Annotated in this window: 58 protein-coding genes (2 of these 58 only partly in view); 47 read left to right on the top strand and 11 right to left on the bottom strand. The window is 51.5% G+C overall.

The window, feature by feature from the left end:
• Positions 1-989 carry the 5' portion of an ammonia-forming cytochrome c nitrite reductase subunit c552 gene (locus KJB30_RS06015; RefSeq protein ID WP_214297037.1) on the bottom strand. 646 nt of this gene lie to the left of the window's left edge, so 989 of the gene's 1,635 nt are visible here — the first part of the coding sequence; it begins with the start codon at positions 987-989; its stop codon lies off the left edge, out of view.
• A gap of 243 nt (positions 990-1,232) precedes the next feature.
• Here KJB30_RS06015 and KJB30_RS06020 point away from each other — a divergent pair, with 243 nt between their 5' ends.
• Genes KJB30_RS06020 through KJB30_RS06030 form a run of 3 tightly spaced genes read left to right on the top strand, consistent with a single transcriptional unit; the run spans position 1,233 to position 2,774 of the window.
• The gene (locus tag KJB30_RS06020; protein ID WP_214297038.1) at positions 1,233-1,694 is read left to right on the top strand and encodes a peroxiredoxin; all 462 of its coding nucleotides are present in this window, start codon (positions 1,233-1,235) and stop codon (positions 1,692-1,694) included.
• Positions 1,695-1,705: 11 nt separating this feature from the next.
• Positions 1,706-2,293, top strand: coding sequence for a YceI family protein (locus tag KJB30_RS06025; RefSeq protein ID WP_214297039.1), 588 nt, complete (start codon positions 1,706-1,708; stop codon positions 2,291-2,293).
• 28 nt (positions 2,294-2,321) lie between these two features.
• A complete protein-coding gene (locus KJB30_RS06030; RefSeq protein ID WP_214297040.1) occupies positions 2,322-2,774 on the top strand; it encodes a ferritin family protein in 453 nt (150 codons plus the stop codon).
• A gap of 96 nt (positions 2,775-2,870) precedes the next feature.
• Here KJB30_RS06030 and KJB30_RS06035 read toward each other — a convergent pair whose 3' ends face one another.
• From KJB30_RS06035 to KJB30_RS06050, 4 genes are all read right to left on the bottom strand, one after another.
• Positions 2,871-4,172: an NCS2 family permease gene (locus KJB30_RS06035; RefSeq protein ID WP_214297041.1), complete on the bottom strand. Its 1,302-nt coding sequence runs from the start codon at positions 4,170-4,172 to the stop codon at positions 2,871-2,873.
• Between the two features lies 1 nt (position 4,173).
• Positions 4,174-4,725, bottom strand: coding sequence for a hypoxanthine-guanine phosphoribosyltransferase (locus tag KJB30_RS06040; RefSeq protein WP_214297042.1), 552 nt, complete (start codon positions 4,723-4,725; stop codon positions 4,174-4,176).
• 23 nt (positions 4,726-4,748) lie between these two features.
• Positions 4,749-5,606 (bottom strand): peptide chain release factor N(5)-glutamine methyltransferase, encoded by an 858-nt coding sequence (prmC, locus tag KJB30_RS06045; protein ID WP_214297043.1) that lies wholly within the window; start codon positions 5,604-5,606, stop codon positions 4,749-4,751.
• 124 nt (positions 5,607-5,730) lie between these two features.
• Complete coding sequence (locus KJB30_RS06050) at positions 5,731-6,282, bottom strand: peroxiredoxin (protein ID WP_214297109.1); 552 nt, start codon at positions 6,280-6,282, stop codon at positions 5,731-5,733.
• Positions 6,283-6,555: 273 nt separating this feature from the next.
• Here KJB30_RS06050 and KJB30_RS06055 point away from each other — a divergent pair, with 273 nt between their 5' ends.
• The 43 genes from KJB30_RS06055 to KJB30_RS06265 all read left to right on the top strand — a co-directional run bounded on the left by KJB30_RS06055 (position 6,556) and on the right by KJB30_RS06265 (position 49,341).
• Positions 6,556-7,071 (top strand): peptidylprolyl isomerase, encoded by a 516-nt coding sequence (locus tag KJB30_RS06055; RefSeq protein WP_214297044.1) that lies wholly within the window; start codon positions 6,556-6,558, stop codon positions 7,069-7,071.
• 161 nt (positions 7,072-7,232) lie between these two features.
• Positions 7,233-7,706, top strand: coding sequence for a ferritin-like domain-containing protein (locus KJB30_RS06060; protein WP_214297045.1), 474 nt, complete (start codon positions 7,233-7,235; stop codon positions 7,704-7,706).
• Positions 7,707-7,823: 117 nt separating this feature from the next.
• Positions 7,824-8,381, top strand: coding sequence for a peptide-methionine (R)-S-oxide reductase MsrB (msrB, locus tag KJB30_RS06065; protein ID WP_246545522.1), 558 nt, complete (start codon positions 7,824-7,826; stop codon positions 8,379-8,381).
• A 7-nt stretch (positions 8,382-8,388) separates the two neighbouring features.
• Positions 8,389-9,897, top strand: coding sequence for a mercuric reductase (locus tag KJB30_RS06070; RefSeq protein ID WP_214297046.1), 1,509 nt, complete (start codon positions 8,389-8,391; stop codon positions 9,895-9,897).
• Positions 9,898-9,907: 10 nt separating this feature from the next.
• Positions 9,908-10,327 carry a thioesterase family protein gene (locus KJB30_RS06075; RefSeq protein WP_214297047.1) on the top strand — a complete coding sequence of 140 codons (420 nt, stop codon included), beginning with the start codon at positions 9,908-9,910 and terminating at the stop codon, positions 10,325-10,327.
• Positions 10,324-11,001 (top strand): TVP38/TMEM64 family protein, encoded by a 678-nt coding sequence (locus KJB30_RS06080; RefSeq protein ID WP_214297048.1) that lies wholly within the window; start codon positions 10,324-10,326, stop codon positions 10,999-11,001. Before KJB30_RS06075 ends, KJB30_RS06080 begins: the two co-directional genes overlap by 4 nt.
• Entirely contained in the window at positions 11,002-11,334 is a 333-nt protein-coding gene (locus tag KJB30_RS06085; protein WP_214297049.1) for an arsenosugar biosynthesis-associated peroxidase-like protein, read from the top strand.
• A gap of 17 nt (positions 11,335-11,351) precedes the next feature.
• Positions 11,352-12,290: an arsenosugar biosynthesis radical SAM (seleno)protein ArsS gene (gene arsS / locus KJB30_RS06090; protein WP_214297050.1), complete on the top strand. Its 939-nt coding sequence runs from the start codon at positions 11,352-11,354 to the stop codon at positions 12,288-12,290.
• Between the two features lie 271 nt (positions 12,291-12,561).
• Positions 12,562-14,874 carry an Rne/Rng family ribonuclease gene (locus KJB30_RS06095; RefSeq protein WP_246545523.1) on the top strand — a complete coding sequence of 771 codons (2,313 nt, stop codon included), beginning with the start codon at positions 12,562-12,564 and terminating at the stop codon, positions 14,872-14,874.
• Between the two features lie 57 nt (positions 14,875-14,931).
• Positions 14,932-16,104, top strand: a complete 1,173-nt coding sequence (locus KJB30_RS06100; protein ID WP_214297051.1) for an NHL repeat-containing protein — start codon at positions 14,932-14,934, stop codon at positions 16,102-16,104.
• A 122-nt stretch (positions 16,105-16,226) separates the two neighbouring features.
• Positions 16,227-17,702, top strand: coding sequence for a lysine--tRNA ligase (gene lysS, locus KJB30_RS06105; RefSeq protein WP_214297052.1), 1,476 nt, complete (start codon positions 16,227-16,229; stop codon positions 17,700-17,702).
• 84 nt (positions 17,703-17,786) lie between these two features.
• Positions 17,787-19,049, top strand: coding sequence for a lipoprotein-releasing ABC transporter permease subunit (locus KJB30_RS06110; protein ID WP_214297053.1), 1,263 nt, complete (start codon positions 17,787-17,789; stop codon positions 19,047-19,049).
• Positions 19,042-19,740: an ABC transporter ATP-binding protein gene (locus KJB30_RS06115; protein ID WP_214297054.1), complete on the top strand. Its 699-nt coding sequence runs from the start codon at positions 19,042-19,044 to the stop codon at positions 19,738-19,740. Before KJB30_RS06110 ends, KJB30_RS06115 begins: the two co-directional genes overlap by 8 nt.
• 30 nt (positions 19,741-19,770) lie before the next feature.
• Positions 19,771-22,065: an outer membrane protein assembly factor BamA gene (gene bamA / locus KJB30_RS06120; RefSeq protein ID WP_214297055.1), complete on the top strand. Its 2,295-nt coding sequence runs from the start codon at positions 19,771-19,773 to the stop codon at positions 22,063-22,065.
• Between the two features lie 26 nt (positions 22,066-22,091).
• On the top strand, positions 22,092-22,607 hold the full coding sequence (locus KJB30_RS06125) for an OmpH/Skp family outer membrane protein (RefSeq protein WP_214297056.1): 516 nt from the start codon (positions 22,092-22,094) through the stop codon (positions 22,605-22,607).
• A gap of 8 nt (positions 22,608-22,615) precedes the next feature.
• The gene (lpxD, locus tag KJB30_RS06130; protein WP_214297057.1) at positions 22,616-23,656 is read left to right on the top strand and encodes a UDP-3-O-(3-hydroxymyristoyl)glucosamine N-acyltransferase; all 1,041 of its coding nucleotides are present in this window, start codon (positions 22,616-22,618) and stop codon (positions 23,654-23,656) included.
• Between the two features lie 18 nt (positions 23,657-23,674).
• The gene (fabZ, locus tag KJB30_RS06135; RefSeq protein ID WP_214297058.1) at positions 23,675-24,118 is read left to right on the top strand and encodes a 3-hydroxyacyl-ACP dehydratase FabZ; all 444 of its coding nucleotides are present in this window, start codon (positions 23,675-23,677) and stop codon (positions 24,116-24,118) included.
• Between the two features lie 105 nt (positions 24,119-24,223).
• On the top strand, positions 24,224-25,003 hold the full coding sequence (lpxA, locus tag KJB30_RS06140; RefSeq protein WP_214297059.1) for an acyl-ACP--UDP-N-acetylglucosamine O-acyltransferase: 780 nt from the start codon (positions 24,224-24,226) through the stop codon (positions 25,001-25,003).
• Positions 25,000-25,938 carry a Gfo/Idh/MocA family protein gene (locus KJB30_RS06145; protein ID WP_214297060.1) on the top strand — a complete coding sequence of 313 codons (939 nt, stop codon included), beginning with the start codon at positions 25,000-25,002 and terminating at the stop codon, positions 25,936-25,938. Before lpxA ends, KJB30_RS06145 begins: the two co-directional genes overlap by 4 nt.
• 93 nt (positions 25,939-26,031) lie before the next feature.
• Complete coding sequence (locus KJB30_RS06150) at positions 26,032-27,123, top strand: DegT/DnrJ/EryC1/StrS family aminotransferase (RefSeq protein WP_214297061.1); 1,092 nt, start codon at positions 26,032-26,034, stop codon at positions 27,121-27,123.
• A gap of 144 nt (positions 27,124-27,267) precedes the next feature.
• Positions 27,268-28,392 (top strand): lipid-A-disaccharide synthase, encoded by a 1,125-nt coding sequence (lpxB, locus tag KJB30_RS06155; RefSeq protein WP_214297114.1) that lies wholly within the window; start codon positions 27,268-27,270, stop codon positions 28,390-28,392.
• A complete protein-coding gene (locus KJB30_RS06160) occupies positions 28,389-30,140 on the top strand; it encodes an ABC transporter ATP-binding protein (RefSeq protein WP_214297062.1) in 1,752 nt (583 codons plus the stop codon). Before lpxB ends, KJB30_RS06160 begins: the two co-directional genes overlap by 4 nt.
• Positions 30,137-31,060 carry a lysophospholipid acyltransferase family protein gene (locus KJB30_RS06165; protein ID WP_214297063.1) on the top strand — a complete coding sequence of 308 codons (924 nt, stop codon included), beginning with the start codon at positions 30,137-30,139 and terminating at the stop codon, positions 31,058-31,060. The genes KJB30_RS06160 and KJB30_RS06165 overlap by 4 nt, the downstream gene beginning before the upstream one ends.
• Entirely contained in the window at positions 31,050-31,733 is a 684-nt protein-coding gene (locus KJB30_RS06170; RefSeq protein ID WP_214297064.1) for a phosphatase PAP2 family protein, read from the top strand. Before KJB30_RS06165 ends, KJB30_RS06170 begins: the two co-directional genes overlap by 11 nt.
• 174 nt (positions 31,734-31,907) lie before the next feature.
• The gene (locus KJB30_RS06175) at positions 31,908-33,239 is read left to right on the top strand and encodes a 3-deoxy-D-manno-octulosonic acid transferase (protein WP_214297065.1); all 1,332 of its coding nucleotides are present in this window, start codon (positions 31,908-31,910) and stop codon (positions 33,237-33,239) included.
• 107 nt (positions 33,240-33,346) lie between these two features.
• Entirely contained in the window at positions 33,347-34,432 is a 1,086-nt protein-coding gene (lpxK, locus tag KJB30_RS06180) for a tetraacyldisaccharide 4'-kinase (protein WP_214297066.1), read from the top strand.
• 46 nt (positions 34,433-34,478) lie between these two features.
• On the top strand, positions 34,479-34,658 hold the full coding sequence (locus KJB30_RS06185; RefSeq protein ID WP_214297067.1) for a Trm112 family protein: 180 nt from the start codon (positions 34,479-34,481) through the stop codon (positions 34,656-34,658).
• The gene (gene waaF, locus KJB30_RS06190) at positions 34,658-35,701 is read left to right on the top strand and encodes a lipopolysaccharide heptosyltransferase II (RefSeq protein WP_367618933.1); all 1,044 of its coding nucleotides are present in this window, start codon (positions 34,658-34,660) and stop codon (positions 35,699-35,701) included. The genes KJB30_RS06185 and waaF overlap by 1 nt, the downstream gene beginning before the upstream one ends.
• Positions 35,702-35,755: 54 nt before the next feature.
• On the top strand, positions 35,756-36,766 hold the full coding sequence (locus KJB30_RS06195; protein WP_214297068.1) for an NAD-dependent epimerase: 1,011 nt from the start codon (positions 35,756-35,758) through the stop codon (positions 36,764-36,766).
• A 162-nt stretch (positions 36,767-36,928) separates the two neighbouring features.
• Complete coding sequence (locus KJB30_RS06200) at positions 36,929-37,675, top strand: glycosyltransferase family 2 protein (protein ID WP_214297069.1); 747 nt, start codon at positions 36,929-36,931, stop codon at positions 37,673-37,675.
• On the top strand, positions 37,672-38,814 hold the full coding sequence (rfaQ, locus tag KJB30_RS06205) for a putative lipopolysaccharide heptosyltransferase III (protein WP_214297070.1): 1,143 nt from the start codon (positions 37,672-37,674) through the stop codon (positions 38,812-38,814). The genes KJB30_RS06200 and rfaQ overlap by 4 nt, the downstream gene beginning before the upstream one ends.
• Before the next feature lie 19 nt (positions 38,815-38,833).
• Positions 38,834-39,841 carry a glycosyltransferase family 4 protein gene (locus KJB30_RS06210; RefSeq protein WP_214297071.1) on the top strand — a complete coding sequence of 336 codons (1,008 nt, stop codon included), beginning with the start codon at positions 38,834-38,836 and terminating at the stop codon, positions 39,839-39,841.
• Entirely contained in the window at positions 39,841-40,512 is a 672-nt protein-coding gene (locus KJB30_RS06215; protein ID WP_214297072.1) for a class I SAM-dependent methyltransferase, read from the top strand. Before KJB30_RS06210 ends, KJB30_RS06215 begins: the two co-directional genes overlap by 1 nt.
• 33 nt (positions 40,513-40,545) lie before the next feature.
• Positions 40,546-41,667, top strand: coding sequence for a glycosyltransferase WbsX family protein (locus KJB30_RS06220; protein WP_214297073.1), 1,122 nt, complete (start codon positions 40,546-40,548; stop codon positions 41,665-41,667).
• Positions 41,664-42,809 carry a glycosyltransferase gene (locus tag KJB30_RS18405; RefSeq protein WP_214297074.1) on the top strand — a complete coding sequence of 382 codons (1,146 nt, stop codon included), beginning with the start codon at positions 41,664-41,666 and terminating at the stop codon, positions 42,807-42,809. The genes KJB30_RS06220 and KJB30_RS18405 overlap by 4 nt, the downstream gene beginning before the upstream one ends.
• A complete protein-coding gene (locus KJB30_RS06230) occupies positions 42,806-43,957 on the top strand; it encodes a glycosyltransferase family 4 protein (RefSeq protein WP_214297075.1) in 1,152 nt (383 codons plus the stop codon). The genes KJB30_RS18405 and KJB30_RS06230 overlap by 4 nt, the downstream gene beginning before the upstream one ends.
• Positions 43,958-43,974: 17 nt before the next feature.
• A complete protein-coding gene (waaC, locus tag KJB30_RS06235; RefSeq protein WP_214297076.1) occupies positions 43,975-45,015 on the top strand; it encodes a lipopolysaccharide heptosyltransferase I in 1,041 nt (346 codons plus the stop codon).
• 22 nt (positions 45,016-45,037) lie between these two features.
• Positions 45,038-45,640, top strand: a complete 603-nt coding sequence (locus tag KJB30_RS06240) for a DUF4254 domain-containing protein (RefSeq protein ID WP_214297077.1) — start codon at positions 45,038-45,040, stop codon at positions 45,638-45,640.
• Positions 45,640-46,638, top strand: coding sequence for a lipopolysaccharide heptosyltransferase I (gene waaC / locus KJB30_RS06245; RefSeq protein WP_214297078.1), 999 nt, complete (start codon positions 45,640-45,642; stop codon positions 46,636-46,638). Before KJB30_RS06240 ends, waaC (KJB30_RS06245) begins: the two co-directional genes overlap by 1 nt.
• Positions 46,639-46,685: 47 nt before the next feature.
• Positions 46,686-47,549 carry a diacylglycerol/lipid kinase family protein gene (locus KJB30_RS06250; RefSeq protein WP_214297079.1) on the top strand — a complete coding sequence of 288 codons (864 nt, stop codon included), beginning with the start codon at positions 46,686-46,688 and terminating at the stop codon, positions 47,547-47,549.
• Between the two features lie 38 nt (positions 47,550-47,587).
• A complete protein-coding gene (locus tag KJB30_RS06255) occupies positions 47,588-48,361 on the top strand; it encodes a tRNA threonylcarbamoyladenosine dehydratase (protein WP_214297080.1) in 774 nt (257 codons plus the stop codon).
• Positions 48,362-48,454: 93 nt separating this feature from the next.
• A complete protein-coding gene (locus KJB30_RS06260; protein ID WP_214297081.1) occupies positions 48,455-48,952 on the top strand; it encodes a ferritin family protein in 498 nt (165 codons plus the stop codon).
• A gap of 80 nt (positions 48,953-49,032) precedes the next feature.
• Positions 49,033-49,341, top strand: a complete 309-nt coding sequence (locus tag KJB30_RS06265; RefSeq protein ID WP_214297082.1) for a cytochrome C — start codon at positions 49,033-49,035, stop codon at positions 49,339-49,341.
• Positions 49,342-49,426: 85 nt separating this feature from the next.
• Here the strand turns inward: KJB30_RS06265 and KJB30_RS06270 are convergent, their stop codons facing one another.
• Entirely contained in the window at positions 49,427-51,490 is a 2,064-nt protein-coding gene (locus KJB30_RS06270; RefSeq protein ID WP_214297083.1) for a sodium-translocating pyrophosphatase, read from the bottom strand.
• A gap of 242 nt (positions 51,491-51,732) precedes the next feature.
• Between KJB30_RS06270 and ybgF the strand changes: the two genes are divergently transcribed.
• A complete protein-coding gene (gene ybgF / locus KJB30_RS06275) occupies positions 51,733-52,563 on the top strand; it encodes a tol-pal system protein YbgF (RefSeq protein ID WP_214297084.1) in 831 nt (276 codons plus the stop codon).
• Between the two features lie 75 nt (positions 52,564-52,638).
• On the opposite strand, the gene hisB is transcribed toward ybgF, so the two are convergent.
• The 5 genes from hisB to murA form a co-directional block, all read right to left on the bottom strand.
• On the bottom strand, positions 52,639-53,226 hold the full coding sequence (hisB, locus tag KJB30_RS06280; protein WP_214297085.1) for an imidazoleglycerol-phosphate dehydratase HisB: 588 nt from the start codon (positions 53,224-53,226) through the stop codon (positions 52,639-52,641).
• Positions 53,227-53,269: 43 nt separating this feature from the next.
• Positions 53,270-54,322: a histidinol-phosphate transaminase gene (hisC, locus tag KJB30_RS06285; RefSeq protein ID WP_214297086.1), complete on the bottom strand. Its 1,053-nt coding sequence runs from the start codon at positions 54,320-54,322 to the stop codon at positions 53,270-53,272.
• Positions 54,323-54,411: 89 nt separating this feature from the next.
• Positions 54,412-55,707 carry a histidinol dehydrogenase gene (gene hisD / locus KJB30_RS06290; protein WP_214297087.1) on the bottom strand — a complete coding sequence of 432 codons (1,296 nt, stop codon included), beginning with the start codon at positions 55,705-55,707 and terminating at the stop codon, positions 54,412-54,414.
• A gap of 11 nt (positions 55,708-55,718) precedes the next feature.
• Positions 55,719-56,366 (bottom strand): ATP phosphoribosyltransferase, encoded by a 648-nt coding sequence (hisG, locus tag KJB30_RS06295; protein WP_214297088.1) that lies wholly within the window; start codon positions 56,364-56,366, stop codon positions 55,719-55,721.
• A 74-nt stretch (positions 56,367-56,440) separates the two neighbouring features.
• Positions 56,441-57,671, bottom strand: partial view of a UDP-N-acetylglucosamine 1-carboxyvinyltransferase gene (murA, locus tag KJB30_RS06300; RefSeq protein ID WP_214297089.1) — the 3' portion only. The gene runs 23 nt beyond the window's last position; 1,231 of the gene's 1,254 nt are visible here — the last part of the coding sequence; the start codon falls outside the window, past its right edge; it ends in the stop codon at positions 56,441-56,443.

A 57,671-nucleotide genomic window follows, 5' to 3' on the forward strand; every position in this document is an offset into this window, starting at 1 on the left:
CCGCTGCCGAACTCATAACCCTTGCCGCAGGCATACTCCACATGGCACTGAGCGCACATCATGCGGGAATCCGTCTTCTGCATGACACCGATCTTGCGGAAGCCGTCACGGAAGCTGATCACTTTGAGATCAGTCTTTCCATCTTTTCCGGCAAACAGGCTAGCTCCCTTGTCGATCTGGTTGATCAACTCATCGCGAACAATACGCGGCTGAGTACCGTGGGGATCGTGGCAGTGAATACAGCCCACCGCATTGTTGGTATCTTTGGCAACATCGACAATATTTGACTCGCGGCTCCACTTAGCCTTGGGGTCCTTATCACCGAGGAATTTCCATTTAAGAATGTGGTCAGAAGTCTTGCACTGGATGCAGGTGGGGTTCCCGGCCATGGCAGTCTGGGACATCGGCTTCCACTCCTTGTTGCCCTCAGCCTTGTCTGTCAGCACATCCCAGGTCTTGCCGGATTTAGTAATACCCTGCCAGCCATCCTTGAACTGGAAACGACCTCCCTGAAAACGATCCACAACGAATTGATCAATGACCATGAAGGCATGGCCACGGGTTTCGTTATGTTCATATGTAAAGCCGTAGGGTGCGAGGAGCTTGTCCTGCATTGGGGAGCGTCCGGTGGGAGTTCCCTTCTCCTTGCGGGCAGACACTTCATAGTCAGTTTTAAAGAAACTCTCGAACTGTTCCTTATGGCACTTGGCGCACAGAGCCTGATCGATGATTGTCACCGGCTTGTTCTTCTCAGGGTCACTCATGTGAGCATCCATCTTGTCATGGCAGACTTTGCAGGACAACGCCGCGTGCTTTGAGTTTTCCTTGAGCGCCTTAACCTCTTCATGACACTCGTAACACTTTGCCCGACCATCGTTCGCTGTTTTGGCTGCCGGCTTGGCTTTGGCCGCCGTAGTCAGAGCAGGAATCGTGAGTACCGCTGCCGCACCTGCTACTACTGCTACCAGTGCCATTCTTTTCTTCAGCATGCTTTTCTCCTTTCGTTACATGATGACAACTCATCGCATGGAATGTCCAACCAACAACACAGTGTGCACATCGGGTTACTTAATGAACTACAATCGAGCAAAAGCAATTGACCAAAATCAAATTTCTTTTATATGTGCCCCTTGAACACATCAAATGAGATTTTTAATTGACCTTTTCCTACAAAATGCTATTGTGGACTTAAATTGTCCTGTTTGATTTTCTTTAAAAGGAGGGAGTGATCAATGTCTCTGGAAGGCAAAAAAGCCCCTGATTTTCTGTTGGAGGGGAGCGACGGTAAACAACACAGCTTGAAGGAATATCTGGGAAAGCGAGTGGTAATTTATTTCTATCCGCGTGACAACACGCCCGGCTGCACAAAGGAAGCCTGCGGTTTCAGGGACAGCTATCAGGAGCTTACCGGGGACAACACCGTCCTGCTCGGAGTGAGCAAAGACAGCACAGCCTCTCACAACAAATTCATCACTGCCTTCAATCTTCCCTTTGTACTCCTGACCGATCCTGATACCACCATGATGCAGGCCTATGGTGCTTATGGCGAAAAAACGGCCTGCGGCAGAACCACCATGGGCATCATCCGCTCTACGGTCATTATCGGACCGGACGGCATTGTGCAGAAGCAATGGCCAAAGGTGGCAAAAGCGGAGCAGCACCCCGCAGAGGTACTGAAATATCTGAAAAAATAAAGGAGGATGTCATGAAACGTTTTCTAGCTCTTCTGACCATGCTGGTTTTAATACTGCCACTAACTGCCACAGCCTCCACCTGGACTCTGGACCCTGATCATTCAACGGTCCAGTTCAAGGTTAAGCACTTGATGATCAACAACGTCAAGGGTGTTTTCGAGAAAGTGAGCGGCACACTTAACCTGGATGATAAGGACATCACCAAATCCAAAGTCGATGTCAAAATCGATACAGCTTCAGTCAACACGCATATCAAGAAGCGGGACGACCACCTGCGCAGTGCGGACTTCTTCGATGCAGCCAAATTTCCTGCCATGGCTTTCACTTCGACTAAGGTGGAAAAGGTCGGGACAGACAAACTGAAAATAGCCGGCAACCTGACCATCAAGGGCGTAACCCGACCGGTCATACTTGATGTCGAAGGTTTCAGTACGGAGGTCAAGGACCCCTGGGGCAACATCCGCCGCGGAGCAGAGGCAACGACTCAGGTCAACCGCAAAGACTTCGGCGTAAACTGGAGTAAGACGATGGACAATGGCGGCATGGTGGTAGCTGAAGATGTTGCTATTACACTGGAAGTGGAATTTATCAAAAAGTAGCAGGGCCAACACACCTGGGAGGAAATTGATGAAATTTATCACTCTTGAAGAAGTGATTGCCTTTGCAGTTGAACGTGAAGACACCGCATACCAGCTCTATAAAAGGGCCGAAGAGCTGAGCACTTCCATTGCTGCCAAAAAGATGTTCGCCGAACTTGCAGACGAAGAGGCGACCCACAAAGAAGTGTTCAGCAAAATCAGCCAGGAAAAGGCAGAGCATGCCAAAGTCTGCACCCTGCCTGAATCCAGCATCGCCAAATACCTGACCAATGTCCCCTTTCGCCCTGACATGACTTACAGTGAAATCCTGACGTATGCCCTGAAGACAGAGGAAAACGCTTTTCAGCTGTACAAGGCAGCGGCCGGCATGACGGATGACGAGAAGCTTCAGAAAGTGCTGATGAATTTCGCCAATGTAGAACTGGGACACCGCCGACGCCTGGAGGCCATCTACGAAGACAGGGTACTGACGGAAGGTTAAATGACGTGGTTTCAGGAAAGTGCAGCAAGGCAATAAAAAGAGAGGGCGGAAGCATCAGTTTCCGCCCTCTCTTTTTTAAATGTGACGCCTTGTCTGCTACATCTTGGGCATGAACACGAACAACGATATGGAGAGCAGCGCCAGCACCCACATGCCCGCTTTTACCTCACTGGAGCGCCCGGTACATACTTTGAGCAGCACGTAGGTAATCATGCCTGCTGTCATCCCTACTCCGATATTGTAGGTAAATATCATCAGTACTATGGTCAGGAATGCGGGAATAAGTTCGGTAAAATCATCAAAGTTCAGTTGTGATATCGGGCGGATCATGAAGGACCCGATCACAATCAGAGCAATGCCGTAAGCATGGGGTGGCACGATGGTGAAAAGGGGCGCAAAGAAAAGCGACAGCGCGAAAAGCCCAGCCACCACCAGTGCCGAAAAACCGGTTCGTCCACCCTCTTCAATGCCGGCTGCAGATTCGATATAGGCGCCGGTGGTTGTGGTACCCAGAAGCGGAGCAGCCATGGTGGCCAGGGCGTCGGCAAGCATGGGCCGTTCAATCTCCGGCAAATTACCATTCTCATCCAACAGATCCGCTCTCATGGAAAGACCGATCAAGGTACCGATGGTGTCCAGAAATGCCATGATGAAGATCACCATCACTATTGGAAAGAAGTGAGGGGTCAAAGCTCCTGCAATATCCAGCTTGAGAAAAATAGGGGCAAGTGGGGGCGGCAGGCTGACGAAGCGTTCCGGCAGCGGGGTTATTCCCAGCAGAATAGATCCGATCGTGGTGGCAATGATGCCTATCACCAGTGCGCCACGCACTTTCCACGCCATCAGGACTACCACCAGCATAAACCCGGCCACTGCCAGAAGAACGGATGGCTGGGAAAGATTGCCAAGTCTCACCGGTGCTCCCGCTACACCCAGCACGACAAGGCCGGTTTCGTTAAGTCCGATGAAGGTAAGGAACAGGCCAATTCCCACTGCAAAACTTGCTTTGAGGGACATGGGGATGGACTCGGCCATCCAGCTGCGCACCTTGAAGACGGTCAGCAGTGTAAAGAGAACACCGGCAATGAACACCGCACCCAGGGCAACCTGCCAGGGGTATCCCATCACCTTGACCACGACAAAAGCGATGAAGGCATTTTCGCTCATATAGGGAGCAATGGCAAAGGGGCGCCGTGCCCAGACAGCCATAATCACCGTACCGATCACCGATGCCAGAATCGTAGCGGTAACCGAAGCTCCCCTGGGGATACCTGCATTTTCAAGTATGGCCGGATTAACAATGATGATGTAGGCCATGGTCAGGAATGTGGTTATCCCTGCCAGGGTCTCCTGCTTGTATGATGTCTTGTAATGTTCAAATTCGAAAAAATGTTTCACTCTACAGCCCCTTCACCGCGTAGATCCCCGGCGCGTTTCTCCAGTATCCCTTGTAATCCAGCCCATAGCCGAACAGGAAGCGGTCACCAATCTCAATGCCTGAAAAATCAGCTTTCATGCCCGGAGTTACCTTGCGCAGGTGCAGCTTCTCAACCAAAACAGCCATCAACACCTTGCTCGCCCCCTGCTTGTAACAATAATCAGCAATGGCGGCCAAAGTTACACCCTCATCCAGAATATCATCCAGCAGCAATACGGTCCGGCCGGCTATTTCAAGTTGCGGCCGCACAGTCCAGTTCAGGTTGGCACCGTTGATTTCATGACCGTAACGGGTTGCGTGTACATAGTCCACCTGCATTGGAAACACCAGTCTGGTCAGTAATTGACCGGCGAAAATCAATCCGCCGTTCATGATACACATTGCTATCGGGTTGGCGTCCCCCAAACTGGCAGTAATTTCCGAGGCCAGACGCTTAATGGCAGCATCAATCTCCTCTTCGCTTGCTAAAAGATCGGCATCGGATAACACCTTGTTCACTTCATCAACGGTCATGACATCTTCCTTTCAAAATAAAATCAATCGCCAATCTTCTGTGCCCCAACAACCCGCTCGATGCCTCCAGGATCAGAAACAACGAGCGTTTCTCCATAACTGTTAGTGTCTTGAAACAGCTGTTTTACATCCGGCGCCTGACCGGCACCCACCTCCACCAGCAGCCATCCGCCTGAAGCAAGACAGTCAGCTGCGGCAGGCACCAGAAGGCGGTAAATGTCCAGACCATCCTCGCCCCCATCCAGGGCGCCACGAGGGTCGCCGTTTCTCACCTCCGGCTCAAGACTGGCAATATCTGCGCTGGGAATATAGGGAGGATTGGAGAGAATCAGGTCAAAAGAGCGGCCAGTTACCGGCGCAAGCAAGGAACCATGCAGGAACTCGATGGCAACTCCGTTGAGATCGGCATTGCGTCGCGCCACTGCCAGGGCGGCCTCCGAAATGTCAATGGCTGAAACCTTTGCTGCAGGCAATTGTCTGGCAACGGCAACAGCAATGCAACCGCTGCCGGTACCGATATCCAGTACGGTTTTCGCATCGGGCACAGCAGCCAGTGCCGTTGTCACCAGAGTCTCGGTATCATGACGCGGAATAAGTACATCAGGAGAAACCTCAAATTCCAGGCCATGGAATTCCTGGGTTCCCAGAATATGCTGGAGCGGCTCACGTCGACCTCGCCGGGTGACCATTGCACGGTAGGCTGAAAGCTCCTCCTCGTTCAACGGCCGTTCAAAGTTGAGGTAAAGCCCCACCCGATCCAGTCCGGTTGCAGCGCATAGCAACCATTCGGCTTCCAGACGGGCATTATCAACCCCTTTGGATGAAAGGTACTCCCTGGTCCAGTTCAATATTTTAAGCGTTGTCCAGATCTCTGCTTTCATAATCGAAGCATGCTATATCAGAACAACAGCCGGTTCCAGCAAAAAAGAATGACCCTGCAAAGACTTAAAGTCGATAAATTAACGAACCATAAAGGTTTGGTGGAGTCGACAGGCGACTGAAGCTTCACTCTTTCATGCGGATAGTGCTGCCTCCCGGTTTCCAGTTAAGTGGGCAAAGTTCATCGGTTTGCAGCGCTTCAAGTACTCTCAGCGTTTCTTCCACACTACGACCCACTTTGTCATTATGAATCACCTGGTACTGAACAACACCCGCTGGATCAATGATGAATAATCCTCGACGGGCAGCACCACTGGCCTCATCCAATACGCCATAAGCGCGGGCCGTCTGTTTGCTGAAGTCAGATAGAAGCGGATATCCAACTTTCCCCAGCGTCCCCCCCTTGAGCCATGCCAGATGTGAGAACTTGCTGTCAACGGATACAGCCACTACTTCTGCTGAGAGTTTGGAAAACTCACCTAGTCCGGCATTAAAACCTTTAATTTCCGTGGGGCAGACAAAGGTAAAATCTCCTGGATAGAAAAACAACACCAGCCACTTGCCGCGGTAATCAGTCAGACTGATTTTCTTGAATTCCAGGCCAATGACTCCATCCAGAGCAAACTGAGGCGCTGGTGATCCAATTTCTGCCCGGGCAGGACGAGGCGGACTCTGCATAACCTGGTTTTCCCCTCGGGCATCTGGATCCTGTCCAGCGGCAAAAACACCCCCCGTTCCACAGCAGGCAGCCAACACAACAATTGCACACCAGTTAAAGATTCTCATGGCCCCCTCCCAAATAACTCTTATTATTTACCTGGATAAAACCTTACTCCAGCACCATGTGTTTGGCAACAGCTGGAAAATGATTTGAAACAATAGGATATTATGATAAAAGCATTCTGAAAATCATCTAACAAGGATCAAACAAACGATACAAGGAGGATTCAGATGTCCGAGCAGAACCCGCAGGTATTGATGGAAACATCCATGGGAAACATCACCATTGAACTTTTTAAAGAAAAAGCACCTATCACAGTCAAAAATTTTCTTACTTATGTCAAAGAAGGTTTTTACGACGGGTTGATCTTTCACCGTGTAATCAAGGATTTCATGATCCAGGGTGGCGGCATGAACGAGCAACTTGAGCAGAAAAAACCGAAGTTCGCCATCAAGAACGAGGCAACCAACGGCCTTTCCAACAAACGTGGCACTCTTGCTATGGCCCGTACTGCAATAGTCGATTCCGCCACATCGCAGTTTTTCATCAACACGGTGGACAATGCTTTCCTGGATCATCAGGGTAAACAGGCTGACCGCTTCGGCTACTGTGTATTCGGTCAGGTAACAGACGGCATGGAAGTGGTCGATCAGATACGCGCCGTAAAAACCGGCACAAAGAACGGTCATGGAGATGTTCCGGTTGAGCCTGTTTTCATCAAATCTGCACGTGTAATTGAGCAGTAAAACTTACCGGTGGACGAAGTAACCAATGCCCCGCCTTCCGTGCAGAATGCGGGGCATTTTTCGTCCTGCAGCCACGACAGTTGAAACAGAACCTGCTTTAAGCTAAACTTTATCTATAATTTAATATATTTTTCATCATCTATAACAGGAGGAACAATAACATGAATGAAAATGAGGTTTGTTACACATTCGATGCAGCCGTTGAAATGGCCATACAGATGGAAGAAGAAGGGTTCCGTAATTACCTGGCCGCTATCCGCAAGGTGACCAACAAAGGAGCGCGTGAGATTCTAAGCGAAAACGCACTTGACGAGCTGAACCACAAACATCAGCTTGAAAAGGCCCTGCTGGAAGGAAACATGGCTGGAGATGCATCGCTGGAACAGACTATTCCCACCATGCACCTCGACTACATTCTCAAAAAAGAAGAACTCGGCCCGAATTCAGGTGTACGTGAAGCAATAATCTACGCCATTCATCTGGAAAAAGGTGCCGTTGATTTTTATGGAAAAGTTGCAAATGGCTGTTCCGGTGCTCCGATGGGGAAGCTTTTTGCACAGCTCCTCAAGGAAGAAAGCCGTCACCTCCAGGCACTGGAAGATCTCTACGAAAAGCATTTCATGACCGAAAACTAGCAGATAGTGCGGGTTGTTGAGATCTCGCGACCCGCACGTTCCCTTCCTGTATAACAGCCCTTCCTTACCTGTACCGGATCATTCCTTTGATATGTAAAAACATAAGAAGGAGAAATTATGAACACTTTCATACGCCTTCTCATCCTGATGATAGTTGCCACTGCTGTTGCCTGTTCAGGCGGAAATCCGTCCTCTCCTTCCGCAGAGACCGGCGCAGCCTCAACAGCACCGGAGAAGAAGATCAAACTCTACTCCGCCACCCGGAAAGGATATGTGATGAGCAATAAGGTCTTTAAAAGCGAAGCGGAATGGCGAAAGCAGCTTACTGCGGAGCAGTTCCATGTCGCCAGGGAAAAAGGAACGGAAAGGGCCTACAGCGGGGCAACCTGGAACAACCATGAGAAAGGGATCTACCAATGTATCTGCTGCGGCAACGATCTCTACAGCTCTGAACACAAGTATGAATCGGGCACCGGCTGGCCAAGCTTCTGGCAACCGATCGCGCCAGAAAACATCGCGACCCGTCCCGACAACAGCCTTTTCTCCCATCGCACCGAAGTTGTCTGCAGTCGTTGCGATGCCCACCTGGGGCATGTCTTTGAGGATGGCCCCCGGCCTACCGGCCTGCGCTACTGTATGAACTCTGCTGCGATGAAATTCGTCAAGACTTCCTGACCAGGTGATGAATATTCTGCCAGACACAGAGGAGAACAGGCTGCTGGCTGAGAATGTGCATCCTGCGGACTGGGTCAATCCCGTACCGACAGAACGTTACAATCTTGCAGTAATCGGTGCGGGTACGGCCGGACTCGTCTGCGCAGCCGGCGCCGCCGGCCTGGGTGGCAAAATCGCCCTGATCGAACGGCACCTGATGGGAGGAGACTGCCTCAATGCCGGCTGCGTCCCCTCAAAGGGGATTATCAGGGCAGCCCGAGCAGCGCATGATGCTCGCAACAGTGCCGGCCTGGGTGTCAATAGTGATTTAAATTTTGATTTCTCCGTTGCCATGGAACGCATGCGGCGCATCCGGGCCGGCCTCAGTCACCATGATTCTGCACGGCGATTCCGAGACGAGCTGGGGGTGGATGTTTTTATCGGTGAAGCCAGGTTTTGCGGACCTGACTGCATTCAAGTCGGCGACACCAGACTTTTCTTCGCAAAAGCGGCTGTCTGCAGCGGTGCCCGGGCCGCGGCTCCCTCGATTCCGGGACTTGCCGAAGCGGGCTATCACACCAATGAGACGATCTTCTCGCTGACAGAACTGCCTCCACGGCTGGCAGTCATTGGCGCCGGACCCATTGGTTGTGAATTGGCACAGGCCTTTGCACGTTTTGGCAGCCAGGTAACGTTGCTGCAGTCAGGAGCACAGATTCTGGAGCGCGAGGACCGGGACGCAGCTGAAATACTGCATGACACCCTTCGTAAGGAAGGGATCGATCTGCGGCTCGGCGTGAGCATCAAAGAAGCACAACGCCGCGGCAGTGACCGGATTATTTATATGCAAAAGGGCACTGCTCTTCAGGAAATCGCTGTTGATGAGATACTGGTCGGCGTGGGGCGAGCTCCCAACACTGAAGGCCTGGGGCTTGAAGCGGCAGGCATCACCTATGACTCAGCCGGTATTATTGTCAATGACACCCTGCAGACCTCGAATCCCCACGTGTATGCAGCAGGCGACATCTGCTCCAAGTTCAAGTTTACCCATACCGCCGATGCCCAGGCGCGCATCCTGATCGCCAATGCGCTTTTCATGGGCAGACAGAAAACATCTGCCCTGACCATTCCCTGGTGTACCTACACGGATCCGGAAATCGCCCATGTAGGGCTTTATGCACAGAACGCACAGAAACAGGGATATGAAGTAACCACCTTAACCGTATCATTGAGCGAGGTTGACCGTGCAGTCATCGACGGAGAGTCGGAGGGATTTGCCCGGGTGCATCTGCGAAGCGGATCAGACAGAATTCTGGGTGTCACCATTGTGGCGAAACATGCCGGAGAAATGATCAGTGAATTTTCCCTGGCCATCACCAATGGCCTTGGCCTGAAGGCTATTGCGAAAACAATCCACCCCTACCCGACCCAGGCGGAAGCTCTCAAAAAACTGGGTGATGCCTACAACAGAACCCGGCTGACACCTTTCCTGAAGCGGCTGCTTACCGGGTGGCTGAAGTGGCAACGACGAAAATAAAGGAATAGCCATGAAGACAACACTCGTACCCGGATTGGAACACACCTTCAGCTTCAAGGTTTCACCTGAAAAAACCGTACCTCACGTCTACCCTGAATCTGACCTCTTCCGGGACATGCCGCACGTGTTTGCCACCGCTTTTATGGTAGGCTTCATGGAGTGGGCCTGTATGGAAGCATTGCGCCCATACCTGGATGACGACGAATGCACCCTGGGGACCATGATCAACGTCACTCATCAGGCGGCCACTCCGCCAGGCATGCAGGTGACGGCCCACGTACGATGCCTGGAGGTGGAGGGGAAGCGGACCGTGTGGGAGATTGAAGCGCGCGACGAAGTGGAGGTCATCGGCAAGGGCACCCATGAACGTTTCACAGTCAATAAAGACAAGTTCGCGGCGCGCGTTGCCACCAAAGGGCGCACGCCTTGAACCGAAAAAAGCTTCTGATCATACTCATTGCTGGGGTAGCAATAGGATTTTTTTTCTGGCTGGACCTGTCGCGTTTTCTCACGCTCCAGGAACTCAAGGCGTGGCACCAGACCCTGCTTGAGTACCGCAGGACTCACCCTCTTGCCATGGTGGCAGGTTTCATGGCGATCTATATCATCCAGACCGCCCTGTCACTGCCGGGTGCGACCATACTTTCCCTGGCTGCCGGTGCCATATTCGGAGCGATCGCCGGGACAGTCTATGCCATAGGCGCTGCCGGCATCGGTGCCACTCTGGCATTTCTGGCAACCCGCTATCTGCTGGCAGATATGGTGCAGAACAAGTTTGGGCATAAGCTGGAAAGGATCAACAGCGAACTTGAGGCACGGGGGCTGAACTATCTGCTGTTCCTGCGACTGGTGCCGCTGTTCCCCTTTTTTCTGATCAATCTGGCCGCCGGCTTGACACGCCTGCCGCTGTCAACTTTTGTGCTCGGCACAGTGCTGGGCATCATTCCCGGCGGTTTTGTTTTTGTCAACGCCGGTGCCAGTCTGGCAACGGTCACTACGACTTCAGACATCGCCTCACCACGGGTACTGGGCTCGCTGGCTCTGCTGGGATTTTTCGCCCTGTTGCCTGCGCTCTATACCAAAATAAAAGGGAGAACCACCTGAATGGAAACCTATTACAACAAGGCAGACCTGGCCAGCTTCGGTGATATCGGCAAGGATGCCCCTGAACTGGCTGGCAAGTTCTTCGATTACTATGGTGCAGTGTTCGCAGAGGGGGCCCTGACTGAACGGGAAAAGGCACTGATCGCCCTGGCTGTTGCTCACGCGGTCCAGTGCCCCTACTGCATCGACTCCTACACCACCGCCTGCCTCGAAAAGGGCTCCAATCTGGAGGAAATGACCGAAGCCTTGCATGTGGTCACCGCCATTCGCGGTGGAGCATCGCTTGTACATGGCATACAAATGCGCAAAATTGCTGAGAAACTGTCCCTCTAGATACTGCGGCTGTGCATATGAACACGTGTGATTTCAAAAAAGAACTGGAACGCCACAATCTGCAGCTCACGCGCGCGGAGACAACCGCCCTGCAGGTTAATATCGGGTTGGCCTGTGACCTCGCCTGCCGCCACTGCCACCTGGAGGCAGGACCGGCACGTACAGAAATGATGGATGAGGAGACTGTTTCAGCAGTCATTCAGTGCGCCCGTCGCCTCCCTTTCAACACAATCGACATTACCGGGGGTGCGCCTGAACTGCTGCCGTTTCTGCCGCATATGATAGAGAGCCTGGCTCCCCTCGCCCCACACCTGATCGTGCGCACAAATCTGGTGAGCCTGGCACGCCCGGAGTCGAAACTGCTGCCGGAGTTGTACCGTCACCACAAAGTCATCATCTCCGCATCCCTCCCGGCCACCAATGCATCGCAGACTGAATCCCAGCGCGGCAGTGGAGTGTGGGCCACCAGCCTGAGCATGCTGAAAGAGCTGAACCGGATCGGCTACGGCGTGGAGGGAAGCGGTCTGCAACTTGATCTTATCTCCAACCCCGCTGGAGCCTTTTTGCCGGCAGGGCAGGCCCAGACCGAGCGCCGCTACCGTCAGGATCTGCAACGGCGCCATGGCATCGTGTTCACCAATCTTTATACTTTTGCCAACGTCCCGCTGGGACGTTTCCGCGCCTGGCTGGAGCAGTCCGGCAATTTGGATAGTTATCTCAAGAAACTGAGCGGCAGCTTCAATTCCTGCACCGTGGCCGGTCTGATGTGCCGCTCACAGATCTCTGTGGACTGGAATGGTTTCCTGTATGACTGTGATTTCAATCTGGCCGCCGGACTGCATCACGGCGAGCGAAGAATACATATTTCAGAGCTGAAGCAACTGCCTGCCTGCGGCACTGCCGTTCCGGTTGGAGATCACTGCTACGCCTGCACCGCCGGCTCGGGCTTCACCTGAGGCGGCAGCATCACTGCCCAGGATGGGTAGCACAAGTATGTTTCCTGCAGAACTGCAACTCTGATCGGCAGAAGAAGAATAGATCCGACTTCTTCGCCTGTTCGACATTTTCCTTTTCCTTGCTTTCAGCAGGAAAATATATATAATTTAACATTTTCTAAAGAGACTTATTCGGCCCACCGGCCGTTTCATACAAAAACATGCGCGCCCTCAGAAATACTGCGGGGATAGCGGCACCAGAATTGTCTTAAGCGAAAGGTTCTACACCCCCATGACCACAACCACCGTTAGCAAAAAAATGCTGATCAACGTCATGCACCCCGAAGAGGCCCGAGTGGCCATCGTGCATGACGGCCGCCTGATGGAACTCAACATTGAAATCACCGGCAAGGAACAGACCAAGGGAAACATCTATAAAGGAGTAGTGCTGCGGGTTGAACCGGGGCTGCAAGCCGCCTTTGTGGATATCGGACGAGCCAAGCCGGGTTTCCTGCAGATAGGGGAATTACACCCGGATTTCTGGCAGTGGCGGGAAGACATCCCGGAAGACCAGCGTAAGCGACGTCCCCGCATCCAGGAAGTATTGCGACGCGGACAGGAACTGCTGGTGCAGGTTGAAAAAGACGAGCGTGACAACAAGGGTTCTGCACTGACGACCTATCTCTCCCTTCCGGGGCGCTACATGGTGATCATGCCGGGCAGCGACTCGAGCGGCATTTCCCGCAAAGTGGAGCAGGAAGGGGTGCGCAAGCAGCTTAAGGAAATCATGTCCGGCATGAACATTCCCGAAGGGATCGGCTATATCATCCGCACCGAGGCCGTAGGACGCACACCGGAAGAACTGCAGCGGGATCTGGACAACCTCATAAACATGTACAACGGCATCAAGCAGACCGCTGCAGAGATCAAGGGTTCCGGCGAAGTCTACCGCGACAGCGGCTTGATCATCCGCTTTATCCGCGACTATTTCTCAGATGATATCGATGAAGTGCTGGTGGACAGCAAAGAGGCCTATACTGAAGCTAAGTCTTTCTTTCGCGAGAACATGCCGAAGCGGGAAAAGCTGGTCAAGCTGCACAAGGAAAAACGGCCGATTTTCTCCCGGTTCCAGCTTGAGGAACAGATCGACCAGATCTACGAGAAGCGCGTGCCGCTTCCTTCAGGAGGCTCCCTGATTATCGAACCGACCGAAGCCCTGGTCAGTATCGATGTAAACTCCGGCAAGACCAGCGGTGAAAAAGGTGTTGAAGACACCGCTTTCAGGACCAATATGGAGGCAGCCGAAGAGGTAGCCCGCCAGCTCCGCCTGCGCGACCTGGGCGGTCTGATCGTGATTGACTTCATCGACATGCGCGACCGCAAACACAATCATGATGTTGAGAAGACCCTCAAGCAGGCCCTTAAAATGGACAAGGCCCGTGTTAACCTCGGACGCATATCCGAATTCGGCATTCTCGAGATGTCTCGCCAGCGCATTGCAAAAACACTGAACGATGCGATCCATCTGGCGTGCCCTCATTGTGAAGGACGCGGCAAGGTAAAATCAGTGGAAGCCATGGCTCTTTCATTTTTACGCAAAGTGCATGGCGCTGCAGCAAAAGGTACCGTTGCCGAAGTGCAAGGTGGTCTGCCGCTGGAAGTGGCCTATTACCTGCTCAACCGCAAGAAGCGGGAACTGATCCAGATCGAGAAGGACTACGAAATTGAAGTTACTGTAAAAGGCAAGACCTCATTCCTGCTCAACCAGCTTGAGCTCGAAGTCATCAAGCGCGAGAAACACCACCATGATGAAATTCCTTTACCTGAGCCTGTTCCTGCAAAAAGTACTGTGGCGATCCTAAAGGATGAAGCCGTGCTGGTGAGTAACGAAGAACTGCAGACCGCCCAAGATGCCACACCCGCAGAAGGCGGCAAAAAGCGCAAGCGCCGCCGCAAAAAGAAAAAACCGGCCGGCGAGACTGGTGCGGCGACCGAACAACAGGTGGAAGCGACTGTTACCGAGCCGACCACCGAAGAGGGTATCGCTCCCGAAACAGAAACACAGGAACCTGCACCGGCTGCACATGAACCCGCAACCGATGAACATCCTGAAGCTGAAGGTGCAGCCAAGCCCAAAAAGCGTAAGCGGCGGCGAAGCAGGAAACCCAAGGCACATGAAGAAGCGGCCGCAACATTGCAGGAAACATCTGCCGGAGAACAACTGGAAACTCATGTGGTTGAGCCAGCACCAGGAATCGTACCTGAACCGCATGCTGAAGCAATCCTGCCTGCAACTACCGAAAAACCGAAGCGAGCGAGAGCCCCCAGAGCAAGAAAAAAACCTATAGCAGACGCACCTGAGCAAGACTTTCTGGCTGAACCGGCCGCACTGGAATCACCTGCCACTGAAACGGTTGCAACAACACCGGAGCCTCAAGCGCCGGAAGCTCCTGCACCCCAAAAATCCCGGCGCAGGGCGCCAAAAAAGAAGACGGAGGAACCTGCTCCGGCAATAGAGCCTCCCCCAGCGGAGCCTGAAGCAGAGATAAAAAAGAAACCGGCACCCCGTCCAAGGCGCAAGAAAAAGGAAACGGAAACAACCTGAAGCACGCATCAATTTTGTCTTAATGCAGGCACACCCATAACCAGCAGGAGTCAGTCGATGAACCGCTTTTTCCAGATTTTTACCATGATGCTTTTAACGGGATGCTTTGCCGGCTGTGGAGGCTCCTCCTCAACAAACGCCACCACCAATTATGCACTTCCCATACCCCTGACGAATATTTCACTGCCCAGTCAAATGGGTGGCGCTTTCCAGAAACCGACACCGCTGCCATTAGCCACGACAACCGCGACAGTAAACACCTTCGCCGGCAGCACGATTGGTTTCACCAACAACTCCACGGCAAGACTTGCAGCCAAATTCAATCATCCGATCAGCATCACCACCAACGGAACAGATCTGTACGTTGCTGACTACAATAATAACGTGATACGTAAAATTTCCACAACAGGGGCCCCAACTCCCGATAAAGATGCCTCCACAATAGCTACTGGCTTCAATCAACCGGCCGCCATTACCATGGAATCTACCAACCTCTATATTGCCGATTCAGGCAATTTCGTGATTAAAAAAATTGATCTTGTCACCAACGCAGTTACAGTTCTCGCCGGCACTGCGGGCACAGCAGGATCATTGGATGCGGTCGGCACCGCTGCACGTTTCAACCAGATCAACGGCATCACCACCGATGGAAAATATCTTTACGTCAGCGACTCAGACGACACCATCCGCACGGTCGATATAACGAGCGGAGCCGTTACCACCCTTGCAGGAACACCTGGCAAAGCAGGCTCAGACGATGGCATACAGTCAGCTGCTCGGTTCAATCAACCGGCAAATCTGACCACTGACGGCACCTCCCTGTTTGTCGCTGACTTCAACAACGCCACTATACGCCGAATTGTTATTGCTACCGGCAAAGTTACAACTCTGGCGGGCATAACGGGTAGACATGGCATGGATGACGGACCATCCACTACAGCTACCTTCTTTCACCCAAATGGAATCACCACAGATGGCACCTATCTTTATGTGACTGACTATAACGACACGAGCTTACCCAACCCCCAATACTGGAGTGCCATCCGTAAAGTTGAAATTGCCACGGGAAAGGTCACGACCATAGCGGGTGGTATAAGTTCCACCTTTCCCAATTCTGTTGATGCATCTGGAACCAGTGCCCGTTTTACCAACCCCGTCGGCATAACTACGGACGGCCTAAGTCTGTATGTGGCGGACAGCGGAAACAACACCATCAGAAGAATCGAATAGTTTTATTTCAAAACAGATGCCCATACCGACACCCCCTTTTTTCTTGACGTACCGGAGTGTTGTCGATATTTTTATGCGTTCTTTAAACTGCATTTTCAGTTGTGAAAGGTTGAACCAATACTATGGAAGAACTCAGCGAATTGCTCCTCCAGAGGAGACGCAAGGTCGATTCTCTCTGGGAAGCAGGAATCAACCCCTATCCCAATGATTTCAAACCACTGCACACCTCCGCAGACATTATCACCGCCTACGGCAATATCCAGGAATTTGACGGTGCACAGGAAAATTTTGTGGTGTCTGGCCGAATTCTGGCTCGACGCTCCTTTGGCAAGGCAGCTTTTGTCCAGCTCCAAGACCGCAAAGGACGCTTGCAACTGTACGTAAAGAAGGAACAGATCGGCGAAGAAGCCTTTGCCGCTTTTGAATCCTTTGACATCGGAGACATTGTCGGCGCGGAGGGGTATCCATTTCGCACAAAAACCGGCGAGCTATCCCTGCATGCCCGTTCTATCCGCTTGTTGGTGAAGTCGCTGCTTCCACTTCCCGAAAAGTTTCATGGGCTGACCGATGTGGAGACCCGCTATCGGCAACGCTATGTTGATCTGATTGTAAATCCTGAGGCTCGTGAGATTTTTTTCAAGCGATCACGAATTGTCAATCTGATCCGCGCCTTCATGACCAGCCGGGATTTTCTTGAAGTCGAAACTCCCATGATGCATCAGATACCTGGTGGCGCCACGGCACGGCCATTCGTCACCCATCACAATGCACTGGACATGGAGCTTTACCTGCGCATTGCTCCTGAGTTGTACCTGAAACGTCTGGTTGTCGGTGGCATGGAGCGAGTCTTCGAAATCAATCGTAACTTCCGCAATGAAGGAATCTCTGTTCGCCATAACCCCGAATTCACAATGATGGAATTCTATCAAGCTTACGCCACCTATGAAGACCTGATGGATTTCACCGAGGAACTTTTCTGCCATGTCGCCCAGGAGGTCCTTGGTACTCTTAACTTTACCAATCAGGGCCTTGATATCAGCTTTGAACGCCCCTGGAAGCGGCTGACAGTCCGTGAAGCAATTCTGGAGTATGGGGACATTGAAGCCAGACAACTGGATGACCGTGACCTTGCTTTAGCCTACGCCCAGAGCATCGGTCTTGACCTGCCTGCTGACATTGGGCATGGTAAGCTGCTGATGGAAATTTTTGAAGAAGTCGCTGAGCACAAACTGATTCAGCCGACTTTCATCACCGCCTATCCCACCGAGGTCTCACCTCTGTCCCGTAGAAATGACAACAACCCCGACATCGTAGACCGCTTTGAGCTGATCATCGGCGGCCGTGAAATTGCCAATGCCTTCTCCGAACTTAATGACCCTATTGACCAGAAGGAGCGTTTTCTTTCGCAGGTGGCGGAAAAGGATAAAGGGGACGAAGAGGCACATTACATGGACGAAGACTATGTCCGTGCGCTGGAATATGGCATGCCTCCCACTGCCGGTGAAGGTATCGGCATTGATCGGCTAGTGATGCTGCTGACCGACTCAGCCTCCATCCGCGACGTAATCCTCTTTCCGCAATTAAGAAAGGAAAAATAGGAATCAGGGGCCAGGAACCAGGGACGAGGAACAGGCAAAAGCCTTCCGGTCCCAAGTCCCCAGTCTCCCCATTCCCGACTCCCCATGCCGTTCGAGCTCTTCATAGGCCTGCGCTATCTTAAAGCCAAGCGCAAATCAACCTTTATTTCCATTATTACCTTTATATCCACCTTGGGCGTGATGCTTGGCGTAATGGCGCTGATTGTAGTCCTGGCTGTAATGACCGGGTTTGAAGAGGATCTGAAGGAAAAGATTCTGGGGACGAATGCGCATATAGTAGTGGTTCGAAGTGGCGCCCCGATGGATGACTACCACCAGATCATGAACAAGCTCAAGGCAATGAAAGGCGTTACTGCGGCCACGCCTTTTATTTACAACCAGGTTATGCTATCGTCCGGAAAAAATGTTTCCGGAGTTGTACTGCGTGGCATTGACGTGCCTTCGGACCGCTTGGTTACAAAGTTAAGCAAGTCCGTTGTTGACGGAAACATAGATGCCCTTGATCCGAAAATCTCTGACGGTCCGAACGCAGCACCCGGCCTCCTGGTCGGTAAGGAACTGGCAAAGCACCTGAACCTTTTTGTGGGAGATAAGGTCAACGTTATCTCGCCAATGGGAAATATTACACCTCTCGGGATGATGCCGAAAATGAAGCCATTTCGAATAGCAGGCATCTTCAACACTGGCATGTTCGAATACGATTCAACTTTGGCCTATATCAGTCTGAATCAGGCACAATCCTTCTTTGATCTCGACGATTCAGTTACCGGAATCCAACTCAAAGTACAGGATGTATATAACACCGGCGAAATGGTGAGCAACATCAACCGATCCCTGGGCACTGGTTACTATGCTCGTGACTGGATGCAGATGAACCGCAACATCCTTTTTGCCTTGAAAACAGAAAAAGTGGTCATGTTCATCATTTTGACATTGATAGTGCTTGTGGCAGCTTTCGGGATTGCCTCCACCCTTTTCATGGTAGTCATGGAAAAAACTCGCGACATTGCAATCCTGAAATCCATGGGTGCCACCGGCACCAGCATCATGAAAATTTTCGTACTGGAAGGATTGATCATCGGCATCATCGGAACTGTGCTGGGTGTCGTGTCAGGATTGCTGATCGCCCTCAACCTGGAACCAATTATCAACATCATCCAGAAGATCACCGGCCAGAACTTTTTCAGCAAGGACATCTATTATCTGGATCGTTTCCCTTCGCTGGTGGTACCTTCGGACGTTGCCTTGATATCTGTTACCGCCGTGCTGATCTCTTTTCTGGCCACGCTTTATCCGGCCTGGCAAGCTTCCAGAATGCTGCCGGCCGAGGCGCTACGCTATGAGTAGCATTCTCAAGGTTCAGGATCTCAGCAAAACCTATGTGAATGGCCCTAATCGAGTGGAGGTACTGAAAAATCTCAGCCTGGACATCAAGGCAGGAACCACCACCGCGCTGGTAGGCGCTTCAGGCGCTGGCAAAAGCACATTGCTGCAACTTCTGGGTGCATTGGATCGTCCCACAGCAGGTACTGTACTTTTTGAGGAAGAGAATATCTTTGCCAAAAGTGATCGTGAGCTGGCTTTTTTTCGCAACAAACGCATCGGCTTCGTTTTTCAGTTTCACCATCTGCTGCCTGAATTCACAGCGCTGGAAAACGTAATGATGCCGGCATTAATTGCCAAAAAAACCCGCTCCGAGGCTTCTGCAACTGCGGAAGCATTGCTCAGGGATGTAGGACTGGCACACCGTCTGAACCATCGTCCCGGGGAGTTATCCGGCGGTGAACAGCAACGAGTTGCAATTGCCAGGGCATTGGTGCTGTCACCGCAACTGCTTTTAGCAGATGAACCCACTGGCAATCTCGATATGAAAACCAGTGATGAAGTCCACGGACTGTTGAGCAGTCTGCAAGACAGCCGAAACCTTACCTTAATTGTCGTTACTCATAATGAACGTCTGGCCGCTGCCATGGAGAAAACAATTCGGCTGGTTGACGGCCGATTGGAACAGCTTCAACAGACAACTGTATCTCAATAAAAAGCTTCCAGTGCAGCATACGGGGGATTCGTGCCCATAGCATTCAACAAAATTTTAGTTTCCTTGGCAGTGCCACTTGCTTTAGCCAGTACCGCGCATGCCGAAGGTGAAAAGATTTCGAACATCATTGTCAAGGGCAACCGGCGCATTGAAGCGGCAGCCATTCTGAACGCCATCAAACTGAAAAGCGGCGACACGCTCTACAGCGACAAGACTGATGAAGATGTACGTGCGATTTACAAGCTGGGGCATTTCCAGGACGTACAGGTTTCTACAGAGGAAGCCGACAAGGGAATGGTTCTTGTCTATACCGTCCTTGAGAAGCCGGTGGTGCGTGAAATCAGATTCGAAGGCAATAAGGAACTGGCAACAGACAAGCTCAAGGAAGCACTTGAATTCCGGCAGAACTCGACATTTTCTCCCAAAGACCTGAACAAGAGTGTTGCAAAGATAAAAAAACTGTATGGAGACGACGGATACTATCTGGCTGAAATCGATCCGATTGTCAGCCGACGTACTCCCACTGACATGTCGGTCACTTTCAAAATCAAGGAAGGCAAGAAAGTTCTTATCAAGGCAATTCACTTCGATGGAAATCGTGCCTTTAGCGAGCGTAAGCTGCGTGGAGCAATGGAAACCAAAGAAAAGTGGTTTCTTTCATGGTTGACCAATGCCGGCACCTATAAAGATGAGGTACTGAAGAACGATGCCATGATCATTGCCGACCAATACCTGAACAATGGCTATATCAACATCAAGGTTGGTGAGCCGGTGGTCAAATTGACCGACAGCAAGGATGCGCTGGATGTTTTTATAAGCATCACCGAGGGTGATCAATATCGGATTGGCGACATCAACTTCAAGGGTGAACTGCTTGAACCAGCCTCGGAACTGCGTAAAAAATTGAAAGCGGAGCAGGGACAGGTCTTCAGTCGAGCTACTCTGCGAACCGACATATCGACACTGACCGATGTCTATGCTGACAAGGGTTATGCTTTTGCCAATGTCAATCCTCTCACCAGGACAGAGCAGGAAAAAAAGATTATCGACCTGACATTTGATATGGAAAAAGGTGACCTTGTCTATATCGAACGCATATCAGTGGCAGGAAATCCCAAAACTCGCGACAAGGTTATCCGCCGGGAAATGCGCGTCAGCGAGGGAGAACTATTCAGCGCCACCGGCATGAAGCGAAGCAAACAAAACCTGATGAACCTGGGTTTCTTCGAAGAAGCCAACATTGCTACAGGCAGGGGAAGTGCTGCCAACAAGCTCAATGTGTCTGTTGATGTAAAAGAAAAACCAACTGGTACCTTCAGCATCGGCGGCGGATATAGCTCACTGGATGGATTCATCGGACAGGGATCGGTCCAACAGGCCAATTTCCTTGGTTTGGGGCTCAAGGCCAATATCTCCGGCTCAATTGGCGGCAAATCCCAAACCTATTCTGTAGGCCTGACTGATCCTTATTTTCTTGATACAAAATGGAACTTGGGCGCTGATGTCTATCGCTCTGAACGCGACTATCTCGACTACAGTCGCAGACTGACAGGCGGCGACATAAAAGCCGGATATCCGATTAACGACTTTGTCGGTACATTTTTCATGTACAAGTACGAAATCAAGGATATTTATAATCCTGTTGCTGCATATCAGTCATTACATGACCTGGATACCCAAAACTATCCATTGGGTACCACAACAACCAGTTCGATTTTCGGCAGCATCAGCCGCAACACAACCGATTACCGACTTGATCCGACCACAGGCATGATTAATGCTCTGTCACTTGAATATGCCGGGATTGGCGGGAACAACAAGTATGCCCGCTACATAACCGACCACACCTGGTTTCATCCTATTTACAAGAAGCTTATCTTCTCTACAAAACTAACCCTGGGGCACATTCAGGAAGTCGGCGCTACGATCCCGATCGATGAAAAATTTTACCTGGGAGGCATTTTTTCACTGCGCGGTTACAAGGCACGGACCGTTTCCCCCGTTAAGGATAACCAGCCTTCAGATATCAGAGGAAACCAGGGATCGGAGCGGGTTTACCTTGGCGGCGAAACCGAGGCATTCGGAAACACGGAAGTAACCTTCCCTCTGCTTTCTGATGTGGGTGTTAAAGGAGTGCTTTTCTTTGATTACGGAAACGCATTCAGCGGAAAGTTGCCCACCATACTTATGAGCTATGGCGCCGGCATCCGCTGGTCCTCTCCAATCGGACCATTGCGCCTTGAGTACGGATTTCCGGTTAACCCTCGTAGCGAAATAGACAGCAAAAACGGAAGGTTTGAATTTTCAATCGGCAGCATGTTCTAGAATTACAACATATAAGGAGAAGTCAAATGAAACGATTAGTTCTGGCAGTACTTGTAGCAAGTTGTATTGCAGCCGGCACCTCATTTGCGGCTGACACAAAAATCGGCTATATCGACATGCAGCGGGCAATCAACACATCGGAGTCCGGCAAGGAAGCCAAAGAACAACTGGCAACCCGTCTCAAAAAATACCAGGACGAGATCAACACCCGCCAGGAGGATCTGAAGCGACTAAAGGATGAGCTCGAGAAACAGGGTATGCTGCTTTCCGAATCGGCCCGTGCTGCCAAAGAAAAGGATTACCAACAAAAGCTTAAAGAATTTCAGCGCTTCACCAAAGATGCTCAGGACGAACTCCAGGGTAAGGACGAGGAGTTCACCCGCAAGATTCTCGAGGCAATGGAAAAAGTTATTCAGGAATATGGCAGAAAAAACGGCTACACCTTTATCTTTGTCAAAAACGAAAGTATGTTGTTTGTTGATGAGAAAGCCGATTTGACCGATGAAGTCCTGAAGCTTTTCAATGCGAACCGGAAAAAATAGGCGCACACATGACTGAACCAAGAACGCTTAAGGAATTGGCTGAATATCTTGATGGAGTAGTCCGAGGGGATGAAACCCTTCTGGTTAATGGTTTGGCTCCCCTGGAAGCGGCCGGACCCGACAAAGTCACCTTTCTGGCCAATCCCAAATATGCTGTCAAGGTCAGCACCACCGGTGCAGGAGCCGTGTTGATGGCTCCTGGAAGCGAAAGTTATGGCCGCAATGTAATTGAAGTTGCCAACCCCTATCTCGCCTTTGCCAAGCTCCTGACCCTTTTCTATGTACAAAAACCTGCACCTTTAGGAATTATGCCGGGCGCATCCATTGGCACTGATGTTTCGGTGGGTGCAGACATTACCGTTCATCCCGGAGCTGTCATTGGTAGCGGAGTGACGCTTGGCGACAGATGCATCGTCCACCCTGGCGCTGTCATCTATGCCGGGGTTACCATCGGCAGTGAAACGGTTGTCCATGCCAATGCAGTAATCCGTGAACGCTGCCGCATCGGAAAGCGCTGCGTCATTCAGCCAGGCGCAGTAATCGGCAGCGACGGGTTTGGTTATGCACCGGATGGACGCGGATACTATCCGATTCCACAAATAGGGATCGTTGTGCTGGAAGATGACGTTGAAATTGGCGCCAATACCTGCATCGATCGAGCCGCCTTGGAAACAACTCACATCAGGCGGGGAACCAAACTGGACAACCTGGTCCAGGTCGCCCATAACTGCCAGATCGGCGAAGACTGCATGATTGTTTCGCAAGTTGGCATTTCCGGCAGCACCAAAATCGGCAACCATGTCACGTTGGCAGGCCAGGTTGGTGTGGCTGGCCATCTCGCCATCGGTGACAATGTCATGGTCGGTGCTCAATCCGGTATAGCAGGATCTCTGCCTGCCAATGCCGGCTATAGCGGCACGCCAGCCATTCCGCATAAGGAATGGCTCAAATCAATGGCAGTGATTCCGAGACTGCCAGAATTTCGTAAAAGCATTACTGCACTGGAAAAGCGGATTGCCGAACTGGAATCCCAGCTGGTTCAGAAATAAAATAAAGAAAGGTTTCCCATGCAATTGGATATCAATGAAATCATGAAGATCCTGCCCCACCGCTACCCTTTTCTGATGGTGGATCGAATTGTTGAACTTGAGCCGGGGAAGCACTGTGTCGGCATCAAAAACGTATCCATAAACGAGCCGTTTTTTCAGGGGCATTTCCCCGGGCATCCGGTTATGCCAGGCGTCCTTATTGTGGAAGCCATGGCCCAGGTAGCAGGCATCATGGCGTATGTCGCCTCCGATGAAGCTACCAAAAAGAAGGTCAGCTATTTCATGTCCATCGATAACGCCAAATTCAGAAAACCTGTTTTTCCGGGTGATCAGTTGCGTATCGAGATCGAGACGACCTTCAACCGTCGAGGCATCTGGGGCGTTAACGGCAAGGCGTACGTGGGAGATGTACTGGTCACGGAAGCAGCTCTTAAAGCCACTTTTGCCGACAAAGCCACCTGAAGCAGATCTTCAGCACCACGGGCACCAAAGTAGAGAATCATTTGCTTTCACTACTGCTTGTTTTCGAAACAATATACTTTTACCGCAGTATCCCAGGGAGAACCCATGATACATCCCAGCGCAATAATCGATGAAAGCGCACACATTGCTGCTGATGTGGAAGTCGGACCTTACGCAATTATCGGCCGGCAAGTCACTATCGGTTCCGGCACAAAAATAGGTTCACATGCGGTTATCGGTGACTGGACCGAAATCGGCTCGAATAACCAGATTTATCATCACACATCTGTCGGCGCTCCTCCCCAGGACCTGAAATATCGAGGGGAAGAGACGTGGACCCGGATCGGCGACAACAACACGATCCGTGAATTTGCCACCATCCACCGCGGGACGGTCACCGGCCATCGCGAAACCATTGTCGGTAACAACAACCTGATGATGTCCTACTCCCACGTTGCTCACGACTGCGTTGTAGGTAACGGAGTGGTTATGGCCAATTCAGCAACCCTTGCCGGCCATGTCACCGTTGAAGACAACGTCATTCTGGGAGGATTGGTGGCGGTGCATCAATTTTCCACTATCGGCGCCTACTCAATGATCGGCGGCGGTACGCTGATCGGTCTCGACATACCTCCTTACATGATCGCCACCTCAGGGAAACGGGATGCAAAGCTTCGCGGCCTCAATCTGATTGGGCTCAAAAGACGAGGGTTTTCCGATGAAGCTATCAACAGCCTCAAAAAGGCCTATAAAACCTTGTTCATGGCTGGCTTGAAACTACCGGAGGCAATTGCCCGCATCCGCGGCGAAATCACCGGCTGTGCCGAGGTCGATAACCTGCTGGCATTTATTGAACGTTCCCAAAGAGGGATCTGTCGCGGATGAGCGCCCTACGCACTGCTGTCATAGGGGTCGGTTACCTGGGGAATTTTCATGCCCAGAAGTATGCCGCCATTGCGGATGTAGAACTGGTTGGGGTGGTTGACAATGACCCCAAACGCGCCGAAGAGATCGCAACCGCTCTCGGTACACGAGCCTTCAACGATCATCGTGAGCTGATAGGCAAAGTGGACGCTGTCAGCGTCGTTGTTCCCACTCAATATCACCATACCGTTGCACGGGATTTTCTTTCCGCCGGAGTGCACGTCCTGATTGAAAAGCCGATCACCGTCACCATAGCAGAGGCGGATGAACTGATTGCACTTGCAGAACAGAACAGAGCTGTATTTCAGGTGGGACATCTGGAACGCTTCAACCCCGTTCTGGTTGCACTTGATGGCGTGCTGCAGGAGCCCTTATTCATTGAATCCGTTCGCATCGCCCCCTTCAAACCACGCGGCACCGATGTGAATGTTGTACTTGACCTGATGATCCACGATATCGACATCATCCAGCACATTGTCCGATCTCCGGTAGAGCGCATCGAAGCAATTGGGGCACCGGTTTTTACCGGTGAAGAGGACATTGCCAATGCCAGGATCGTCTTTAAAAACGGTTGTGTAGCCAATGTTACCGCCAGCCGCATCAGCCTCAAAAGCGAGCGCAAGATGCGCATCTTTCAGCGCAATGCCTATATCACCCTTGACTTCCAGAACCGCAAAGTGCTGGTAGCCCAAAAGGGGGATGGTGAGATTTTCCCCGGGGTGCCCAACGTGAAGGTCGATGAACGGCAGTTGGAAGAGGCAGATGCGCTGCGCAGCGAAATTGAATCTTTCCTCATGTCAATTAGGCAAGGGACTCCTCCCCAGGTAAGCGGTCATGACGGCAGAATGGCCCTTGAAACGGCACTCAAGATTAACCGCGCCCTGGGAAGAAAGTAGAAAAACAGGTTGAGGTTGAGATTAAGGTTGAGTAAAAACCTTTGCCACACCTCAACCTCAACCTTAATCTGAACCTTAACCTGGAGGTTTTAAATGATTCCCATGGTTGACCTGAAGACCCAGTATCATAACCTGAAAGAAGAGATAGATTGCGCTGTGCTGGATGCTATTGAAAGCAGCCAGTTCATTCTCGGACCCAATGTTACAGCCTTTGAACAGGAAAGCGCCGCCTACCTTGGTGCATCCCACGCAGTTTCCTGCGCCTCCGGCACAGATGCATTGCATCTGGCCATTCTGGCGGCCGGAATTGGACCCGGGGATGAAGTAATCACCTCACCTTTTACCTTCATCGCCACAGCCGAGGCAATCTGCTATGCTGGTGCGACTCCAGTATTTGTTGACATTGACCCCGCAACATTCAACATCGATCCATCCCTAATCGAAGCGGCGATTACCCCCCGCACAAAGGCCATCATTCCGGTGCACCTCTTTGGTCAACCGGCGGACATGACTTCCATCAAGACGATTTGCGAAAACCACAAGCTACTGTTGATCGAAGATTGCGCCCAATCATTCGGTGCATCCACAGGCGAGCAACAGACCGGAACCATCGGCAGTTTGGGCTGTTTCAGTTTCTTCCCCAGCAAGAATCTGGGTTGCTACGGAGATGGCGGACTTGTTACCTGTGCCTCGGCAGAGCTTGCGGATCAGATCAAGGTACTGCGCAATCACGGCAGCCGCATTCGCTATCATCATCATATCATCGGCTACAACAGCCGCCTTGATGACATTCAGGCCGCTATTCTGCGAGTCAAGCTCAAGCGCATCGATGAATTCAATACCGGCCGCCGCCGGGTTGCGCATCTTTATTCGGAGTTGCTCAAGGATGTAGCGACCGTTCCATTTGAAGATGGCAAAGGTGTGCATGTCTATCATCAATACACGCTTCTGACCGACCGTCGTGACACGGCCATGGCACTCTTGGCTGAAAAGAAAATTGCCTCTGCTGTCTATTATCCCATTCCGCTCCACAGGCAGGAAGTCTTTGCGGCCGGCTGTTCCGGCATCAGCCTGCCTGTTGCGGAAGATGTCGCCAGCCGCTGCATGTCACTGCCCGTGTATCCAGAAATGCCTGAGGAATCAGTACGGATGGTAGCAGAGACCGTCAAAGCTGCACTGTCGTAACCCAGTATTTTTCCAAGCTGCCGACCCAGAGACACAGGAAACACAGGATGAGTGACCAGACGAACCTTACTCATTCCGAATTTCTGTGTCTCTATGCATTTAAGGTGAAAATTGCAGAATTCCATTAAAAAAAACAGAAGGATCATGATCGTTGCCGGTGAAGCTTCCGGCGATATCTATGGAGCAGACCTTGTCCGCGAGACTCTCCTCCACGCCCCCGATCTTCACTTTTTCGGCATCGGTGGTGCCCGCATGCGGGAAGCCGGGATCGAGACACTGGTTGACTCTGCCGATATGGCTGTTGTAGGCTTGGTAGAGGTAATCAAACACTTTGATGTCATCGCGTCCGCGTTCCTGAAGCTGAAACGAATTCTGCACGCTGATCCTCCCGACCTGCTGATCCTGATTGACTACCCCGGGTTCAACCTGCGTCTTGCCAAGGTCGCCAGAAAAGCCGGCGTAAAAGTGCTCTATTATATCAGTCCGCAGATCTGGGCCTGGCGACAGGGACGGGTTAAAAAAATTGCCCGACTTGTAGATCATATGGCTGTCATTCTCCCGTTCGAAGCTGATTTCTACAAAACGACCGGAGTACCGGTCACCTTTGTGGGACATCCGATGCTCGACATGGTCAAGGTGGATCTGTATCGTACCGCAGCTGCCGTGAGCTTTGGTCTTGATCCCCAACGCAAAATCGTGGGACTCTTTCCAGGTAGTCGCAGAAACGAGATCGAACGCCTCCTGCCTGTCATTGTTTCCTCGGCTGCAAAACTCCAGGAGCAATTCCCCGGAATTCAGTTCGTGCTCCCACTGGCCTCCACCCTGCAGCCTGACGACATAACTCCGCAACTTGAAGCAGCGGGACTTAAAGTCACTGTAACCCGGGAGCGCATTCATGACCTGATCAGAGCGTGCGATGCCATCATCTCGGTTTCCGGCACAGTTACCTTGGAAATAGCCCTGGTTGGAACGCCCATGGCCATAATCTATAAACTCTCACCGCTCACCTATCAGTTAGCAAAACGCCTGATAAAAATCGACAAGATCGGCCTCTGCAACATTGTGGCTGGTGAAACTGTGGTCAGGGAACTGATTCAAGACGAAGCCAATCCTGATACTATTGTTACCGAAATCACCAGAATACTCACCGATTCAGCCTATGATGCCGACATACGTCGCAGATTGTCCGAAGTGCGAACCCGACTCGGTTGCGGCGGCGCATCCCGTAATATGGCACGACTAACCTTAACCATGATGGAACCCCAATGAAGCCCACTCTTATACGCATTCTCGGTTACTTTAAACCCTACTGGAAACTGCTGGTCATTTCTGCAATCTGTTCAACCATCGTGGGTGCCATGGACGGTGCTTTCGCCTACCTGGTCAAACCCATGCTGGAAAGAATATTTGCTGAAAAAGACAGTGGAATTTTCATACTGGTCCCGCTGGGGATCATTACACTCTTTGCGGTTCGTGGCATCACTCGTTTCACCTACGACACCAGCATCAAGCTGGCTGGACAAAAAGCCATCCAGGATATTCGCAACGATATGTTTGCCAGCAATGTTCGCCTGGACATGGCCTTTTACAACCGCAATTCCACCGGCGAATTAATGTCGCGCATGACCAACGACATCAGCGCCATGCAGGAAGGCATCGCCAACATCGTCACCGGACTGTTCCGTGATGTCGTATCCGCCTGTTCCTTGTTGGGAACCCTCTTTTACCTCAACTGGAAGCTGGCCCTCGTCTCTTTTGTGGCCTTGCCTTTGACAGCCTACCCGGCGCAGTTGATCGGGAAGAAAATTAAGAATGCGTCAGGTCGCAGCCTCAATCTCATGGGGGGCATCACCGCCATTCTTCAGGAAACCTTTTCCGGGATAAGGGTCATCAAGGCTTTTGGGCTGGAAACCTTGATCATCAATCGCTTCAAAAATGCGAACCTGAACTATCTGCAACAGATGCGCAAGTTCATCAAGTACGAATCCCTGGCTACCCCGGTTTCGGAAGCCATTCTCTCATTCGGTATTGCCGGCGTTGTGTATTTCGGCGGCAGCCAGGTCATGGCAGGACGCATGACTGCGCCCGGGTTCTTTGCATTTATTGTTGCCCTGGCAATGATTTCCAAGCCGGTCAATAAACTGCAGGGTTCGTACAACGTGCTGCAACGCTCGGCAGGAGCCGCGGAACGGGTCTTTCAGACACTCGATCAGAGCCGGGCAATAACGGACAAACCAAACGCTGTAGACATGAATCGTGCAAGCGGCCTTGTCGAATTCAAAAATGTATCCTTCAGCTATGGTGAAGAGCCAATCCTGCAAAACGTTTCCATAAAAGCGACGAGCAACCAGATGATCGCCCTGGTGGGACCATCGGGCGGCGGCAAGACAACCCTTGTCTCCTTATTACCTCGTTTTTATGATGTCACTGATGGGGCCATCTTCATTGATGGGCATGACATACGAGATATCACATTGAATTCACTTGTTTCCCAGGTAGCACTTGTGGACCAGGAAACAACCCTCTTTCACGACAGCATTGCCAATAATATTCGCTATGGCAAACCGGACGCAACGATCGAAGAGGTAACTGAGGCGGCCACTGCCGCGTATGCCCATGATTTCATCAGCCAGCTGCCAGCAGGGTATGACACAAGCATCGGCGACCGCGGCATCCGACTTTCCGGCGGTCAGCGCCAACGCATCTGCATTGCCAGAGCTCTCCTGAGGAATGCACCTATTTTAATCCTGGATGAAGCCACCAGCGCCTTGGATACCGAAAGCGAGCAAATGGTTCAGAGGGCGCTCGACAATCTGATGGTCAATCGAACGACCTTTGTCATCGCTCATCGCCTCTCCACCGTGCTTCACGCGGACAAGATAATCGTTCTAGAAAAGGGGCGTGTCGTCGAGAGTGGCACCCACAATGATCTGCTGGCCAACAACAGTCTTTACAGTCGCCTGCATTCCCTGCAGTTCAAGGAGCGGGATACAGATGAAATGGTTTATACGCAATGAAAAAAATTTCCTGGATGATACAGGCGGCTGTCTTTTACATTCTCACCCTTGTCGCAGCCCTGCTACCCTCTTGGCTAGCCTTGCCCGTGGGCTCGGTGGTCGGTTTACTGTTATCCCGCCTGCTGCCTTCCCGACGAAAGATTGCCTCTGAAAACATCCGTCTGGCACTCCCATTCATGAAGCATCACCCTCTTTGGAACACCCCAAACCTGACGGCCGAGCAGCTTGCCGAGGAGACCTTCAAGAACCTGGGACGCTCACTGATGGAAGTCTGCCGGCTTTACCACGGCAGAGGCCTTGATATCATCAACAATATCGAACTGCGCGGGCGGGAACATTATGAAGCAGCCAGAGCAAAAGGCAAGGGGATGATCCTGCTCACGGGCCACTGCGGCAACTGGGAACTGCTCGCCCTGGGGCTAAGCAGTATTTTCGATGAGGGGATGTCGGTGGTTGCCCGCCGCCAGAACAATCCTTACCTCAACCAGATGGTCGAAAAGATGCGCATGCGCTACAACAACACGGTTCTGTACAAACAGGGGGCGCTCAAGGGCATTCTTTCAGCAGCCAAGAAAAACCGGCTGGTAGGAATGCTGGCGGATCAGGCGGTATTTGAGGCTGATGGAGCATTAATCGATGTTTTAGGGCGAAAAGCATGGGCCTCAAAAGCCCCTGTGATCATAGCCCAAAAAAGTGGGGCGCCGCTGCTTCCCACCTTCATTCATCGTGAAGGGAAGCGACAGATCATCACTTTTTACCCTGCACATATTTTCGGCGGCGACATGACCGAAGAGGGGGTCCGCAGGGAAAGCCAGGCAATTTCTCGATACGTGGAAAATTACATAGTGGCCCATCCGACCCAGTGGTATTGGGTTCATCGCCGCTGGAAACGGGCCGGGGAAACTTCCCATGGAGCGTAGCGCCTGGTATGAAGCAATTGTAATCACTGCTGTGCTGGTTGCACTCACGGCAATAATAGCTCTGAGCGGGCTGGACCTGATGATCTCATCCCATTTTTATACGGCAGGCAACTGGCCTGTAGGGGAGCAGTTTCCCTGGAAGCTTCTCTACCGTATTGACAGAATCCCCGCGCTATTCCTGGCGGTTGCCGGCCTGTGGATGGCCACCCCTGCTCTCTTGAAACCGGCACGATGGAGCCGGAAAGCCTGCAGCGGCGTCTTTCTTGTTCTTCTGCTGGCACTTGGACCGGGTCTGCTGGTCAATGTGGTCTTCAAGGAAGGCTGGGGCCGTCCCCGTCCACGTGATATCGTCCAATTCTCGGGGAGTAAGACATACCTTGAACCCTGGCAGAAAGGTACCATGGGCCAAGGGCGCTCTTTCCCTTCCGGTCACGCTTCAGCTGCCTTTTACATGTCATCCCCTTTTTTCATTTACCGCCGTAGACGCCCTTGCCTGGCACGTGTCTGGCTGGCAGGTGGCATCTGCTTCGGCATCCTGATGAGCATCGCCCGCATCACCCAGGGAGGGCATTTCCTGAGCGATACGGTCTGGGCATTTGGCATGGTCTACCTGACCGGACTGGCACTATCCGTGATTATGGGGCTGAACAAGGAAGACCGCACCACAACCTGACAGGCTGTTGAAAATCTACTGCGGACCCATGGGCCTAAAGGGCCAATCTGCTGCGTTGCCACTCGTTCAAAACCTCAACGTACGCGCGGGTACGCCTCGGGTTTTCGCTCGCTTGCACCTTGCATCTTGGCCTCCTCATAACGTTTTTCAACAACCTGCTAATTTTGAGAAAATATGTTCTTCTTCTTTTACAACATAACCTCCATTTTCCTGGTTCTGCCGGTCAGCCTCTACCATTGGTACCGCTCCGTCAGCCGCGGCAGGTCGCCTGCATTCAAGGAACGCTTCGGATTTTTACCACGAGAGGAACTTGCAAAAATCGGTGGACGGCCGGTGATCTGGCTGCATGCCGTTTCTGTGGGAGAGGCCATTGCCGCCCGTCCACTGCTCAAGGCTTTGCGCGCGAAGTATCCCTGCCATGCGATCCTTGTTTCTAATACTACCGAAACCGGCCGGGCCATCACCTCATCTTTTCCTGAAAAAGATATCAGCCTGTACTTTCCCTTTGACTTTCTGCCGGCTGTCCGCCGCGCCCTGGAACACATCAAGCCTGAGCTGATCATCATCATGGAGACGGAGATCTGGCCCAACTTCACCCGTCAGGCCGCTCTTCGCGGCATTCCGGTGATCCTGGCAAATGGGCGAATCTCTGACCGCTCCTATAGTCGCTATCTTGCTTTCAAATGGTTCTTTCGCCATGCACTTCAACTTTTTTCCAACCTCTGCATGCAGACCGAGGTCGATCGGGAACGTATCATCGCCATCGGGGCACCACCGGAACGTACTCTACGGATCGGCAACCTGAAATATGACATTCCATTCCGCCACCTTTCCCCTGAAGATATCATCGCCCTGAAAGAGCATTACACTATTCCGCATGAGCTTTCCGTCATCTGTGCCGGCAGCTCTCATCCCGGAGAAGAAGAACATATCATCAGCGCTTACCGGGAATTGCTGGTCAGCCGTAGTGACCTGTTCCTGGTGCTGGTTCCTCGGCATCCCGAACGGGCAGCGAATGTGGCCGCGCTTCTGGCAAACGCCGGACTGGCCTACCGCCGCCGTACCGATCTGGCTGCCACATCCGACGTAATGTTCCGTAGCGGTGAGGTTCTCCTTGTGAACACCATCGGTGAGCTGATGGGACTGTATGCTTTATCTGATGTCGTGTTTGTCGGGGGCAGTCTGGTACCAACAGGGGGCCATAATCTGCTCGAGCCTGCCTCTGTAGGCGTTCCGACCATCTTTGGACCACACATGACCAATTTTCGTGAAATAGCTGCGCTGGTTCTGCAGCATCAGGCAGGTATCCAGGTAGATACACCTGCAGACTTGGCCGAGGCATTTCAGAAACTTCTGTCCGAGCCCGTACTGCGACAGGAGCTGGGGCGCAATGGTCTGCTCATGATGCGGGAAAATGGCGGTGCCACAGAGCGGCATATGGAGATCATTGCCGGATATCTGGACACAAAATTTCCTTCGAATAACACGAAGCAACGGAGCAACTGAGGACACCAATCCTTTTTATTCAAACTTTATTATTTTGTTAAACCTGTCATGACTTTCTCAGAGTTTACTCCGTTGCTCAATTGCTCCGTGTTTACAAGGCTTTTTAAATGAAGGCATCATTCGTAACATACTGGCGCCACTTGGCCAACGGTACCCACACTGGCCCTTTCAATTACCTGTTGCTCGGTGTGCTGATTCCGCTCTCCCTGCCTTACGCTCTGATTCAGCGTTTGAGAACCTGGTGCTATCAAGCCGGAATCTTGAGGAGTCACACCCTTCCCCGCCCGGTCATCTCCATTGGTAATATAACTGTGGGCGGCACCGGCAAGACTCCTGTCGCAGCCTATATTGCACACCTGCTGCTTACGCAGGGATTGAAAGTCGCCGTTCTTTCCCGTGGATACGGTGGAACGCTGGAAGGCACAACCGCTGTTGTTTCTGATGGCAGCAAGGTACTGCTGAGCGCAGAAGAGTGTGGTGACGAGCCCTTTCTGCTCGCTTCCACCGTATCGGGACTGATGGTCGTCATTGGCAGCAACCGTCATTCTGCCGGACTTATGGCCATGGAGCGGCTGTCTCCCGATATTTTCCTGCTGGATGACGGTTTTCAACATATGCGCCTGAAACGCGATCTGAACATCCTGTTACTGGATGCCAGAAAACCTTTCGGCAACGGCTGGTGCCTCCCGGCCGGCCTTTTGCGCGAACCCCGCTCAGCCTGTCTCAGGGCCGACCTTGTCATCCGCACCCGTTGCCCCCAAAACGATTCAGGCACCACACCGTTGCCTGGAATCCCAATGTGCAACGCCAGCCATGAACTTGGCGAAGCAGTTTCCCTGACAGGCGGAGAACCGCTGCAACTTGACAGCCTGCGCGACAAACGTATCCTGGCTTTTGCCGGAATAGCCGATCCGCACGCCTTCTTCGATGGACTGCGCGCACATGGCATGAATCTGGTCTCCACACAGTGCCTGCCGGACCACAGCACCTACACTCCAGCCGACATTGCCGCCCTTGCCGATACAGTGGCTTCCTCCGGCGCTGATTACGCGATAACAACCGAAAAAGATGGCGTCAAGCTCAGGCATCTTCCCGTTGAACTTGCACAAAAAGTACTGCTCGCCAAACTCACCATTTCCATAGACGACCCTACCCCACTAAATACTGCACTTCGCAATTTACTTCAAAAATAAGCCAATTCATGGCATAGTAATCAACTTTTTAAAACAACAGGTACTCATGCTTTCCCATGATCAGCTAAACATACTTGCCTGCCCTGTCTGCAAGGGAGCGCTTTCCATGGACCACGCTTCTCAAAAGCTTCATTGTCAATCGTGTGACATCAGCTTCCCGATCCGGGACGGCATCCCTGTCTTGCTGATAAATGAGGCCACCACGAACGATCAGATTAGGAAATAGTGAAACCTTTGAGTGACGGCAACGTAAAAAGGCTGCTTATACGTGCTACCAACTGGGTCGGGGATGCGGTCATGACCACCCCCGCCATTGGCGTTATTCGGGAATATTTCCCGCAGGCAGAAATCACCCTGCTGGCCAACCCGATAGTAGCAGAACTTTTTTCGCCCCATGCATGGGTTGACCGTGTCATCAGGTTCGATCGCAAAGGGGCCCACAAGGGGATAACAGGCAGACTGCGACTGGCTGCAGAGGTACGAAAACACTCCTTTGACATGGTGATAGTGCTGCCCAACTCCTTTGATTCGGCGTTAGTGCCGTGGCTGGCAGGAATACCGGTCCGACTCGGCAAGAATAGTGATGGACGCGGCCTGCTGCTGACAAGGCGCTACAACCCGGACAAGCAGACATCAAAGGGGCACGAGGTACAGTATTACCTCGACCTGGTTCGCCACTTCGGCATAACCGGTCAGGCACGCGATCCGCAGCTAACAGTAACCACACAAGAAGAACAGCAGGCCGCCTCGCGGCTGGCGCAGACAGGTATCGAGCCCCAGGACTTCCTGATCGGCATCAATCCGGGCGCTGCTTTCGGTTCAGCCAAACGCTGGTATCCCGAGCGCTTCGCCGAGGTTGCCCGACGACTGGCACATGAATGGAACGCCAAGGTCGTTATCTTTGGAGGGCCAGGCGAAACGGACATTGCAGCGGCCATTGAACAGGAACTGGCAGGTACATGTCTTAATCTGGCCGGCAAAACCACCGTGCGCGAATTGATGGCTCTGATCCGTCGCTGCAATTTCTTCGTCACCAATGACTCCGGTCCCATGCACATTGCCGCTGCCGTGGATGTCCCGTTAGTGGCCATTTTTGGTTCCACCGACCACACCGGCACATCGCCTTTCACGGATAAAGCTGTCATCGTTCGCAAGAATGTTCACTGCGCCCCCTGCAAATTGCGGGAATGCCCGACCGATCATCGCTGCATGACAGAGGTAACAGCGGATGATGTCGTAACCGCTGCACAGAAACTGATGGGCCGCTGAAACAAACAAGCGCAAAAGCACCCTCAAAAAACACTACCTGCTGGAGGTTCAGAAATGGCTAAAATTCTTGTTACCGGAGCAGCCGGATTTATCGGCTTTCATCTCAGCAAGCGCCTGCTCGCCCGGGGCGACGAAGTGGTCGGACTGGACAATCTCAACGATTATTATGATGTGCGCCTCAAACATGACCGCCTCAAGCAGCTGAAAGGGGATGCAGGCTTCAGATTTGTGGAGTGTTCACTGGAAGACGCGACGGCTATCGAGCAGCTCTTTTCCACGGAGAAATTCGACCGGGTGGTGAACCTTGCGGCCCAGGCCGGTGTGCGCTACTCGCTGCAGAATCCCCAGGCCTATGTCAGCAGCAACATTGTGGGTTTCATGAACATCCTGGAAGGGTGTCGGCACAATGGCGTCAAGCATCTGGTCTACGCCTCCTCCAGCTCTGTCTATGGCGCCAACACCGCCATGCCCTTTTCCATTCACCACAATGTGGACCATCCCGTTTCGCTCTATGCCGCCACAAAGAAAGCCAACGAGCTGATGGCCCATACCTATTCCAGCCTGTACGGCCTGCCGACCACCGGTCTGCGTTTCTTTACCGTCTATGGACCGTGGGGACGCCCGGACATGGCGCTGTTCCTCTTTACCAAGGCAATCGTGGAAGGGAAGACAATCGATGTCTTCAATAATGGCAAGATGCGCCGCGACTTCACCTACATTGACGACATCGTGGAAGGGGTCATGCGGGTCAGCGACAAGACCCCGGTTGCCAATCCGGCCTGGAGCGGGGATTCACCCGATCCCGGCACCAGTTATGCCCCCTACCGCATCTACAACATCGGCAATAACAACCCGGTGGAACTGATGCACTTCATCGAGACCCTGGAAAACAGCCTTGGGAAAAAGGCCACCAAGAATCTGCTCCCCCTGCAAGCTGGCGATGTTCCTGCCACCTATGCAGATGTAGATGATTTGATGAATGATGTGGGCTTCAAGCCGGCAACCAGCATCGAAGATGGCATCAGCAGGTTTGTGAAGTGGTACCGCGAATATTATGAGTGCTAAGAGGTTGTTGAAAAACTCAGGTTGTTCAAAAATAGTCAGATCGTCGCAACCGAAGAAGGTCCCGCGGAGGCGTAGCAGCGCTACGCCGCACAAGGTGGCTTTCGAGGATGGCGGCGAGATGGCTGTTTTTCAACAACCTGTTAATGGGATCTGGATCAGCAGATGAGACTCTCAGCCACCATTATCACCCGCAATGAAGAGAAAAACATTGCCGATTGCCTGGCCAGCCTTGATTTTGCAGATGAAATCATCGTAGTGGATTCCGGCAGCACCGACCGAACCGAAGAAATATGTCGACTTCATCCGAAAGTACGTTTTTTTCATCAGGAGTGGCTCGGCTACGGCACCCAGAAGAACAGGGCGGCTGAACTTGCCAGCTGCGACTGGATCCTCAACCTGGACGCGGATGAGCGGGTCACACCGACACTGCGCGATTCAATCATACACGCTGACACCTCGACTTTCTCGGCTGCCAGAATGGCCCGGGAAAATTACTTCGGGAAGCGCTGGATCAGGCACTGCGGCTGGTATCCTGATTTTACAACTCGCCTTTATGACCGCCGCACATGTTCGTTCAGTGATCGTGCAGTTCATGAGACCCTGGAGTGCGAAGGAAAGGTTGTAACACTTGAGGGCAATCTGGTGCACCGCACCTACGAAAACATATCAGATTACCTGCGGCGGATGGATAAATATTCGACGCTGGCTGCAGAGGAAATGTGTCGGGCGGGAAAATCAATTGGTGTTGTTTCCCTGCTTCTGAAGCCTATTGCGACCTTCATCAAGATGTATGTTATTCGCAAAGGATTCTTGGAAGGTAGTTCGGGACTTCTACTTTCAGTGCTCTATACCCAGTACACCTTCTGCAAGTATGCAAAATTAAGAGAGTTGAAAGCAGCAAATTCATGACCGACCTCCGAAACATCACGTCAATTCTTGTCATAAAAATGCGGAATATCGGTGATGTCCTGCTGACAAGCCCGGTCTTTGCCAATTTACGCGCCGCCTATCCTGGTGCCCGCATCTGTGCCTTGGTTAATTCGGGTACTGAAGAGATGTTAACTGATAATCCGGATATCAATCAGGTGTTCGTGTATGACAGGAGCGTCAAAAAACTTTCGCGGTCCGCACGACTGCGGAAAGAGCTGCAACTGCTCCTGGCAATTCGACGGGAGCGTTTTGACACCGTATTCAATCTGACGGAAGGGGATCGAGGAGCTGTAGCCGCCTTGTTCAGCGGGGCTCGCATCCGGGTAGGGACGGATTCACGCGGTCGTGGCATGCTTTTCAAAAATCATATTTTCACTCAAGTAGTAGAACCACCCGATCCGTCGTTGCACACAGTCGAGGCCAACCTGTTCTATCTGAATGCGGCAGGCATGCCAACCCCCATCAGACAGGTCTCTTTTCACTTCAATCCGTCCGACGCCACTGCAGTTAAGGAGATACTTAACAAGCAGGGAGTAGAAGAGAAATCATACTTTCATGCCCACCTCACCTCGCGCTGGATGTTCAAAACCATGCCGCCGGCAACAGCAGCCAAAGCTGTTGACATGATTGCGGCTCGCACTGGATTGACCGCTGTATTTACTGCAGCTCCGGTTGAACATGAACTTGAATATCTGCGTAAAGTACGCCAGCTGTGCGAGACCTCCTCAATTGACTTGGGTGGAAAGTTGACGCTTAAACAATTGGGTGCTCTTTCCGCCTCAGCCGCTTGTTTTATAGGTGTTGACTCAGCGCCGATGCACATGGCGGCAGCACTGGATGTTCCGGTACTGGCTTTTTTCGGACCATCATCTGCCAGCAACTGGGGCCCCTGGGACAACACCTGCCAGACCAATCCATATACCGCCGAGCGGGGCATCCAGAGCAGCGACAGAAATCTGGTTTTGCAATCTGACATGAAATGCGTTCCCTGCCACAGAGATGGTTGCAACGGAAGCAAAGTCAGCGACTGCCTTGATTTTTCTTTAGAGCAACTGTACGCCATTATTAACGACTTCCTGATCCATATAGCCAAAGCTGATGATCTAAAATGTCACTGAAATAAGAGGCATTCCAGGTATGTGTAAAATATTGATGCTCTTCCAAGACAGCAACCTGCCATCAAGTCGTGTACGGGTCTTGAATCTTGTCCCAGAGTTAACCCGTCATGGTTTTAATGTCACAGCAATTCCTTACCCAAAAAATGTTTCAGATAAAATCAACCTAATATCCAAATTGAAAAATTTTGAAGTAGTTTTTCTACAAAAGAAGTTACTTACCCAGATGGAATATTATTGTTTACGTCGCTTTTCGAAACTTTTGCTATTTGATTTTGACGATGCAATTTATATCAAGGACGACAATGCTTCACAATCATTCAGCAGAACCCGACTCCAGCGCTTCAAATACATTGTAAAAAAAGCCGACTTAGTTATTGCCGGGAATCCGGGGCTTGGTCTTTTTGCTTCACAATATAATGCACGGATCACAATCCTGCCATCAGCTGTCCCAGTTACAGCAGTTTGTGTCCGAGACTGGAGCAAACAGCATGAGCGCCCTGTTATTGGATGGGTAGGTGGGGGTGGGAATTTGCATCATCTTGCAATGATTGCCCCTGCATTGCAAGCGGTCGCAAAGGACGTTAATTTCGAACTAAGGGTCGTTTCAGATAAAGAGTTTCATTTAGAAGGAGTTACTGTCAACAACATACTTTGGAAACTTGAAACACAGGAAGCAGAGATAGCCAATTTTGATATCGGCATCATGCCCATGCCTAAAAATCAATGGACCGAAGGAAAATGCAGCTACAAATTGTTACAGTACATGGCGGCGGGAGTGCCGGTTGTCGCTTCGAACTGGGGATTCAACAATGAGGTCATTAATAATGGTGAAAATGGCTTTCTGGCAGGCAGTAACGATGAGTTTGGTACTGTACTCAAATATCTCTTAGACAATAAAGTGCTCTGCTCAGAAATTGGAACAAAAGGGCGCTCTCTTGTTGAAAGAGATTTTTCACTTGAAAGCGTAGGTAGGAAACTCGCATCTGCATTGACTGCAATAATCAACATCACAGAAGAAAAAGTATAATGAATAAACGAGGGTTGGAGATGCACATATATTCCGAAAAACCAAACTCTTATTTTGCAAAGGCCCGGATGGACTTGATACAGCTGATTCCTCCCGATTCAAGCAATCGGATACTTGAAATCGGCGCTGGGAGTGGTGAAACACTTCTATCGATAAAACGTCTCGGATTGGGTTGTGAAGTGGTTGGAGTTGAACTGATGGACATTCCCAACAGCAATCAATTTCATGGAGAAATTGACAACTTCATTATTGGTAATATTGAGGGTATGCATCTCAATTATTCAAAAGAATATTTTGACGTCATTATTTGTGGAGATGTTCTGGAACATCTGGTAGATCCTTGGCGCACCTTGGAAAATCTCAGTTTTTACCTTAGGCCTGGGGGTACATTTATAGCGTGCATACCCAATGTAAGGGAGTTTAAAACATTATTCAACCTAATCGTAAATGGGAACTTCAAATATAAACATAGTGGAGTATTAGACAAAACCCATTTACGTTTTTTTTGCAAAAAAAATATTCTGGATTTAATGACGCATGCGGGACTTCAGCCCACCATGATAAAACCGTATCTAGAGGTTGAAAGGAAAACTTGGAACCTTTTTACTCTAGGACTTCTAGAAGAATTCATTGTTACTAGATATACGGTGGTTGCCAAAAAACCTTGTTGAGTGTCCCTTTTACTGGCGCAAAGGATTAATAGAATGAAAACTATATGTTTTTATCTCCCGCAGTTTCATCCAGTACCTGAGAATGATGAATGGTGGGGCAAAGGTTTCACTGAATGGACTAATGTAGTAAAGGCAAAGCCGCGTTTTAAGGGCCATCACCAACCGCAGTTGCCTGCAGATCTTGGCTTCTATGATCTACGTTTGAAAGAGACACGAATCGCACAAGCCGAACTTGCCAAAATGTACGGAATATCCGGGTTCTGTTATTACCATTATTGGTTCAATGGTAAACGCATACTGGAACAACCTTTTGATGAAGTTCTTTCCAGCGGTGCACCTGATTTTCCGTTTTGTTTGTGTTGGGCGAATGAATCCTGGACAAAAAACTGGACCGGTTTGAACAAACATGTCCTTTTAGAACAAACTCACAGCGAGGATGACGACTTGCTACACATTGATTGGCTCATTAGGGCCTTCAAAGATGTTCGGTACATTAAAGTTCAAAACAAACCGCTGCTGCTAATCTATAGAATTGACCTAATACCTCATGTGCAGAAAATGCTGCAATTGTGGCGTAACAAAGCGAAGATAAATGGTTTTTCTGATCTCTATCTGGTTGCTGTGAAAAACAATTTTGTCAAAAATAGTGCACAGGCCATAATTGACTTGGGATTCGATGGGGTGGTTGAATTTCAACCTAATAGTGCATATTTTCCACATAGAAATCCGCTGCAAAAAATAAAAAATAAAGTAAAAAGAAAAACTAACGTTATATTGGGGCACTTGACAGGCAATATGTTGCAACAAAGTTTTTATGTGAGTGATGTATATGACTATCGAAAATTTGTTGATAAAGCAATCAAGGGCCTTGGTAAGTCCGGCAAAGTTTTCCCAACAGTAATCCCAGGTTGGGATAACAGTGCCAGAAGAAGAGACGGTGCGAGAATTATCCAGAATGACGATCCTGCACTGTATGCCAACTGGTTGAGTAAGGCTATTGAGAGCGTAAAAAGATTTGATTCCGAAGAACAGTTGGTGTTTATCAATGCGTGGAATGAGTGGGCGGAAGGATGTAAGTTAGAACCGGATGCTAGAAACGGTCGGAAATTCCTTGAAGCTACCAGAGATGCAATCAGTAAAGGGGTAGCATCGTGAATACCAAGGACTTAGGTGGAACTATAAAGCATTTCAAAATTCTTCACACCGAATGGTCCTCCGGCTGGGGGGGGCAGGAACAACGCATAATCCTGGAGTGCCAAAAAGCCCAAGAGTTCGGACATGATGTGCTGATTGCCTGCCAACCAAAGAGCGGCATTTTGGCCAAGGCCCGCGAGATCGGAATACCAGTGACAGAAGTAGTCATGCGCTCAGGCTTTGACCCCCGGGCGATATTGCAACTAGTGCAAATTATCCGCTCCCACAATATCGATATCGTCAATACCCATAGCGGCAAAGACACATGGCTTGGCAGTATCGCCGCCCGATTATCAGGCTCTCGGCTGTTGATTCGTACCCGCCACCTTTCCATACCCATATCAACCAGCCCCTTCAACTTTGTGCACCGCATGGCTGATGGAATCATTACAACGGGAGAGACGATCCGCAATGAACTGATCACACGCAACCGGCTCCCGGCAGATCGAATCATATCCATTGCTACCGGAGTATCGCCCCAGCGTTTCGATCCGGCTGCCATTGATGGCTCTGCCACCAGACGTGAGCTGGGATTGCCGCTTGACGTACCTGTCATCACCATGGTGGCGGTCCTGCGCAGCATGAAACGCCATGACATATTCATCGAAGCCGCTCGCATCTTGAATGCCCGTTTTCCCGAAGCTCGGTTTTTGATAGTCGGTGACGGCCCGGGACGTGAATGGGTTGAGGGAATGGTTCGTGATGCCGGGCTGAGTGAGCGTGTAGTCCTGACCGGATATCGCCAGGACGTCCAGAATCTTTTTGCAGCGTCCGATGTGGCTGTGTTGACCTCGGATCGTTTCGAGGGCGTACCGCAGTCTCTCAGTCAGGCCATGGCCATGGGGCTGCCGATAGTTGCCGCGGCGGTCGGCAGTACCGGTGAGTTGCTGCTACATGGGGAAACCGGATTAATGGCCGCATGCGGAGATGCCGCCTCTTTTGCCGAGGCCATCGGCAAATTGCTCGATGATGCACCCTTGCGCCAGCGTCTCGGCGCATCCGCACGTCGCCATGTGCTGAACAACTTCACTGCGGATGTCATGTTCAGCAGAACCGTCGAATTTTATGAAACCTTGCTCTATCGTAAGGGAATAGCACGTTGAAAATTGCCCTCGTCCGCCAGAAATATACGCCATATGGTGGTGCCGAGCGTTATATGGCTCGCCTGGTAACCTGCCTGGCTTCAGAAGGTCATGAGGTCCACATTATTGCAATCAGCTGGGAAGGTCCTCAGACCGCTGGAGTCAATTTTCATCCGGTTCAGATCATAAAGCGTCCTGGGTGGCTGAAAGCACTGAGCTTTTCACAGGGGTGTGCAAAGATCATTGAACAGGAACGTTTCGACATCGTCTTCAGCCTGGAACGCACCCTCCATCAGGACATTTACCGGGCAGGCGATGGTTGTCATCAACAGTGGCTGATCCTGAAAAACCTGGGCAAGGGAAGCCTGCACAAGGCCTGGACCTGGCTGAACCCGTTGCAGCTCGCCTACATCTGGCTTGAGCGCAGAATGTTTACAGATCCCGGTCTCAAGGCGATCATCGCTAATTCCCAGCGGGGCAAAGAGGACATCATCAGGCTGTACGGTGTCAATCCCGACCGCATCCACGTGGTGTACAACGGCATCGAACCCGTTAACCCGGAACAGTCCCAAAGAGACAGAAGTCGTCAGATGCTGGCACAAGAGTTTGCTCTGGGCAATGAACTGCGGCTCCTGTATGTGGGATCAGGCTTCAAACGAAAAGGGGTGGCAGTCGCAATCCGTGCAGTTGCCCGGCTAAAGGCACCTTACCGGCTGTTCATCGTCGGCAAGGGACGTACCTCAACTTATCGCCGGCTAGCTCAGCGACTGGGAATTGAAGACAAAATAATTTTTACCGGCCCGCGCAAGGATGTGGAACAGTTCTATCTGGGGAGCGACATCTTCGTATTTCCCACACTGTATGATCCTTTCAGTAATGCCAGCCTGGAAGCGATGGCTTATGGACTACCGATCATCACGACTCAGTATAATGGCGTAGCAGAGCTGATCCATCCCGGTATCAACGGTTTTGTCGTCCAAGATCCGCTTGATGATACTGCTATAGCAGACTGCATACTGAAAATGTCTGAACCCACTCAGCGACAGCTGATGGGCAAGCAGGCGGCGGAAACAGCCGCAGCTTTCACCATGCAACGTAACCTACGAGAAACACTGGCTGTGATCAACATGATAACAACCAGCAAACAGTTTGCATCACTATCAGCCTGAAAGAGTAATCCACTACCATGCGTGTCCTTATAATTAAAACCTCTTCCCTGGGTGATGTCATCCACGCCCTACCGGTTATTGACTACCTGCACCAGGTTTCCTCGGGCATTGAAATAGATTGGGCTATTGAAGAACATTTTTTGCCATTGCTTGAACACAATCCCCATCTGGCCCGAATCCATGTCATTCGGACGAAGAAATGGCGCAAAGCTCCCTTCTCTCCCGAAACCCGCAGGGATTTGAAATTTCTGCGGGAAGACCTGCAAGCACGACCCTATGATTTTGTTTTTGACATTCAAGGCAATCTGAAAAGCGGTCTGGTGGCCTGGCTCACCGGTGCGAGCAAACGAATCGGATTCAGCCGCGAGGTTTTGCAGGAAAAGATAAACAGCCTCTTTACCACCCGCCGTATTCCTTTTCGCGCTTGTGACCGCAATGTGACAGACCGCTATCTGCGGGTGGTCAGTGTGCCCTTCGGGCGGGATTATCCAAGCCTGAGCCTTTCCAGTGATATTTTTTCCTCACCTGATGATGAGGAAGCTGCTGACCGTTACATGGCGGAGCTGCCAAGCGGTCTGGTGTTTTTCTTCCAGGTCGGCACCACCTGGAGTTCCAAACTATGGCATCCACAGGGATGGATAGAACTGGCCAGAAAGACACTTGAGAAATATTCGGATGCAACCATTCTGATCAACTGGGGAAGTCCGGCGGAGAAAGCTCTGGGAGAGGATATTATTCGCGAAGTTGGAGATGCAGTACGTCTGCTGCCCTGGTTTACTATTCGCGAGCTGATTCCGGTCATCAGGAGAATGGATCTGGTCATCGGCGGCGACACCGGGCCAGTTTACCTTGCGGCAGCTGTCGGCACTCCTACTGTTTCCTACTACCGTGCCACCAGTGCCGCCAGCTATGCGCCGCAAGGTGAACAGCACCGTTCGATTCAGGCCCCCATGAAATGCGCGGGATGCGGCCGGACATCATGCGATAAAGATGCCGAGTGCCGCAGCAGCATTTCGGTGGACGCCTTGTTTAATGCCGTAGTAGAGTTGATTGCTTAATTTTTTTTTAAAGAGGATAACCATGCTGAACGATCTGCACCTGGCCGGCCTTGAGTCGGCTTTTGACCAAGCCATTGAACAATGGCACCGTGATGATTCTAGTTTTGACGTGCTCCAGGGAGCGGTTAATCCAATTGCTCTGGAACTGGCCTGGCGTAATCATTTGCTTTGGCATGAAGAGGATAAGGCACGTCGCACCGATGTGGATGACAGCGTCATAGCCACAGTCAAACGCGCCATAGATAAGCTCAATCAGCAACGCAACGACCAGATTGAAAAACTGGATGAGGCTATTCTAGCGGAAATTACAAAATCAATTCCCGAACCAAACACAGAAAGAACCAACTCTGAAACCCCAGGGAGTATCGTCGATCGCATCTCGATCATGTCGCTCAAGGTCTATCACATGGCTGAAGACAGCCGTCGCGACGACATCGATGACGAGCACCGTCAGCGTTCGTTGCACCGACTGGCCGTGCTTCAGCTCCAGCGCTACGATCTGTACAACGCCCTGGATCAGCTTTTGGCTGATTATCAGGCGGGCAACAAGCGCATGAAACTCTACAAGCAGTTCAAGATGTACAATGACCCCTCTCTTAATCCGGAATTGTACCGGCAGAAATAATGCGAATTGCTCTTGTCAGACTTTCCTCCCTGGGGGACATCATTCTGTGCCTGGCATCGCTGCAGATCATCCGTCGTCATCTGCCCGACAGCCATATCACCTGGGTGGCGGACCGCCGCTTTGCCGATATCCTCGATCACCATCCCGACATTCAGCAAGTCATAAAGATAGACCTGAAAACTTTGCAAAAGCAAAAATCACTGTCGGGGATCCTTGAAGAGTATCGTCGTCTAAGATCTGTCGGCAAATTTGATGTGATCATTGACCTGCATGGCATGATCAAGTCAGCTGCGATTTCTTCCATCCTGGGTGGCAAGGTATCCGGTTTTGACCGGAAACTGATCAAGGAACCACTAAGCAGCCTGTTTTACAACTGCACCTACCATGTTCCACTGGAGCTGCCCGCCGTTTCTCGATATGCGGCTCTCACCTCCATGAGCCTTGGCCTGGATCTGCAACAGCCTGAGCTATGTCCACCTCAACCTTATCTGCACTGGACAACAGCGGACAACACCATCACTGACCCCTACTTTTCGAAAGAACGCCGCAACATCCTGCTTGTACCTGAAACCAGCGCCCCTTATAAAAACTATCCGCCAAAAAAATATGCGCGCCTGGCCTCCCTCTTAGGGGAAAACATTCTCATCTGCCATGGCAATCAGCAGGAGCTGGAAGCCGCCAAAGCCATTGCAGAGCAACACTCCCACATCCGGCTATTGCCGCGCCTCAATCTGAACCAGCTTAAGGCGGCCGTGGGTCGTAGCGATCTTGTCATTGGAGGGGACTCGGGACCAACACATATTGCCTGGGCATGTGGCGTGCCCTCGATTACCCTTTTTGGAGCCACCCCTGTCTGTATCTGTCCGACGCCCATCAATAGGGTTATTAAAACGTCCTCGCAGGTCAACCTCCGTAAGCCAAACTCCGGTGATGTCTCAGTACGTGACATATCCGAAGAAGAGGTTCTGGCACTAGCCCACGAAATCCTGAACGGCTAAGCCTTTAATATCGTGTTCACAGACCGAAAGCCCATAATGCACCTACCATGAATGTGTTCATTTTTGTAAACCCTGCCTCAGGGGGATATTCTTCGCACCGTTTTGACCAGGTTCTGAATGCCTTGCGAGCACATGGATATGAACCGGCAGTTTTCAAGGTACGCACCCCTGCCGACGTTCTCTCCCACTGCGATGCTATCAACCATGTCATTGATCCCCTGGTGATCGTGGCCGCTGGAGACGGCACAATCAATTCCGTGATTAATGGACTTCAGCCGGGAATCGCCACCTTGGCAGTGTTGCCTTTTGGAACATCAAATGTCGTTGCGGCAGAGCTTGGTATCAGGACCATCGAAGAGGGCATTGAACGCATCTGTGCCGGAAATACCCAGCCGCTCTCGGTTGGCCTTCTTGAATTAAGCAATGAATCCCGCCGATTTGTTCTTATGGCTGGCATCGGACTGGACGGTGCTGTTGTGAGGGATGTTCTTCCTTTGGCCAAGAGGTACCTTAAACAGGGCGCCTACGCCCTCTCCGCCCTAAAGAGAGCCTTTGCCTGGGACAGGACTCCTTTTGAAATTATCACCCCCCACGGGACCGTATCCTGCCATTCAGCAATCATCTGCAATGGTTCCAAATATGGGGGCAACTTTGTATTGGCTCCGGATCGGACTTTTTTCGCACCAGGATTCGAAGCTGTCTGCATACAGGACCACCGGCGGCGAACCTACCTTCGCCTTGCCGTGAACCTGTTTTGCAACAGAGCGGCTGCTAGCAGAGACCTGACGCGAATATGTGCCGAACAGATTGAAATCCTAGGAACCGGCCCTATTCAGCTTGATGGAGACTTTGTAGGGTACGGGCCGGGCAGATTGATAAAACTGCCGAATTTCGCTAAACTAATTATCTGATTTCAATGTCCCCAACCATAGCCCAGGAGTAACCCAAAATGGCTCTTCATCGTCTTTCCCGAACCGAACTTCTCATTGGTGCGCAGGGACTGGCACAACTTCATTCCAAACATGTCATGATCTGCGGCATCGGCGGTGTCGGCAGCTATGCAGCTGAAGCACTGGGGAGGGCCGGAATCGGACGGATCACTCTTGTTGACTTTGACGATATCTGTCTAACCAACATCAATCGCCAGCTTCATGCGTTAACCAGCACCGTCGGCTTGCCCAAGGTGGAGGTAATGGCAGCTCGCCTGAGAGAGATCAATCCTTTGGCGGAAATCGTTCCGGTCAAGGCTTTTTTTTCAGGGGAAAATGCGGTTCAGCTGCTGGATCCGCGTCCTGATTATGTGCTGGATGCAATCGACCATTTCACCGCTAAGGCAGCCCTGATCACCACCTGCATTGAAAAGGGAATCCCGGTGATTTCAAGCATGGGGGCAGCAAACAAGCTTGATCCCACCAAGATCCATGTTGCAGACATCTCGGCAACCCGCAACTGCCGCATGGCCCGCAGCATGCGCAAGATGCTACGCAAAGTGGGCATATCCAGCGGTGTCCAGGTTGTATATTCCAGTGAAGAACACCGCGAACTGAATCCCTCCGCCTCTTTCTGCGGCACCGAATGCATCTGCCCTAACCGTGACCAGCAGGTCTTCAGCTGCGACAACCGGAGGGTCATCCTCGGCACCATTTCCTATCTCCCATCACTGTTCGGACTTACCATGGCGGGAGTGGTGACGAATGAACTGCTGCGGCCCTCCAGCCATTAATCTTTACGCTCATAATTGAAAATTCTTTATTGAACATTTCTTTTTTGTGACTATACTTGGCTCCAAAATTCCAATTGAGCAAGGGGAGGAACCATGGGCAAGGAATACACCTTACAAGAAGCTTTGAAACTCGCCATCAAAGCCGAAAAAGACAGCATGGATTTTTACCGCAAAGCGGCTTCTGTAGCAACCAACGAGCGGGCAAAGAAAGTGCTTGAACTGCTTGCCAATGAGGAAGTCGGCCACCTGAAAGCATTCTTCGATCATTACAAGGGTGGAGACTTTGGTGATCTCACCTCCTACATGCAATCCCCTGCTGACGAAAAAAATCCGACATATATGCAACTGCTAAAGGTGCTTGACGGAAATATGGTTGAGAAGAAAGCCCTTGAACTTGCGCTAGGAGAAGAGAAGGCCTGCATCGGTCAGTACACCCAATTGGCACAGGGAGTGGTTGATCCGGCGGTCAGAGCCGTTTTCGAGCGTGTCGTCAAGGAGACTCAGGGCCATTATGATCTGATCGAATCAGAATATGCTCATATCATGGCTATGGTCCACGAGACCGATCAGGACATCTACGTCAGGGAGTAATATTTAATCTTCTAAGACGCCTTATTGTGGGCCTGGACATTTCGTGTCAGGCCCATTTTCTTTATCGAAAAGGAGTTGCCATGAAATATCAACATACTGCAACATGTGTGGCTGCACTACTGATCACCACTTCGGCCTGCTGGTCAGCTGATAGCGGCAGCAATCTCGGCAATGTCCGAGGGGGCGACTTCAAAGAAGCCCGCGGGATCATCTCAAAGAAATGCACCACCTGCCATAGCGCTACCAGAATCGACGCAGCATTAGCCGCAAAGAAAGACATGGTCAAAATTCAACAGGCAATGGAAACCAAGGGGCTGAAACTTAACACCAAAGAGCGCGAAGTATTGGGAATCTACTGGAAGCAGAATCCACTCAAGCAGAGCAAGTAGGCACCACCCACTTTGGGGAATATAAATAAAAAAGCGGCATGGGAACCAATCCCATGCCGCTTTTTTATTTTATGTTACTAATCGGTTACATCATTTTTGCCAGAAGAGGCACGATCAGCAGCGATACGATGTTGATGATCTTGATCATCGGGTTAACAGCCGGGCCGGCGGTGTCCTTGTAGGGGTCGCCGACAGTATCGCCGGTAACAGCTGCTTTGTGGGCATCGCCACCCTTGCCGCCATGATGACCATCTTCGATGTATTTCTTGGCATTATCCCAGGCGCCACCGCCGGTTGTCATAGAGATGGCAACGAAGATGCCAGTCACGATGGTACCGACAATTACGCCGCCCAAGGCCTTAGGACCGAGGGTAAAGCCGACGATGACCGGTGCGAGGATTGGAATCAAACCAGGGATGACCATCTCTTTAAGGGCAGTCTTGGTGACGATATCAACGCAGGAAGCATAGTCCGGTTTTCCGGTACCTTCCATAATGCCTTTGATTTCGCGGAACTGGCGACGTACTTCAACAACAACGGCGCCACCGGCCTTGCCGACCGCTTCCATGCATTGGGCGGCAAAATAGTAAGGGAGCATACCACCGATGAACAGGCCGACAATGATATAGGGGTCGGAGAGATCGAAAGTAAGAGCCTGTCCCGGGGGCATAAGGGCTTTAAGTTCATCAACATAGGAAGTGAACAAGATAACTGCTGCAAGCCCGGCCGAACCGATTGCATAGCCTTTAGTAACAGCTTTGGTGGTGTTGCCAACCGCATCCAGAGGATCGGTGACATCACGGACTGACTTATCCAATTCCGCCATCTCGGCAATACCACCGGCGTTGTCGGTAATAGGACCATAGGCGTCCATGGCAACCACGATACCGGTAAGGGAGAGCATGGATACGGCAGCGATGGCAATACCGTACACACCGGCACACTGGAAGGAAACGATAATCCCGGCAGCAATGACGATCACCGGAGCAGCAGTTGACTTCATCGAGATACCGAGACCGGCAATAACGTTGGTGCCATGGCCGGTGGTTGAAGCCTGGGCAATGTGCTTGACAGGCCCGTATTCGGTAGATGTGTAGTACTCAGTGATCCAGAAGATAGCTCCGGTGACGACCAGACCGACAATGGCGGAGATAAAGATATTAAGTGCGGAGAAGGTTACGCCGCCAGCATTGGTAAGCCCCTGGGGGAACATCTGGACAGTAACAAAATAAAAGGCAATACAGGCCAGAACACCGGAAACAATCAGACCTTTGTACAAAGCCGGCATGATCTTCTGGCTGGCACCGAGTTTTACGAAGAAGGTACCGATAATGGATGTAACGATGGATATACCGCCCAGGATCAGCGGATAACTGACGGCACTCTGATTGCTGTTAAAAGCGATGGCACCGAGCAGCATGGCTGCGATCAGGGTGACAGCGTAGGTTTCGAAAAGGTCGGCGGCCATACCGGCACAGTCACCAACGTTGTCTCCCACGTTATCGGCAATAACAGCCGGGTTGCGGGGATCATCCTCAGGAATACCGGCTTCAACCTTGCCTACCAGGTCAGCGCCGACATCAGCACCTTTGGTGAAGATACCACCGCCAAGACGGGCGAAAATGGAGATCAGGGATCCACCGAAACCAAGGCCAACCAGTTGGCTGACCACATCCTTGACCGGTGCACCCGGCATAAGTTTCTGCAGAACCATGTAGTAACCGGCAACGCCCAGAAGTCCCAGACCGACCACCAGCATACCGGTGATTGCGCCTCCCTTGAAAGCAACGTTGAGGGCTTTGGTAATACCTGATTTTGCAGCCTCAGTGGTACGTACATTGGCTCGAACCGACACAAACATCCCGATGAAACCGGTAAGCCCTGAGAAGATCGCGCCGATGGCAAAACCGATGGCGGTTTTGACTCCGAGGGTGGCAAACAGTGCGATAAACATGACCACACCAACCACGGCAATGATGGTGTACTGGCGCTTCATGTAGGCGCCGGCACCTTCCTGAATAGCAGCGGCAATCTGTTTCATCCGCTCGTTACCCTGGGGCAGCGCCAGGATCCACTGGGCCGAAATCAGGCCGTAGGCAACCGCCGCGATGGCACACGCCAGGGCAAAAAGCACAGCATACTGTTCCATTGTTTCATTTCCTCCCGTTTCTATTTATAGTCACACATCCAGCAATCATCATAAAAACCCGAAATTGTTAGTGCAAATATCGATTAATGTCAACAATTTTGTTTACAATACCGCATGTTAACGTGATTGCAATAGCACGGTATCATATTGTACCGGCACCGGCTCAACTCCCTCGGCTCTTGAAACCACTGATGCACCATGTTATATAATTGAGCACAATTCCAATGCAGAGGAGACCGTGAATGAACCGTATCATCAAGCTTGCTCTTGTACCACTTGTTATTGGTCTTGCAGGATGTGCCACTCAAGGTTCTCTTGAATCTACCAGGAGTGACATAGATGCCGTCAAAACAAGGCTCTTTTCTCTGGAAAGGGATCTCGGCAGTGTACGATCGGAAACGAAGGAACAAATAGGTGCGCTCGAGACAGGATTACGAGCGGATATATCTGCAACCAGGAAAATATCGGCTGACCTGCAGGCAAACATAGACAGCACAAAAGCCGAGATGCAGGCACTTAGCGGTAAGGTTGACGATACGGCAACCACCGCAAAACAGCCCGGCGAGGAACTGACCCGCTACCGCAACGATGCCGACAAACGCATTATCCTTATGGAAGACAGGATCCTGAAACTTCAGGGATCAGTGGATGAGCTTAACAAAAAACTGGCAGAGGTGGCCCAGCAGAAAGAGGTTCCTGCTTCCCCCGATGCTCTTTATATCAAGGGCCTGGAACTTTTCAAAGCGGGTGACATGCCTGCTGCACGGGAGCGTCTCCAGAAGTTCATCGAGCAGAACCCCAATCATGAGCTGGTCGCTAATGCCCATTATTGGATAGGTGAAACACACTACAGTGAAAAAGCATACGAACCGGCCATACTCTCCTTTCAGGAAGTCATCAAGAACTTTCCTGACAAAGAAAAAGCACCGGCAGCCATGCTAAAACAGGCCATGTCATTCAAAGCCATCAATGATCTGAAAAGCGCAAGATATGTACTTAAAAAGCTGGTGGATGGTTATCCAAAGAGTGAAGAGGCAAAAAAAGCAAAAGACCTGCAAAAGGAAATTAAATAGAAGACAGGTAGGTGCAGAGACATGAAAAAAGGGGCAGTGAGTTGGACTCACTGCCCCTTTTCATTTGATCAGATCTTAAAGAACACCCTTTGTGGACAGGACACCTTCCACTCTCGGATCCATTTGAGTGGCTGCATCCATTGCACGGGCAAAGGCCTTGAAACAGGCTTCAATAATGTGATGGACATTGTCACCATACATCACGTTGATATGCAGGTTCAGTCCGCTGTGGTTGACGAATGCCTGAAAGAATTCTCTCGCCAGCTCCACATCGAAATCCCCGATTTTTACCTTAGGCAGCGTGACATGATAAACAAAGTAAGGGCGTCCTGAGATATCAATCGCCACACTGGCCAGAGTCTCATCCATCGGTATGGTGGCCTGGCCATAGCGGCGGATTCCCTTCTTGTCACCCAGTGCCTGCTTGAAAGCCTCACCCAGTACGATACCGATATCCTCCACCGTGTGGTGGAAATCAATGTCGATGTCTCCGCAGGCCTCTACAGTAAGATTGAAAAGGCCATGCCGCGCGAAAAGATTGAGCATGTGATCTAGAAAGGGAACGGAAGTGCAGACTACCCCCTTGCCTGTGCCGTCTACATCCAGCGACAATTTTATCTTGGTTTCCTGGGTATTTCTTTCGATTGTTGCTGATCGTGACATTATCCCTCCGAAAGCGCTCTCTTCTGGATATTTCCTAAAACGCCTAACCGATTTCCTTGATTGCAGACAACGTCTTTTCCATTTCTTCCCGCGTACCGATGGAGATGCGCAGACCATGGGCAAGCAGCGGGTCCGAAAGCAACCGCACCAGAATCTTGCGACTGTAAAGACCATCGTAGACTCTTTTGCCATTTTTGTCTGGCGATGAGGCAAACACAAAGTTGCCTTGAGATGAAATCACATCATAGCCGATTTGAAGAAGTTCCTTGGAGAACCACTCCCGCGTCTCTACGATTTTGCGGCACGACTCGCGGAAATAATCCTGGTCCTGCAATGCAGCCACACAGGCCACCTGGGCCAGACGGTCAAGATTGTAATGGTCACGGATCTTATCCAAGGCGGCGATGATTTCCGGACGGGCAACGGCCAATCCCAAGCGCATGCCGGCCAGGGCGTAGCTCTTGGAGAGAGTGCGTGTGACCACCACATTGTCGTACTTTTTCACCAACTCCAGTGCGTTCCACTTGCAAAAATCAGCGTATGCCTCGTCCACCACCAGCAGCCCGGTGCAGCGCTGAGCCAGCTCCTCCACATAGGACAGGGGAAATGCCCTTCCCAGCGGGGAGTTTGGGGTCGTCAGAAAGAATAACTTTCCTTCGTACCGTTCAGGAAAATCCTTGATCCGGAAGTCGTCGCCCAGACCAAAAGTCCGTACCCGTGCCCCCTGAATTTCAGCAAGAGTTGAATAGTAGGAATAGGAAGGATGAACGTAGCCGATCTCTTCACCCTCTCCGGCGCAGGCACGAATCAGGTTATTGAGCACCTCGTCGGACCCGTTGGCCATGATGATCCAGGAAGGGTCGAAGCCGTACAAGTGGGCGGCAGTTTCGCGCAGTTTCTGGCTGGAGGCGCTGGGATAAGTGCGCAAAAGATCACCCTCGGAACCCAGTTCGGCAATAATTGCCTCCTTCACCCGCGGAGAAGGTGGATAGGGATTTTCATTGGTATTGAGCTTGATCCATGAGGCGATGTCGTCCGGCTGAAAACCGGGTACATAGCCCTGCATGGTGGCGATGTTGTGGCGAAGCTGATTCATATTAAAATCCTATTCCACACGAAGCCACAAAGAACACAAAGCAAACCTGCAGAAAGATTTGCCACGTCGGGCCCCCTTGTGGAGAACGCTTATTTATTTTCCAGTCGGATGCTGACCGATTTACCGTGCGCCTCTAACCCTTCCAGCCCCGCAATCCGCACAATGTCATTGCCCATACGCTTTAATCCGTCTTCCGAGAAGTAGACAATGGAGGATTTCTTGACAAAATCATCCGTTGAAAGGGGTGAGAAGAAACGGGCGGTGCCGCCGGTTGGCAGGGTATGGTTAGGCCCGGCAAGGTAGTCGCCGGCTGCCTCCGGTGTCCAGTGCCCCATGAAGATTGCACCGGCATTGGTGATCTGCGGGAGGATTGCAAAAGGATCGCTGACAGCAAGTTCCAGGTGTTCAGGAGCAATCCTGTTGGAAAACTCGATCACCTCTTCCAGTGAAGAGGCCACAATGACAGCACCATATTTCTCCCATGACGTCCGTGCAATGGTTTCGCGAGAAAGTTGGCCCAACTGGCGCTCCACCTCGGCGGCCACACGTTCGCCAAAGGAACGATCAGTGGTGATCAGGATCGATGAAGCCAGTTCGTCATGCTCGGCCTGGGAAAGCAGATCGGCTGCGATATGGGCCGGCGTGCCGCTGCCATCGCTGATCACCAGTATTTCGCTCGGGCCGGCGATCATGTCGATGCCCACCTGCCCGAAGACAAGCTTCTTTGCGGTGGCAACGTAGATGTTGCCGGGACCGGTAACCTTGTCCACCTTGGGTATTGTAGCTGTACCGTATGCCAGCGCGGCTACAGCCTGGGCGCCACCGATGCGAAAGATGCGATCAACACCCGAGAGTTTTGCAGCGACCACAACATGCGGATTGATTTCGCCCCCCGGTGTCGGGGCCACCATGATAATCTCTCCCACCCCGGCAACACGTGCAGGCACGGCATTCATGATAACACTGGAAGGGTAGCTCGCCTTGCCCCCCGGCACGTAGATACCGACTCGTGCCAAAGGCGTAACCTTCTGGCCCAGCATCACATCCAGTTCCTCGGTGGAGAGCCAGGTCCGCTGTTTCTGTTTCTCGTGAAAGCGCCCTACCCGCTCGACAGCCAGCTTCAAGGCCGCAATATCCTGAGGGTCAACCTGGCTGAAGGCGGTTTCAACTTCTTCCGCAGTAACCTCCAGCTCGGCAAGGGAGCCGGCATCAAGACGATCAAAGCGGCGGGTCAATTCCAGAACAGCAGCATCACCGCGCCGACGCACGTCAGAGATGATGTCCAGAACAACCTGCTCCACCTCCCGACCGGTTTCATCACCTCGCGAAAGGATCGCCTCAAACTTCAGATCGAAATCATGGTCCTGTATATCAAGGAATAACATTGTTCACCCTGTTAGGCTGACTGGAGCACCTGCTCCAGACCCTGGATAATTGCACTGATTCGTTCCTGTTTAGTCTTGAGACTGGCTCGATTTACGATCAGCCTCGTGGTGATTTCTGCAATGGTTTCAACTTCAACCAGCCCATTCTGCCGCATGGTTTCACCGGTGGAAACCAGATCCACAATTCGTTCAGACAACCCCACCAGCGGTGCCAGTTCAATTGAACCGTACAGCTTGATGATCTCAACCTGAATACCTTTGGCAGCAAAATAGCTTTCGGTCACATGGGGGTACTTGGTGGCAATGCGGATATGGGACCAGCCGGAGGGATCGTCATTTTTTGCCAGATTGGCAGGTTCCGCAACCATCATACGGCAATATCCGAACTTCAGATCCAGTGGTTCATAGACATCCTTGCCCTGCTCCATCAAAGTGTCCTTACCGACGATACCCAGGTCTGCGCTGCCATATTCCACATAGGTGGGAACATCGGTGGCTCGCACAATCATATAGCGCATCTTTTCGGCACTGTTTTCAAAGATAAGCTTGCGGGAATCGCTCAGCAACTCACGGCAATTGATGCCGATCCTGCCGAAAAGATCTACGGATTCTTCCAGAATGCGGCCTTTGGGGATGGCAATCGTGATGTAATCTGACATTTGCATGTTTCCTTGTAGAGGGCGAGATCGCCGCCCTGAACGTTGCGTTGGATGCGGGCGGGGAAACCCAGCCCCTACTCCTTCACCCTGACGATATCAGCACCGAGGCCGACCAATTTTTTCTCAATGGATTCGTATCCGCGATCAAGGTGATAGATGCGGGTGATTTCGGTGGTGCCTTCTGCCGCTAGCCCGCCCAGAATCAGTGATGCGGAAGCACGCAGATCAGTGGCCATGACCGGGGCGCCGGAGAGTTTTTTGACACCCTTTACAGTGGCCGTGCTCCCCTCCACTGTTATATCCGCTCCGAATCTCAGCAACTCCGAAACATGCATGAAGCGGTTTTCGAAGATGTTTTCGGAAATCACGCTGGCACCTTCTGCAACGCACATCAGCGCCATGAACTGGGCCTGCATATCCGTAGGGAAACCGGGATATGGACGGGTCTTGATGTTAACGCCCCTCATTTTTTTGGAACCCTTGACTCTCACCACATTATCGCGGCTGGTGATCTCGACACCTGCGTCCTGCAGCTTGAAAACCAGCGCATCCAGATGTTCCAGTTTCATGCCATGGATCTTTATATCTCCACCGGTGATAGCTGAGGCGATCATGAATGTTCCGGCTTCAATGCGATCAGGCATGACGCTGTAATTGACGGGAGAAAGCTCGGAGACCCCCTGAATCTTGATGGTATCAGTCCCAGCCCCCTCAATCTTGGCTCCCATTCGGTTGAGTATCAGTCCGAGATCGACAATCTCCGGTTCGCGGGCGGCATTTTCAAGAATAGTCTCCCCTTTGGCGGTGGCTGCAGCCATCATCAGATGCTCCGTACCCCCAACGGTGGAGATGTCGAAGTTAATCCTGGCACCCTTCAGGCGTTTGGCTTTGGCTTCCACATAACCATGCTCCAGGGTTATTTCGGCACCCAAAGCCTGAAGTCCTTTCAGATGCAGGTTGATCGGACGTGCCCCGATGGCACAGCCACCTGGAAGCGAAACACGCGCCTTGCCAAAGCGGGCCAGTAACGGGCCCAGAACCAGCACCGAAGCACGCATGGTCTTGACCAGATCATAGGTGGCTTCATGACTGTTGATGCCGGCGGTGTTGATCTTGACAATGTTACCGTTGCCTTCCACATCTGCACCGAGAGACTCCAGGACTTTGATGGTCGTGTTGATGTCTCGCAGGAAGGGAACATTGCCGATAGTGTTGAGTCCCGGGGCCAGTATGGTTGAGACAAAGATGGGCAAAGCGGCGTTTTTGGAACCGCTGATCTGCACCTCGCCCTTGAGTTTTTTTCCG

Origin of the sequence: Pelotalea chapellei (genome assembly GCF_018531195.1) — a bacterium.
GTDB classification, from domain to species: Bacteria; Desulfobacterota; Desulfuromonadia; order Geobacterales; family Pseudopelobacteraceae; genus Pelotalea; species Pelotalea chapellei.

Bases quoted from the DNA above. Each gene is read 5' to 3' on its own strand.
- KJB30_RS06020 (WP_214297038.1), top strand. From the start codon at position 1,233: ATGTCTCTGGAAGGCAAAAAAGCCCCTGATTTTCTGTTGGAGGGGAGC.
- KJB30_RS06025 (WP_214297039.1), top strand. From the start codon at position 1,706: ATGAAACGTTTTCTAGCTCTTCTGACCATGCTGGTTTTAATACTGCCA.
- KJB30_RS06030 (WP_214297040.1), top strand. From the start codon at position 2,322: ATGAAATTTATCACTCTTGAAGAAGTGATTGCCTTTGCAGTTGAACGT.
- KJB30_RS06040 (WP_214297042.1), bottom strand. From the start codon at position 4,725: ATGACCGTTGATGAAGTGAACAAGGTGTTATCCGATGCCGATCTTTTA.
- prmC (WP_214297043.1), bottom strand. From the start codon at position 5,606: ATGAAAGCAGAGATCTGGACAACGCTTAAAATATTGAACTGGACCAGG.
- KJB30_RS06050 (WP_214297109.1), bottom strand. From the start codon at position 6,282: ATGCAGAGTCCGCCTCGTCCTGCCCGGGCAGAAATTGGATCACCAGCG.
- KJB30_RS06055 (WP_214297044.1), top strand. From the start codon at position 6,556: ATGTCCGAGCAGAACCCGCAGGTATTGATGGAAACATCCATGGGAAAC.
- KJB30_RS06060 (WP_214297045.1), top strand. From the start codon at position 7,233: ATGAATGAAAATGAGGTTTGTTACACATTCGATGCAGCCGTTGAAATG.
- msrB (WP_246545522.1), top strand. From the start codon at position 7,824: ATGAACACTTTCATACGCCTTCTCATCCTGATGATAGTTGCCACTGCT.
- KJB30_RS06070 (WP_214297046.1), top strand. From the start codon at position 8,389: ATGAATATTCTGCCAGACACAGAGGAGAACAGGCTGCTGGCTGAGAAT.
- KJB30_RS06075 (WP_214297047.1), top strand. From the start codon at position 9,908: ATGAAGACAACACTCGTACCCGGATTGGAACACACCTTCAGCTTCAAG.
- KJB30_RS06085 (WP_214297049.1), top strand. From the start codon at position 11,002: ATGGAAACCTATTACAACAAGGCAGACCTGGCCAGCTTCGGTGATATC.
- arsS (WP_214297050.1), top strand. From the start codon at position 11,352: ATGAACACGTGTGATTTCAAAAAAGAACTGGAACGCCACAATCTGCAG.
- KJB30_RS06095 (WP_246545523.1), top strand. From the start codon at position 12,562: ATGACCACAACCACCGTTAGCAAAAAAATGCTGATCAACGTCATGCAC.
- KJB30_RS06100 (WP_214297051.1), top strand. From the start codon at position 14,932: ATGAACCGCTTTTTCCAGATTTTTACCATGATGCTTTTAACGGGATGC.
- lysS (WP_214297052.1), top strand. From the start codon at position 16,227: ATGGAAGAACTCAGCGAATTGCTCCTCCAGAGGAGACGCAAGGTCGAT.
- KJB30_RS06110 (WP_214297053.1), top strand. From the start codon at position 17,787: ATGCCGTTCGAGCTCTTCATAGGCCTGCGCTATCTTAAAGCCAAGCGC.
- KJB30_RS06115 (WP_214297054.1), top strand. From the start codon at position 19,042: ATGAGTAGCATTCTCAAGGTTCAGGATCTCAGCAAAACCTATGTGAAT.
- KJB30_RS06125 (WP_214297056.1), top strand. From the start codon at position 22,092: ATGAAACGATTAGTTCTGGCAGTACTTGTAGCAAGTTGTATTGCAGCC.
- lpxD (WP_214297057.1), top strand. From the start codon at position 22,616: ATGACTGAACCAAGAACGCTTAAGGAATTGGCTGAATATCTTGATGGA.
- fabZ (WP_214297058.1), top strand. From the start codon at position 23,675: ATGCAATTGGATATCAATGAAATCATGAAGATCCTGCCCCACCGCTAC.
- lpxA (WP_214297059.1), top strand. From the start codon at position 24,224: ATGATACATCCCAGCGCAATAATCGATGAAAGCGCACACATTGCTGCT.
- KJB30_RS06145 (WP_214297060.1), top strand. From the start codon at position 25,000: ATGAGCGCCCTACGCACTGCTGTCATAGGGGTCGGTTACCTGGGGAAT.
- KJB30_RS06150 (WP_214297061.1), top strand. From the start codon at position 26,032: ATGATTCCCATGGTTGACCTGAAGACCCAGTATCATAACCTGAAAGAA.
- lpxB (WP_214297114.1), top strand. From the start codon at position 27,268: ATGATCGTTGCCGGTGAAGCTTCCGGCGATATCTATGGAGCAGACCTT.
- KJB30_RS06160 (WP_214297062.1), top strand. From the start codon at position 28,389: ATGAAGCCCACTCTTATACGCATTCTCGGTTACTTTAAACCCTACTGG.
- KJB30_RS06165 (WP_214297063.1), top strand. From the start codon at position 30,137: ATGAAAAAAATTTCCTGGATGATACAGGCGGCTGTCTTTTACATTCTC.
- KJB30_RS06170 (WP_214297064.1), top strand. From the start codon at position 31,050: ATGGAGCGTAGCGCCTGGTATGAAGCAATTGTAATCACTGCTGTGCTG.
- KJB30_RS06175 (WP_214297065.1), top strand. From the start codon at position 31,908: ATGTTCTTCTTCTTTTACAACATAACCTCCATTTTCCTGGTTCTGCCG.
- lpxK (WP_214297066.1), top strand. From the start codon at position 33,347: ATGAAGGCATCATTCGTAACATACTGGCGCCACTTGGCCAACGGTACC.
- KJB30_RS06185 (WP_214297067.1), top strand. From the start codon at position 34,479: ATGCTTTCCCATGATCAGCTAAACATACTTGCCTGCCCTGTCTGCAAG.
- KJB30_RS06195 (WP_214297068.1), top strand. From the start codon at position 35,756: ATGGCTAAAATTCTTGTTACCGGAGCAGCCGGATTTATCGGCTTTCAT.
- KJB30_RS06200 (WP_214297069.1), top strand. From the start codon at position 36,929: ATGAGACTCTCAGCCACCATTATCACCCGCAATGAAGAGAAAAACATT.
- rfaQ (WP_214297070.1), top strand. From the start codon at position 37,672: ATGACCGACCTCCGAAACATCACGTCAATTCTTGTCATAAAAATGCGG.
- KJB30_RS06210 (WP_214297071.1), top strand. From the start codon at position 38,834: ATGTGTAAAATATTGATGCTCTTCCAAGACAGCAACCTGCCATCAAGT.
- KJB30_RS06215 (WP_214297072.1), top strand. From the start codon at position 39,841: ATGAATAAACGAGGGTTGGAGATGCACATATATTCCGAAAAACCAAAC.
- KJB30_RS06220 (WP_214297073.1), top strand. From the start codon at position 40,546: ATGAAAACTATATGTTTTTATCTCCCGCAGTTTCATCCAGTACCTGAG.
- waaC (WP_214297076.1), top strand. From the start codon at position 43,975: ATGCGTGTCCTTATAATTAAAACCTCTTCCCTGGGTGATGTCATCCAC.
- KJB30_RS06240 (WP_214297077.1), top strand. From the start codon at position 45,038: ATGCTGAACGATCTGCACCTGGCCGGCCTTGAGTCGGCTTTTGACCAA.
- waaC (WP_214297078.1), top strand. From the start codon at position 45,640: ATGCGAATTGCTCTTGTCAGACTTTCCTCCCTGGGGGACATCATTCTG.
- KJB30_RS06250 (WP_214297079.1), top strand. From the start codon at position 46,686: ATGAATGTGTTCATTTTTGTAAACCCTGCCTCAGGGGGATATTCTTCG.
- KJB30_RS06255 (WP_214297080.1), top strand. From the start codon at position 47,588: ATGGCTCTTCATCGTCTTTCCCGAACCGAACTTCTCATTGGTGCGCAG.
- KJB30_RS06260 (WP_214297081.1), top strand. From the start codon at position 48,455: ATGGGCAAGGAATACACCTTACAAGAAGCTTTGAAACTCGCCATCAAA.
- KJB30_RS06265 (WP_214297082.1), top strand. From the start codon at position 49,033: ATGAAATATCAACATACTGCAACATGTGTGGCTGCACTACTGATCACC.
- KJB30_RS06270 (WP_214297083.1), bottom strand. From the start codon at position 51,490: ATGGAACAGTATGCTGTGCTTTTTGCCCTGGCGTGTGCCATCGCGGCG.
- ybgF (WP_214297084.1), top strand. From the start codon at position 51,733: ATGAACCGTATCATCAAGCTTGCTCTTGTACCACTTGTTATTGGTCTT.
- hisB (WP_214297085.1), bottom strand. From the start codon at position 53,226: ATGTCACGATCAGCAACAATCGAAAGAAATACCCAGGAAACCAAGATA.
- hisC (WP_214297086.1), bottom strand. From the start codon at position 54,322: ATGAATCAGCTTCGCCACAACATCGCCACCATGCAGGGCTATGTACCC.
- hisD (WP_214297087.1), bottom strand. From the start codon at position 55,707: ATGTTATTCCTTGATATACAGGACCATGATTTCGATCTGAAGTTTGAG.
- hisG (WP_214297088.1), bottom strand. From the start codon at position 56,366: ATGTCAGATTACATCACGATTGCCATCCCCAAAGGCCGCATTCTGGAA.